Source organism: Lysobacter sp. Root916, assembly GCF_001429785.1.
Classification (GTDB): Bacteria; Pseudomonadota; Gammaproteobacteria; order Xanthomonadales; family Xanthomonadaceae; genus Lysobacter.
Genome location: NZ_LMJF01000013.1, coordinates 115,344 through 172,046, shown reverse-complemented (window position 1 = coordinate 172,046; position 56,703 = coordinate 115,344). Strand labels below are relative to the sequence as shown.

The 56,703-nt window shown below is 68.7% G+C and carries 45 protein-coding genes and 1 pseudogene (2 of these 46 running past the window's edge); 21 read left to right on the top strand and 25 right to left on the bottom strand.

All coding sequences use genetic code 11. The features are described from left to right. The 3 genes from ASE35_RS13220 to ASE35_RS13210 form a co-directional block, all read right to left on the bottom strand. Window positions 1-7, bottom strand: the beginning of a protein-coding gene (locus ASE35_RS13220) for a DUF2752 domain-containing protein (RefSeq protein ID WP_056180393.1). Its footprint begins 416 nt before the window's first position; 7 of the gene's 423 nt are visible here — the first part of the coding sequence; the start codon lies at window positions 5-7; the stop codon falls past the left edge of the window. A gap of 1 nt (window position 8) precedes the next feature. Next, the gene (locus ASE35_RS13215) at window positions 9-338 is read right to left on the bottom strand and encodes a CD225/dispanin family protein (RefSeq protein ID WP_056180390.1); all 330 of its coding nucleotides are present in this window, start codon (window positions 336-338) and stop codon (window positions 9-11) included. 136 nt (window positions 339-474) lie between these two features. Then, window positions 475-2,355 carry an MFS transporter gene (locus ASE35_RS13210; RefSeq protein WP_057160928.1) on the bottom strand — a complete coding sequence of 627 codons (1,881 nt, stop codon included), beginning with the start codon at window positions 2,353-2,355 and terminating at the stop codon, window positions 475-477. Window positions 2,356-2,668: 313 nt separating this feature from the next. Between ASE35_RS13210 and ASE35_RS13205 the strand changes: the two genes are divergently transcribed. After that, window positions 2,669-2,950 (top strand): hypothetical protein, encoded by a 282-nt coding sequence (locus tag ASE35_RS13205; protein ID WP_056180385.1) that lies wholly within the window; start codon window positions 2,669-2,671, stop codon window positions 2,948-2,950. A 130-nt stretch (window positions 2,951-3,080) separates the two neighbouring features. On the opposite strand, the gene purD is transcribed toward ASE35_RS13205, so the two are convergent. After that, window positions 3,081-4,376 carry a phosphoribosylamine--glycine ligase gene (purD, locus tag ASE35_RS13200; RefSeq protein ID WP_056180382.1) on the bottom strand — a complete coding sequence of 432 codons (1,296 nt, stop codon included), beginning with the start codon at window positions 4,374-4,376 and terminating at the stop codon, window positions 3,081-3,083. A gap of 263 nt (window positions 4,377-4,639) precedes the next feature. On the opposite strand from purD, the gene ASE35_RS13195 reads away from it, so the two are divergent. Beyond that, window positions 4,640-6,094, top strand: a complete 1,455-nt coding sequence (locus tag ASE35_RS13195) for a sodium:alanine symporter family protein (protein WP_200944016.1) — start codon at window positions 4,640-4,642, stop codon at window positions 6,092-6,094. A gap of 10 nt (window positions 6,095-6,104) precedes the next feature. Here ASE35_RS13195 and ASE35_RS13190 read toward each other — a convergent pair whose 3' ends face one another. Next, window positions 6,105-6,617, bottom strand: a complete 513-nt coding sequence (locus ASE35_RS13190; RefSeq protein ID WP_057164153.1) for an N-acetyltransferase — start codon at window positions 6,615-6,617, stop codon at window positions 6,105-6,107. Between the two features lie 2 nt (window positions 6,618-6,619). Next, the gene (gene purH / locus ASE35_RS13185; RefSeq protein ID WP_056180375.1) at window positions 6,620-8,194 is read right to left on the bottom strand and encodes a bifunctional phosphoribosylaminoimidazolecarboxamide formyltransferase/IMP cyclohydrolase; all 1,575 of its coding nucleotides are present in this window, start codon (window positions 8,192-8,194) and stop codon (window positions 6,620-6,622) included. A 252-nt stretch (window positions 8,195-8,446) separates the two neighbouring features. Here purH and ASE35_RS13180 point away from each other — a divergent pair, with 252 nt between their 5' ends. From ASE35_RS13180 to ASE35_RS13155, 6 genes are read left to right on the top strand one after another with little or no spacing between them, the layout of a single operon-like run. Next, window positions 8,447-9,091: a CDP-alcohol phosphatidyltransferase family protein gene (locus tag ASE35_RS13180; RefSeq protein WP_056180370.1), complete on the top strand. Its 645-nt coding sequence runs from the start codon at window positions 8,447-8,449 to the stop codon at window positions 9,089-9,091. Then, window positions 9,088-10,830 carry a bifunctional alpha/beta hydrolase/class I SAM-dependent methyltransferase gene (locus ASE35_RS13175; RefSeq protein WP_057164152.1) on the top strand — a complete coding sequence of 581 codons (1,743 nt, stop codon included), beginning with the start codon at window positions 9,088-9,090 and terminating at the stop codon, window positions 10,828-10,830. Before ASE35_RS13180 ends, ASE35_RS13175 begins: the two co-directional genes overlap by 4 nt. Further along, window positions 10,827-12,170 (top strand): phosphatase PAP2/dual specificity phosphatase family protein, encoded by a 1,344-nt coding sequence (locus tag ASE35_RS13170; RefSeq protein WP_057164151.1) that lies wholly within the window; start codon window positions 10,827-10,829, stop codon window positions 12,168-12,170. The genes ASE35_RS13175 and ASE35_RS13170 overlap by 4 nt, the downstream gene beginning before the upstream one ends. Next, window positions 12,167-12,715, top strand: coding sequence for a hypothetical protein (locus tag ASE35_RS13165; RefSeq protein WP_057164150.1), 549 nt, complete (start codon window positions 12,167-12,169; stop codon window positions 12,713-12,715). Before ASE35_RS13170 ends, ASE35_RS13165 begins: the two co-directional genes overlap by 4 nt. Further along, a complete protein-coding gene (locus ASE35_RS13160; RefSeq protein ID WP_056180358.1) occupies window positions 12,708-13,376 on the top strand; it encodes a lysophospholipid acyltransferase family protein in 669 nt (222 codons plus the stop codon). Before ASE35_RS13165 ends, ASE35_RS13160 begins: the two co-directional genes overlap by 8 nt. Next, window positions 13,373-14,344 carry a phosphatidate cytidylyltransferase gene (locus ASE35_RS13155; protein WP_056180355.1) on the top strand — a complete coding sequence of 324 codons (972 nt, stop codon included), beginning with the start codon at window positions 13,373-13,375 and terminating at the stop codon, window positions 14,342-14,344. Before ASE35_RS13160 ends, ASE35_RS13155 begins: the two co-directional genes overlap by 4 nt. Window positions 14,345-15,510: 1,166 nt before the next feature. Here ASE35_RS13155 and fis read toward each other — a convergent pair. From fis to prmA, 3 genes are all read right to left on the bottom strand, one after another. Next, window positions 15,511-15,783 carry a DNA-binding transcriptional regulator Fis gene (gene fis, locus ASE35_RS13150; protein WP_056180352.1) on the bottom strand — a complete coding sequence of 91 codons (273 nt, stop codon included), beginning with the start codon at window positions 15,781-15,783 and terminating at the stop codon, window positions 15,511-15,513. Between the two features lie 121 nt (window positions 15,784-15,904). Beyond that, on the bottom strand, window positions 15,905-16,852 hold the full coding sequence (locus tag ASE35_RS21750; RefSeq protein ID WP_235570072.1) for a DUF3426 domain-containing protein: 948 nt from the start codon (window positions 16,850-16,852) through the stop codon (window positions 15,905-15,907). 34 nt (window positions 16,853-16,886) lie between these two features. After that, window positions 16,887-17,807 carry a 50S ribosomal protein L11 methyltransferase gene (gene prmA, locus ASE35_RS13140; protein ID WP_057164148.1) on the bottom strand — a complete coding sequence of 307 codons (921 nt, stop codon included), beginning with the start codon at window positions 17,805-17,807 and terminating at the stop codon, window positions 16,887-16,889. A 258-nt stretch (window positions 17,808-18,065) separates the two neighbouring features. Between prmA and ASE35_RS13135 the strand changes: the two genes are divergently transcribed. Next, window positions 18,066-19,076, top strand: a complete 1,011-nt coding sequence (locus ASE35_RS13135) for a hypothetical protein (protein WP_235567243.1) — start codon at window positions 18,066-18,068, stop codon at window positions 19,074-19,076. Further along, window positions 19,073-19,420, top strand: a pseudogene (locus ASE35_RS13130) (hypothetical protein); the annotation flags it as partial. The gene ASE35_RS13135 and the pseudogene ASE35_RS13130, both read left to right, overlap by 4 nt. 259 nt (window positions 19,421-19,679) lie before the next feature. Here ASE35_RS13130 and ASE35_RS13125 read toward each other — a convergent pair. The 9 genes from ASE35_RS13125 to ASE35_RS13085 form a co-directional block, all read right to left on the bottom strand. Beyond that, on the bottom strand, window positions 19,680-19,931 hold the full coding sequence (locus ASE35_RS13125) for a hypothetical protein (RefSeq protein WP_157499231.1): 252 nt from the start codon (window positions 19,929-19,931) through the stop codon (window positions 19,680-19,682). A 56-nt stretch (window positions 19,932-19,987) separates the two neighbouring features. Then, the gene (gene accC / locus ASE35_RS13120) at window positions 19,988-21,355 is read right to left on the bottom strand and encodes an acetyl-CoA carboxylase biotin carboxylase subunit (RefSeq protein WP_056180338.1); all 1,368 of its coding nucleotides are present in this window, start codon (window positions 21,353-21,355) and stop codon (window positions 19,988-19,990) included. Then, complete coding sequence (locus tag ASE35_RS13115) at window positions 21,348-21,785, bottom strand: four helix bundle protein (protein ID WP_056180335.1); 438 nt, start codon at window positions 21,783-21,785, stop codon at window positions 21,348-21,350. Before ASE35_RS13115 ends, accC begins: the two co-directional genes overlap by 8 nt. A gap of 27 nt (window positions 21,786-21,812) precedes the next feature. After that, window positions 21,813-22,292 (bottom strand): acetyl-CoA carboxylase biotin carboxyl carrier protein, encoded by a 480-nt coding sequence (gene accB / locus ASE35_RS13110; RefSeq protein WP_056180332.1) that lies wholly within the window; start codon window positions 22,290-22,292, stop codon window positions 21,813-21,815. Between the two features lie 42 nt (window positions 22,293-22,334). Continuing rightward, window positions 22,335-22,781, bottom strand: coding sequence for a type II 3-dehydroquinate dehydratase (aroQ, locus tag ASE35_RS13105; protein ID WP_057164147.1), 447 nt, complete (start codon window positions 22,779-22,781; stop codon window positions 22,335-22,337). A gap of 244 nt (window positions 22,782-23,025) precedes the next feature. Next, window positions 23,026-23,628, bottom strand: a complete 603-nt coding sequence (locus ASE35_RS13100; RefSeq protein ID WP_082611268.1) for a TlpA disulfide reductase family protein — start codon at window positions 23,626-23,628, stop codon at window positions 23,026-23,028. Next, entirely contained in the window at window positions 23,628-26,084 is a 2,457-nt protein-coding gene (gene dsbD, locus ASE35_RS13095) for a protein-disulfide reductase DsbD (protein WP_162259060.1), read from the bottom strand. The genes ASE35_RS13100 and dsbD overlap by 1 nt, the downstream gene beginning before the upstream one ends. Continuing rightward, on the bottom strand, window positions 26,077-26,412 hold the full coding sequence (gene cutA / locus ASE35_RS13090; protein WP_057164145.1) for a divalent-cation tolerance protein CutA: 336 nt from the start codon (window positions 26,410-26,412) through the stop codon (window positions 26,077-26,079). The genes dsbD and cutA overlap by 8 nt, the downstream gene beginning before the upstream one ends. Window positions 26,413-26,480: 68 nt before the next feature. Beyond that, window positions 26,481-27,404 (bottom strand): LysR family transcriptional regulator, encoded by a 924-nt coding sequence (locus tag ASE35_RS13085; protein ID WP_057160918.1) that lies wholly within the window; start codon window positions 27,402-27,404, stop codon window positions 26,481-26,483. A 95-nt stretch (window positions 27,405-27,499) separates the two neighbouring features. Between ASE35_RS13085 and ASE35_RS13080 the strand changes: the two genes are divergently transcribed. The 3 genes from ASE35_RS13080 (at window position 27,500) to ASE35_RS13070 (ending at window position 32,418) form a co-directional block, all read left to right on the top strand. Further along, a complete protein-coding gene (locus tag ASE35_RS13080; protein WP_057164144.1) occupies window positions 27,500-28,510 on the top strand; it encodes an NAD(P)-dependent alcohol dehydrogenase in 1,011 nt (336 codons plus the stop codon). A 630-nt stretch (window positions 28,511-29,140) separates the two neighbouring features. Continuing rightward, window positions 29,141-30,319, top strand: a complete 1,179-nt coding sequence (locus ASE35_RS13075) for a hypothetical protein (protein ID WP_057164143.1) — start codon at window positions 29,141-29,143, stop codon at window positions 30,317-30,319. Continuing rightward, the gene (locus ASE35_RS13070) at window positions 30,319-32,418 is read left to right on the top strand and encodes a WG repeat-containing protein (protein WP_057164142.1); all 2,100 of its coding nucleotides are present in this window, start codon (window positions 30,319-30,321) and stop codon (window positions 32,416-32,418) included. Before ASE35_RS13075 ends, ASE35_RS13070 begins: the two co-directional genes overlap by 1 nt. 582 nt (window positions 32,419-33,000) lie before the next feature. Here ASE35_RS13070 and ASE35_RS13065 read toward each other — a convergent pair. Both ASE35_RS13065 and ASE35_RS21745 read right to left on the bottom strand, forming a co-directional pair. Then, window positions 33,001-34,779 (bottom strand): endonuclease, encoded by a 1,779-nt coding sequence (locus tag ASE35_RS13065; protein WP_056180306.1) that lies wholly within the window; start codon window positions 34,777-34,779, stop codon window positions 33,001-33,003. 85 nt (window positions 34,780-34,864) lie between these two features. Next, the gene (locus ASE35_RS21745; RefSeq protein WP_082576554.1) at window positions 34,865-35,281 is read right to left on the bottom strand and encodes a helix-turn-helix transcriptional regulator; all 417 of its coding nucleotides are present in this window, start codon (window positions 35,279-35,281) and stop codon (window positions 34,865-34,867) included. Window positions 35,282-36,258: 977 nt separating this feature from the next. Here ASE35_RS21745 and ASE35_RS13055 point away from each other — a divergent pair. The 3 genes from ASE35_RS13055 to ASE35_RS13045 all read left to right on the top strand — a co-directional run bounded on the left by ASE35_RS13055 (window position 36,259) and on the right by ASE35_RS13045 (window position 39,665). Further along, complete coding sequence (locus ASE35_RS13055; protein ID WP_056180300.1) at window positions 36,259-36,546, top strand: co-chaperone GroES; 288 nt, start codon at window positions 36,259-36,261, stop codon at window positions 36,544-36,546. 126 nt (window positions 36,547-36,672) lie between these two features. Beyond that, window positions 36,673-38,313 (top strand): chaperonin GroEL, encoded by a 1,641-nt coding sequence (gene groL, locus ASE35_RS13050; RefSeq protein ID WP_056180298.1) that lies wholly within the window; start codon window positions 36,673-36,675, stop codon window positions 38,311-38,313. Between the two features lie 140 nt (window positions 38,314-38,453). Further along, the gene (locus ASE35_RS13045; protein WP_162259059.1) at window positions 38,454-39,665 is read left to right on the top strand and encodes a right-handed parallel beta-helix repeat-containing protein; all 1,212 of its coding nucleotides are present in this window, start codon (window positions 38,454-38,456) and stop codon (window positions 39,663-39,665) included. 162 nt (window positions 39,666-39,827) lie between these two features. Here ASE35_RS13045 and ASE35_RS13040 read toward each other — a convergent pair whose 3' ends face one another. Then, on the bottom strand, window positions 39,828-40,181 hold the full coding sequence (locus ASE35_RS13040; RefSeq protein WP_057160913.1) for a hypothetical protein: 354 nt from the start codon (window positions 40,179-40,181) through the stop codon (window positions 39,828-39,830). A gap of 217 nt (window positions 40,182-40,398) precedes the next feature. Between ASE35_RS13040 and ASE35_RS13035 the strand changes: the two genes are divergently transcribed. Next, window positions 40,399-42,273 (top strand): alpha/beta hydrolase, encoded by a 1,875-nt coding sequence (locus ASE35_RS13035; protein ID WP_057164140.1) that lies wholly within the window; start codon window positions 40,399-40,401, stop codon window positions 42,271-42,273. 264 nt (window positions 42,274-42,537) lie between these two features. Next, window positions 42,538-44,130: a M4 family metallopeptidase gene (locus ASE35_RS13030; protein ID WP_082611265.1), complete on the top strand. Its 1,593-nt coding sequence runs from the start codon at window positions 42,538-42,540 to the stop codon at window positions 44,128-44,130. Between the two features lie 353 nt (window positions 44,131-44,483). Here ASE35_RS13030 and ASE35_RS13025 read toward each other — a convergent pair whose 3' ends face one another. The 3 genes from ASE35_RS13025 to ASE35_RS13015 all read right to left on the bottom strand — a co-directional run bounded on the left by ASE35_RS13025 (window position 44,484) and on the right by ASE35_RS13015 (window position 48,737). Then, the gene (locus ASE35_RS13025) at window positions 44,484-46,502 is read right to left on the bottom strand and encodes a multicopper oxidase domain-containing protein (protein WP_057160911.1); all 2,019 of its coding nucleotides are present in this window, start codon (window positions 46,500-46,502) and stop codon (window positions 44,484-44,486) included. Between the two features lie 288 nt (window positions 46,503-46,790). Then, window positions 46,791-48,224 carry an XVIPCD domain-containing protein gene (locus ASE35_RS13020; RefSeq protein WP_056180283.1) on the bottom strand — a complete coding sequence of 478 codons (1,434 nt, stop codon included), beginning with the start codon at window positions 48,222-48,224 and terminating at the stop codon, window positions 46,791-46,793. A 15-nt stretch (window positions 48,225-48,239) separates the two neighbouring features. Next, window positions 48,240-48,737: a hypothetical protein gene (locus ASE35_RS13015; RefSeq protein ID WP_157489459.1), complete on the bottom strand. Its 498-nt coding sequence runs from the start codon at window positions 48,735-48,737 to the stop codon at window positions 48,240-48,242. Window positions 48,738-49,036: 299 nt separating this feature from the next. Here ASE35_RS13015 and ASE35_RS13010 point away from each other — a divergent pair, with 299 nt between their 5' ends. The 3 genes from ASE35_RS13010 (at window position 49,037) to glnE (ending at window position 55,276) form a co-directional block, all read left to right on the top strand. Beyond that, the gene (locus ASE35_RS13010) at window positions 49,037-50,641 is read left to right on the top strand and encodes an NAD(P)/FAD-dependent oxidoreductase (protein WP_057164137.1); all 1,605 of its coding nucleotides are present in this window, start codon (window positions 49,037-49,039) and stop codon (window positions 50,639-50,641) included. A gap of 319 nt (window positions 50,642-50,960) precedes the next feature. Next, window positions 50,961-52,310, top strand: coding sequence for a S8 family serine peptidase (locus ASE35_RS13005; protein WP_162259057.1), 1,350 nt, complete (start codon window positions 50,961-50,963; stop codon window positions 52,308-52,310). Between the two features lie 134 nt (window positions 52,311-52,444). Continuing rightward, window positions 52,445-55,276, top strand: coding sequence for a bifunctional [glutamate--ammonia ligase]-adenylyl-L-tyrosine phosphorylase/[glutamate--ammonia-ligase] adenylyltransferase (glnE, locus tag ASE35_RS13000; protein ID WP_057164135.1), 2,832 nt, complete (start codon window positions 52,445-52,447; stop codon window positions 55,274-55,276). A 655-nt stretch (window positions 55,277-55,931) separates the two neighbouring features. On the opposite strand, the gene ASE35_RS12995 is transcribed toward glnE, so the two are convergent. Then, window positions 55,932-56,703, bottom strand: partial view of a mitochondrial fission ELM1 family protein gene (locus tag ASE35_RS12995; RefSeq protein WP_057164134.1) — the 3' portion only. The gene runs 182 nt beyond the window's last position; the window shows 772 of its 954 coding nt (coding positions 183-954); the start codon falls outside the window, past its right edge; its stop codon occupies window positions 55,932-55,934.

Here is a 56,703-nt window from a genome sequence, read left to right as displayed (position 1 = left end):
CGGTCATATCAACGCGCGTTCTGCATCTGCTGCATCATTTCCATGTACTGAGCGGTACCGCCCATCATGACGTAGCCGATGTTGAGCAACAGGCCGACGGCGACCAGCGCGGTCGCGACCCAGCACCAGATCTTGGCGTTCTCGGAGGCCTTGCGCGCGCCTTCCAGATCGCCCGCATTGGACTTGCTGTTGACCTGCGAGCCGTAAACGATGCCGACGATGCCCGGCGCGCAGCCGAAGATGCAGCACAGGCAGAAGCCGAGCACGGTCATGCTGATCGACCAGGCCAGGTAGTTTTGAATCGGCTGCGCAGGCGTGGCCTGAGGCGGCTCGTACATGGGTGTCCCCTATCCTTGTTGTGTTTGTGATCGCCGGCACGCGCCGACGCCCCCTTGCCCATCCTAGCAGCGGCTTGCGACGGCTGTCAGTCCTGAATGGGCTTTAGCGGGATTTGCCGGCGCCGGGCCGGCAACTTCACGCGGCGTCGCCACGCAGCGCGCGTACCTGCGCTTCCAGGCCCTCGGCGCTGGCGGCGGCGCCGTCCACCGGCGCGGCCGCGACCACCTCGACCTGGGCGCGGAAACGCCGCGGCACGCGCATGCGCGACATGCGCGAATCGCGATGGCTCCACATGCTGGTCCACATCCCGCGCAAGGCCATCGGGATCACCGGCACCGGCTGTTTTTCCAGGATGTGCTCGACGCCGGACTTGAACTTGGCGATCTCGCCGTCCTTGGTCAACGCGCCCTCGGGGAAGATGCCGACGATCTGGCCGTCGGCGAGCGCGGCCTCGATCTCCTCGAACGCGCGTCGCATGATCTCCGGATTCTCGCGCGCGCCGGCGATCGGGATCGCCTTGGCGGTGCGGAAGATCCAGCTCATCACCGGGATGTTGAAGATCTTGTAGTACATGACGAAACGCACCGGGCGCGGAATGCTCGCGCTCAGGATCAGGGCGTCCATGTAGCTGACGTGGTTGCACACCACCAGCGCCGCGCCCTCGTCGGGGATCTGCTCGACGCCCTTCACGCGCAGCCGGTACAGCGCGCGCACGAGCACCCAGCTCATGAAGCGCATCAGGAACTCGGGCACCAGGGTGAAGATCCAGATCGCGACCAGCACATTGGCAACCGCCAGGGCCAGGAAGACCTGGGGAATGGTCCAGTGCAGGAAGCGCTGCACCGCTACGCCGAGCACCGCGGCCAGGACGATGAAGGCGGCGTTTTGGATGTTCATGCCGGCGATCACGCGCGACAGTTCGTGCTTGGCGGTGCGGCTTTGGATCAGTGCGAACAATGGCACCACGAAGAAGCCGGTGAACAGGCCGATTCCGACTAGATCGATCGCGATCCGCCAGCTGCCCGGTTGCTGCATGAAGGCGGCAATGTCCAACCCGGCGGTTTGAGCGAGGCCCGTACGAGCGAAATAGAGGTCGAACAGGAACGCGCTCATGCCGAACGCGCCCAGCGGCACCAGGCCGATCTCGACGGTGCGCGCCGACAGCTTCTCGCACAGCATTGAGCCCACGCCGGTGCCGATCGAGAACAGCGCCAGCGGGAACACGTACCAGTCGCCCATGCCGAGGTTGAGCTCGGTGTAGCTGGGGATGTTGGCGGTCAGCACGGTGCCGACGAACCAGAACCAGGACACGCCTAGAATCGAGTTGCGCACCGCGACTTGTTTACGCGCCAGCCGGATGATCGCCAGCGACTCCGGCAGTGGGTTCCAGTTGATCTTGAGTTCCGGAGCGCCGGCTTCGGCGCGCGGGATCGCGCGGCTGACCAGGTTGCCGGTCACGGCCAGTACGATGATCGCGATCGCCGCGACCACCGGGCCGTGATCGCCGGCGATCTTGAAGATTACGCCGCCGAAGATCATGCCGATCAGGATCGAGATCGAGGTGCCCATCTCGACTAGGCCGTTACCGCCGGTGAGCTCCTCGGGTTTGAGCACCGAGGGCAGAATCGAGTACTTGACCGGGCCGAACAGGGTCGACTGCAGGCCCGTGCAGAAGAGCGCGGCCAGCAGTATCGGTAGGTTGTGGGTCAGAAAACCTATCGCGGCCAGCGACATGATCACGATTTCCATCGTGGTCGTGATCCGGATCAGGCGCGACTTCTCCAGCTTCTCCGCGATCTGGCCGGCGGTGGCCGAGAACAGGAAGTAGGGGAGGATGAAGATGGCCGGAGCCAGGTTGGTGTAGAGCGTCTTGTCGGCGGCGTCGACGGCCATGTAGCCGAGCAGGCCGATGATCGCCTGCCGGTACACGTTGTCGTTGAACGCACCCAGCGCCTGGGTCAGGAAGAACGGCAGGAACCGCCGTTGCTTGAGCAGCTCGAACTGGTTGTGCGCCATGCGGCCTGCGGGTCCGGTCAGGTCCGCACGTCGATGTGCGGCTCGTGCGAAGGGTTCGCCGGTGGAGCCTAGCAAACCCCCCTGACGGGGTGTAGCGGTACCGGCGAGGTAGCGGAAAACTAGCCCCGCGATGCCATCGGCCTAGCCTTGACCGCCCTGCATCGTCGCCTAGACGGCGCTGGGATGCCGGCGAGCTGCCCGGAGCTCGTCCTGGGTGACCGGTGAAGGCCGCGTGTGCAAGGCGCGATCCGTTTCGCGGGCAGCCAGCTTGGCCTGGCTACCCTGAGGCCCAGCTTGTGCAGAGGAGGTTGCCATGTCCGCCGATAACAAGACGCCGTTGGATCACGTGAACTCGGCCTTGAACCAGCTCAAGGAAATGCGTCACTACTCCAAGAACTATGTCGAGCAACTGACCGCGCAATGGCTGCTGTTCGACGGCGAGCTGTCGAAGTTGAAGCTGGCAGCGCACATCGAGGATCTGATGGTGCGTCAGGGCGAGTTGTACGAGGCCTTGGAGAAGGAGATCGCGGAGTTGGAAGAGGTGGCGGTGTCGCTGCAGCCGGCGCCTGAGGAGGCGGCTGGGGCGGCGCACTAGTTGCGGTGGTCGCGCCGGTGCTTGTGTTGGCGCGATCGCGGCTTACGCCGCTCCCACAGAGAGCACTAAAGAAAACGGCCGGGAGCGCGATGCTTCCGGCCGTTCGTTTTTGCGTGCGGCGATGTCGGACTTAAACCTGCGCGGCGCGCTCGCGCTCGATCGCGCGCCAGCCGATATCGTGGCGGTGGAACTCGCCGTGCCAGGAGATGCCGGCCACCGCTTCGTAGGCGCGGTGCTGGGCTTCGGCCACGCTGGCGCCCAGCGCGCACACGCACAGCACGCGGCCGCCCGCGGTCACGACCTGGCCGTCGACCAGTTGGGTGCCGGCGTGGAAGACCTTGCTGTCCTCGGGCAGGGGCACGTCCCAGGCGCTGATCGGATCGCCGGTGCGCGGCGTCTCCGGATAGTGCTCGGCGGCCATCACCACGCCCAGGGACGGGCGCGGGTCCCACTGGGCCTGCGTCTCGTGCAGGCGGCCGTCGATCGCGGCCTCGACCAGGTCCAGCAGGTCGGACTGCAGGCGCAGCATCACCGGTTGGGTTTCCGGGTCGCCGAAGCGCACGTTGAACTCGATCACCTTGGGCGCGCCGGCCTTGTCGATCATCAGGCCGGCGTAGAGGAAGCCGGTGAAGGGGATGCCGTCGGCGATCATGCCGCGCACGGTCGGCTCGACCACTTCGCGCATCACTCGCGCATGCACTTCAGGGGTGACCACCGGCGCCGGCGAGTAGGCGCCCATGCCGCCAGTGTTGGGACCGGTGTCGCCGTCGTGCACGCGCTTGTGGTCCTGCGAGGTCGCCATCGGCAGAGCGGTGCGGCCGTCGACCATGGAGATGAAGCTGGCCTCCTCGCCGTCGAGGAATTCCTCGATCACCACGCGCGCGCCGGCCGCGCCGAAGGCGTAGTCGGCGAGCATGTCGGTGATCGCGGCTTCCGCCTCGGCCAGGGTCATGGCGACGATCACGCCCTTGCCGGCGGCCAGGCCGTCGGCCTTGATGACGATGGGCGCGCCCTTCTCGCGGACGTACTCCAACGCTTCCTCGACATGAGTGTGCACGGCGTAGTGCGCGGTCGGGATCTGGTGGCGGGCCAGGAAATCCTTGGCGTAGGCCTTGCTGCCCTCGAGCTGGGCCGCCGCGGCGGTCGGCCCGAAGATGCGCAGGCCGGCGGCGCGGAAGCGGTCGACCACGCCCGCGACCAGCGGCGCCTCGGGGCCGACCACGGTGACCGCCACGCCCTCGGCCGCGACCAGGGCCAGCAGGCCGTCGATGTCGGTCGCGGACACCGCGACGTTGCGGCAGCGCTCCTCCGTCGCGGTACCGGCATTGCCGGGGGCGACCAGCACTTCGTCGATGCGGGAAGACTGGGCCAGCTTCCAGGCCAGCGCGTGTTCGCGCCCGCCGGACCCGATGACGAGAACCTTCATACGTGCTCCAGGGAAATAACGGATGGGGAGAGGCTCATGAGCCATGGGATTTTACGCCACCGGCCGGGACGGGGTTGGCGGCTGCTACCATCGCGACGGCTATCGGCACGCTTTCCGGCCTGAGCCCGGACGCAGTCCTCGTCCGGTTCGCGACAGGGCCGCGCAGGCATGCCGGCGATCCGTAACGACGGCGCCGGCAGGGCGGCATGGACGCGGCCGCACGAGCCCCTCTTCCTTCCCGCCCTCATTTCGGAACCGTCCGCATGGATTGGCTGCTGCACCAGATCGAACTCGCGATCTCCCCGGTCGTCGCCGCGATCAACAACCTGCTGTGGAACTACATCCTGATCTACGGCCTGCTGGCGGTGGGCGTGTTTTTCACCGTGCGGCTGGGCTTCGTGCAGGTGCGCCGCTTCCCGCACATGCTCAAGGTGATCGGGCGCGGCACCGACGGCGACGACGCCGGCATTTCGCCTTTCCAGGCGCTGTGCACCTCGCTGGCGGCGCGGGTGGGCACCGGCAACCTCGCCGGCGTGGCCATCGCCTTGAGCCTGGGCGGCGCGGGCGCGCTGTTCTGGATGTGGTGCACGGCCGCGGTCGGCATGGCCACCGCCTACGCGGAGAGCTCGCTGGCGCAGCTGTACAAGGTGCGCGACGAGAAGGGGCAGTATCGCGGCGGTCCGGCCTATTACATCGCGCGCGGCCTGCGCATGCCGAAGATGGGCTGGGCGTTCGCCGCCTGCTTGTTATTCTCCTACGGCGTGGTGTTCAACGGCGTGCACGCCAACGCGATCGCGCAGTCGGTGGGCGAAACCTTCAAGTTCAGCCAGACCCAGGTCGCGGTGGTGTTGGTGGTGCTGACGGGGGCGATCATATTCGGCGGCCTGCGTTCCATCGCCAAGGTCGCCGAATGGGTGGTGCCGTTCATGTCGATCGGCTACATCGGCCTGGCGGTGTGGGCGCTGGTCGCGCATTACGACCAGATTCCCGCCGCGGTGATGATGATCCTGCGCGGCGCGTTCGGCCTGGACCAGGCCGCGGGCGGCATCGCCGGCGGCATGGCGGCGGCGATGCTCAACGGCGTCAAGCGCGGCCTGTACGCCAATGAGGCCGGCATGGGCAGCGCGCCCAACATCGCCGCGGCGGCGACGCCGGTGCCGCACCATCCGTCCAGCCAGGGCTTCGTGCAAGCCCTGGGCGTGTTCTTCGACACCATGTTCATCTGCACCGCGACCGGGCTGATCGTGTTGCTGTCGGGCGTGCTCGACCAGGGCGGCGATGGCGTGGTGATCACCCAGCGCGCGATGACGGTGTTCTTCGGCGAGTGGGGGGCCTGGTTCGCCTCGATCGCGCTGTTCTTCTTCGCCTTCACCACCATCCTGGGCAACTACTCCTACGCCGAGAGCGGCCTGCTCTACATCGGCGGCGGGCGCAAATCGCTGTTCGCGCTGCGCATCGTGGCGCTGTGCGTGATCGTATGGGGCGTGTTCTCGAAAGTGCAGCTGGTCTGGGACGCCGCCGACGCCGCAATGGCGGTGATGGCGACCTTGAACCTGATCGCGATCGTCTTGCTGGCGAAAGTGGTGGTGAAACTGACCCGCGACTACGACCGCCAGTTGGATGAAGGCAAGTCGCCGGAATTCCACATCGCGCAGTATCCCGAGCTGGGAGAGGGCGTGGACCACGAGATCTGGAAGGAACGCACGCCCAAGGCCTGAGCGGGCGCGGTCAGGCGACCTCGAACGCGCGATGGTAGGTCACCGCGCCGGACGGCGTGGCGCCGGCGAATGCCAGCGCCATGAAGTACTCCGGCGGCAGGCCGGGGTAGTGCAGTCCGGTGTCCTGGCGGAAGCCGAAACGGCCGTAGTAGCCCGGATCGCCGACCACCACGCAGCCTTGCGCGGCCAGCGCGCGCAGGCGCGCCAGTCCTGCTTCGATCAAGGCGCGGCCGATGCCGCTACCCTGCGCCCGCGGCGCCACCGCGACCGGGCCCAGGCCGTACCAGTCCCGGCTGCCGTCGTCGATGCCGACCTGCGAGAACGCGACGTGGCCGAGCACGGCGCCGTCGCGTACCGCCACCAGCGACAGGCTCAGCGCATCGGCGGCGCGCAGGGCGTCGACGATGCGGTGTTCGGTCTGCTGGCTGTGCGGATGCCCGACGAACGCGGCCGCGACCACGGCGCGGATCGCGTCGCGATCCCCGTCGCGCTCCTCGCGGATGACCGGCGCGTCGCTGCCCACGTTCAGTGGCGGAAGTGGCGCACGCCGGTGAACACCATCGCCAGACCGTGCTCGTCGGCGGCGGCGATCACTTCGCCGTCGCGCATCGAACCGCCGGGCTGGATCACCGCGCGCACGCCGGCGGCGGCGGCGGCGTCGATGCCGTCGCGGAACGGGAAGAAGGCGTCGGAGGCCATCACCGAGCCCGGCACCACCAGGCCCGCTTCCTCGGCCTTGAGCGCGGCGATCTTGGCCGAGACCACGCGGCTCATCTGGCCGGCGCCGATGCCGATGCTGCGGTGGTCGCGCGCGTAGACGATGGCGTTGGACTTGACGTACTTGGCCACGCGCCAGGCGAACAGCAGGTCGGCGAGTTCGGCCGGGTCGGGCGCGCGCTGGGTCACGACCTTCAGCTCGTCGCGGCCGACCTCGCGGATGTCGCTGGTCTGCATCAGCAGGCCCGAACCGACGCGCTTGACGTCGAAGTTGTTCCTGCCGTCGCCGTGCGGAATGCGCAGCACGCGCACGTTGGCCTTCTTGGCGCAGTAGGCCAGCGCGGCCTCGTCGTAGTCCGGCGCGATCAGCACCTCGACGAACTGACGGTCGAGGATGGCCTTGGCGGTGGCCGCGTCCAGGCGGGTGTTGAAGGCGATGATGCCGCCGAAGGCCGAGGTCGGGTCGGTGGCGTAGGCCAGCTCGTAGGCATCGCCGCAGGCCACGCCCTCGGCCACGCCGCAGGGATTGGCGTGCTTGACGATCACGCAGGCCGGGCGCTCGAACTGGCGCACGCATTCCCAGGCCGCGTCGGCGTCGGCGAGGTTGTTGTAGCTCAGCTCCTTGCCCTGCAGCTGGCTGAAAGTGGCCAGCGTGCCCGGCACCGGGTACAGGTCGCGGTAGAACGCGCCCTGCTGGTGCGGGTTTTCGCCGTAGCGCAGGTCCATGACCTTGACGAAGTTGCTGTGCTGCTGGGCCGGGAACTGCTGGCTGCGCACGCCGTCGGCGTCCAGCGAGGACAGGTAGTTGGCGATGCAGGCGTCGTACTGGGCGACGCGATTGAACGCGGCCACCGACAGCGCGAAGCGGGTCTGCGCCGACAGGGTGCCGGCGTTGGTCTGCAGCTCCTCGATCAGGGCCGCGTACTGGGCCGGATCGGTCGCGACCGCGACGCGGGCGAAGTTCTTGGCCGCCGAGCGCAGCATGGCCGGGCCGCCGATGTCGATGTTCTCGACGATGTCCTCGAACGAGCTGTCGGCCTTGGCCGAGACCTGCTCGAACGGATACAGGTTCAACACCAGCAGATCGATCGCGCCGATGCCGTGTTCGGCCATCACCGCATCGTCGATGCCGGCGCGGCCGAGCAGGCCGCCGTGCACCAGCGGATGCAGGGTCTTGACCCGGCCGTCCATCATTTCCGGGAAACCGGTGACCTCGGAGACGTCGCGCACGGCCAGGCCGGCGTCGCGGATCGCCTTGGCGGTGCCGCCGGTGGACAGCAGTTCGACGCCATGGGCGGACAGGGCACGGGCGAGGTCGAGCAGGCCGCTCTTGTCGGAAACAGAGAGCAGCGCCCGGCGGACGGGCAGGCGATCGGAGGTCATGCGGGGAGTCGGGCAGCGGAAGGGCGCGGGAATTATAGCGGTGCGACTGCGCCATCCCGGCCCCGCGCGCCGAATCCAGCCGGTACGCCCGCCCGCGGGGCATCCGGCGCAGGCGAAGGTGACGCGGCGCTGGCCCCGGGGGTCAGCAATGCGCTACCCCTGCGATCGGGCCGCGGCAGGACCGTCATCGCGTCCGCCAGCGGCTAAGCTGATGCCCGATCGCCCGTGAGGGCATGCGGACCGGCTCAGGGAATGGCATCGATCTACGCGTTGAAGGGGCGCTTCCAGGCCTTGTTGCGGCCGCTGGTGCGCGCCCTGTTCGCGGCCGGCGTGACCGCCAATCAGGTCACCGTGCTGGCCGGCCTGGGCTCGCTGGCGGTCGCGGCCTGGGTGGCCTGGAACGGCAGCGAGCAGCCCTGGGCGTTCGCGGCCCTGCCGCTGTGGATGTTCCTGCGCATGGCCTTGAACGCGATCGACGGCATGCTGGCGCGCGAGCACGGCCAGCAGTCGCGCCTGGGCGCCTACCTCAACGAACTGTGCGACGTGGTTTCCGACAGCGCCCTATACCTGACCTTGCTGGTGGTCCCCGGCGTCGCGCCGTGGACCCTGCTGCTGTTCGCGGGGCTGGCGGCGCTGACCGAATTCGCCGGGATCCTGGCTCCGATGGTCGGCGCGCCGCGCCGCTACGACGGGCCCATGGGCAAGAGCGACCGCGCCTTCGTGGTCGGCGCGCTGGGACTGGCGCTGGCCCTGGGCTGGGCCGGCGCGCGCGCGACCGAACTGGTCGCGATCCTGGCCGCTTTGTTGTGTGTGTGGACGGTGCTGCGGCGGGTGACCGCCGGCGTGCGCCACGGCGCGGCATCCGCCGACGCCGCAACGCAAGGGAGTCGCGAATGAGGGAACACCAGGAACGCCACTACGCCAGCTTCGACGGCACCGAGCTGTACTACCGTCATTGGCCGGCGCGCGGCGAGGGGCCGCGGCGCGCGGTGGTGCTGCTGCATCGCGGTCACGAACACTCCGGCCGGGTCGCGCACCTGGTCGACGAACTGGGCCTGGACGATTGCGATTTCTTCGCCTGGGACGCGCGCGGCAACGGCCGCTCGCCGGGCGAGCGCGGCGACGCGCCGGGCTTCGAGGCGCTGGTGCGCGATCTGGACCGCTTCGTCGCCCACATCGGCGACGTCCACGGGATCGCGGTGGAGGACACCGCGCTGATCGCGCAGAGCGTGGGCGCGGTGGTCGCCGCGACCTGGGCCCACGATTACGCGCCGCGCCTGCGCGCGTTGGTGCTGGCCTCGCCTGCGTTCAAGGTCAAGCTATACGTGCCGTTCGCGCGTGCGGGCCTGGGCCTGATGCAGAAGCTGCGCGGCAATTTCTTCGTCAACAGCTACGTGCAGCCGCAATGGCTGACCCACGACCGCGAGCGCGTCGCCAGCTATCGCAGCGACCCGCTGATCGCGCGGCCGATCTCGGTGCGCGTGCTGCTGGGCCTGTACGAGGCCGCCGATCGCATCGTCGCCGATGCGCAGGCGATCCGGGTGCCGGTGCAGCTGCTGGTCTCGGGCTCGGATTTCGTGGTCCACCGCGCGCCGCAGGACCGCTTCTACGAGCGTCTGGGGTCGAGCATCAAACAGCGCCACTTCCTGCCCGGCTTCTATCACGACACCTTGGGCGAGAAGGAGCGCGCGCCGGCGCTGGCCAAGATCCGCGACTTCCTGCGCGCGCGCTTCGAGGAGCCGCTGCAACACGCTTCGCTGCTGGATGCGCACCAGCGCGGCGACAGCTTCGAGGAGGCCGAGCGCCTGGCCTGGCCGCCGCAACGCAATTCGTTGCAGGATCTGCGTTGGCGCTTCGTGCGTGCCGGCCTGCGCTTCGGCGGCTACCTGTCGGAAGGCATCCGCACCGGCCTGGACACCGGCTTCGACTCCGGCAGCAGCCTGGACTACGTCTACCGCGATCAGGCGCGCGGCGCCGGTCCGCTGGGCCGCATGGTCGATCGCAACTATCTGGACGCGATCGGCTGGCGCGGGATCCGCGTGCGCCGCACGCATCTGCACGAACTGCTGGGCGAGGCCATGCGCCGCTTGCGCGAAGCGGGCGAGCGCGTGGACGTGGTGGATATCGCCGCCGGCCACGGCCGCTACGCGCTGGAGGCCCTGGCCGGCGGCGCCGATTCGATCCGCCTGCGCGACTACAGCGATCTCAATGTGCGCCAGGGGCGCGCGCTGATCGCCGAACTCGGCGCCGGCGGCGTGGCCGAGTTCGAGCAGGGCGACGCCTTCGACCGCGCCGCGCTGGCCGCGCTGACACCGCGCCCGACCCTGGCGATCGTGTCCGGCCTGTACGAACTGTTCCCCGACAACGCCCTGGTGCGGCGCTCGCTGGCCGGCCTGGCCGACGCGGTCGCGCCGGGCGGCTATCTGGTCTACACCGGCCAGCCCTGGCACCCGCAGTTGGAGTTCATCGCGCGCGCCCTGACCAGCCACCGCGGCGGCGAGGCCTGGGTGATGCGGCGGCGCTCGCAGGCCGAGATGGACGAATTGGTGCGCGCGGCGGGCTTCCGCAAGCTCGATCAGCGTATCGACCGTTGGGGCATCTTCACCGTGTCGCTGGCGCAGCGGGTCGAGGAATGAGCGAGACCGCCGTGCGCCGGCCCTGGGGCCGCGCGCTGCTGTGGCTGGCCCTGCTGGGGCCCTTGTTCTTTCTCAGCTACGGCTATGCCAACTCGGTCGCCGCCCAGCGCGTCGGCGTGCCCAGCATCGTGTTCGGCTGGGAACACGCGATTCCGTTCTGGGCCTGGACCATCCTGCCGTACTGGTCGATCGATCTGTTCTACGGCATTTCGCTGTTCGTGTGCCGCGACCGCCGCGAACTCGACAACCAGGCCTTGCGCCTGCTGACCGCGCAGGCGATCGCGATCGCCTGCTTCCTCGCATTCCCGCTGACCTTCAGCTTCGTGCGGCCCGAAACCGACGGCGTGTTCGGCTGGATGTTCGACGTGCTGCTGGGCTTCGACAAGCCGTTCAATCAGGCGCCGTCGCTGCACATCGTGCTGTTGATCGTGCTGTGGGTGCGTTTCGCCCAACACCTGAGCGGCGCCTGGCGCTGGCTGCTGCACCTGTGGTTCGGCCTGATCGGGGTGTCGGTGCTGACCACCTATCAACACCACTTCGTCGACGTGCCGACCGGGCTGCTCGCGGGCTGGCTGTGCGTATGGCTGTGGCCGGAAGGCGCGCGCTCGCCGTGGCGCGCGGCGGTTTGGGCGCGCGATCCGAAGCGTTGGCGACTGGCATCGCTGTATTTGTTGGGCGCGGCCTTGTGCGCGGCGCTGGCCTGGATGCTGCGCGGCGCGGCGTGGTGGCTGTTGTGGCCGGCGCTGTCGCTGCTGCTGGTGGCGCTGAACTATGCGCTGCTGGGCGCGGACGGATTCCAAAAGCGCGCCGACGGCCGCCTCAGCCCTGCCGCGCGCTGGCTGTACGCGCCCTACCTGTGGGGCGCGTGGATCAATTCGCGGCTGTGGACGCGGCGCGCGCCGCAGCCGGTGGAAGTCGGCGACGGCGTCTGGCTGGGGCGCATGCCCGGGCGGGACGAGGCTGCACGCTACGCGGCCGCGGTCGATGTCTGCGCCGAGTTGTCGGCGCCGTCGACGCTGCGGGTGGCGGCGGTGCGGCCGATGCTGGACCTGGTGGCAGCCGAACCGCAGGCGCTGCGTGCGGCCGCGCAGGACATCGAAGCCGCGCGCGCGGCCGGTGCGGTGCTGGTGTGCTGCGCGCTGGGCTATTCGCGCAGCGCGGCGGCGGTCGCGGCCTGGTTGCTGGAGAGCGGCCGCGCCGATACCGTCGAGGCCGCGGTCGCGCAGGTGCGCGCCGCCCGGCCGGCGGTGGTCCTGGGCGAGGCGCATCTGCGTGCGTTGGAACAGGTCCGTGCCGGTGCGATGCCGATCTCCGTGCAGGCAGGGGTGCCCGCGACATGACCACCGCTTTCGAGCTGCACACCATGGGCCTGCTGCTGCGCCAGGGGCGACGCTTGAATGCGTTGTCGCTGGGCTTGCTGGCCCTGACCGGCCTGTGGCTGCTGCTGGCCGGTTTCGGTTTCGGCGCGCTCGTAGGCTGGACCGCCTACGGGCTGGGCCTGAGCGCGATCGCCGGCCTGCTGCAGGTCTATTACGCCGCGCGCGTAGATTTCGACGCCGGCCTGCTGCTGGCCGCCGCGCGCGAGCGCGATCCGGCGCATGCGGCGACGGCCGTGGACGCGAGTCTGCAAGCCCTGGGCCTGCAGCCGCCCGAACGCGCCGGCCGTGACTGGTCCGCGCGCTGGCGTGGCGCGCGCGGCCTGCTGCGGCGTCAGGCCGCGTGCCTGATCGCGCAGGCGCTGTTGCTGGCGAGCGCCTGGTGGTTGGCGCCGTTGCCGCTGGATAACGATCCGGCCCCGGAGGCGTTCGACGACGGTCCGGTCGCGAGCCTATGGCGGCCCGAGCGCGCGCCCTCGTCCATTTTCGGAGTACGTATCGATGCTTAGCGGTTGGATCGCCGACGGTTTCAGTTTCGCGATCCGCGCCCTGACCGGCGCGCGCGCGCTGTGGCGTTGCCCGCCGCTGGGCGATCGCCGGGTCTATTACGGCAACCACGTCAGCCACGGCGATTTCGTGATGATCTGGTCGGCCTTGCCGCGCGCGATGCGCGACGAGACCCGGCCGGTCGCGGGCGCCGACTATTGGCAGCGCGACGCCTTGCGCCGTTACCTGATCCGCGAGGTCTTCAACGGCGTGCTGGTGGACCGCGAGCCCAAGCCACAGGACTGCGGCGATCCCGACCAGCGCCGCCACGAGGCCATGCAGACCTTGTGCGACGCGGTCGACGGCGGTGCCTCGCTGATCCTGTTTCCCGAGGGCACGCGCAACCAGGGCGAGGGCCTGCTGCCGTTCAAGAGCGGCCTGTTCCACCTCGCCCGGCTGCGTCCGGAGCTGGAGTTCGTGCCGGTGTGGATCGACAACCTGGCGCGGGTCATGCCCAAGGGCAAATTGCTGCCGCTGCCGCTGCTGTGCACGGCCACTTTCGGCGAGCCGCTGCGCCTGCACAGCGACGAGGACAAACCGGCGTTCCTGGCGCGCGCGCGCGAGGCGTTGCTGGCCTTGTCCGATGACGGTACGGGCACGCGCGGCTCGGAGGGCGGCGCATGAGCGCGAACCTCGCGATCCTGATCGAGCGGGTGAAGGTGCTGCCGCATTCGGTGTTGTTGTTCCTGGGCGTGGCCGGGGTGCTGTTGCTGGCCACGGCGATCGCGGAATTCCTGCGCTGGCGCACGCGCGGGCGGCCCAGCCCGGTGATCGCCAACCTGACCGCGCGCATCCGCGCCTGGTGGGTGATGGCGGCGGTGGTGGGCGCGTCCTTCCTGATCGGCCGGGTTGGGGTGATCGTGCTGTTCGCGCTGGTATCGCTGTTCGCGCTGCGCGAGTTCATCACCCTCACGCCGACCCGGCGCAGCGACTACTACGCACTGGCGGTGGCCTTCTACGCGGCGCTGCCCTTGCAGTACTGGCTGGTCTACACCGACTGGTACGGGCTGTACACGCTGCTGATTCCGGTCTACGCCTTCCTGCTGCTGCCGATCCTGTCCACGGTGGGCGGCGATACCACGCGTTATCTGGAGCGCGCGGCCAAGGTGCAGTGGGGGCTGATGATCTGCGTGTTCTGCATTTCGCACGTGCCGGCGTTGTTGAACCTGGACATTCCGGGCTACGAGGGTCGCAATCTGCTGCTGATCGCGTTCCTGGTGATCGTGGTTCAGTCCTCGGACGTGCTGCAGTACGTGTGGGGCAAGTTGTGCGGGCGCCGTTTGATCGCGCCCAAGCTGTCGCCGTCGAAAACGGTGGAGGGTTTCGTCGGCGGCGTGGCTTCGGCGACGGCGCTGGGCGCGGCTTTGTGGTGGATCACGCCGTTCACGCCGCTGCAGGCGGCGGCGCTGGCGTTGGTGATCAATCTGATGGGGTTCTACGGCGGTCTGGTGATGTCGGCGATCAAGCGCGATCGCGGGATCAAGGATTGGGGGCACATGATCGAGGGGCACGGGGGCATGCTGGATCGCCTGGATTCGGTGTGTTTCGCGGCCCCGGTGTTCTTCCATTTGATCCGGTATTGGTGGGCGTAGCCGACGCGCTTGCGAGCCATTGGCTCGCGCGTCGGCTACGCGCCCGGCCATGGATGGCCGGGCCGGGCGATCCGGAGCCAGCGTCTTCTCGCCATGGATGGCAGGGGGCACCCCCAAGAAGCGTCTCGCGCATTGCGCGCAGTCCGGCTACGCGCCCGGCCATGGATGGCCGGGTCGGGCGATCCGGAGCCAGCGTCTTCTCGCCATGGATGGCAGGGGGTACCCCAAGAAGCGTCTCGCGCATTGCGCGCAGTCCGGCTACGCGCCCGGACATGGATGGCCGGGCCGGGCGATCCGAAGTCCGCGGAAGTGGCGCCATGGATGGCAGCGAGTCGCTACCTATGCGTCGTGCAGAACGCGCTCATCCCAAGTAGACGGCTTTGCTGGTGCTTGTCATCCCGGCGCGGGCGGCTTACGAGCGCAGGTTCGTTCACGGTTGAACGCCAGAGGGCTCTCGCTCCTAGCTCCTAAGCTCTTTAGCTCTTTAGCTCCCTCCTTTGGAAAAGGAGGGTTGGGGAGGATTTGCTTTTGCTGTTGCTTCGTCGGCTCGGTTCGAAGGTCAACGGCTTCCGCCTGCTGCGCATGCGGGTCACTTTCTCTTGCTAGCCCAAGAGTCCGTCTGGATTCCCTTCGGTCAAAAGTAACCAAAGAGAAGGGCTAGCNGGCTTCCGCCTGCTGCGCATGCGGGTCACTTTCTCTTGCTAGCCCAAGAGTCCGTCTGGATTCCCTTCGGTCAAAAGTAACCAAAGAGAAGGGCTAGCTTGACCAAACCTCCCCTGCGGGTTCGGGGCTGGCGCCGGGATTTTTCGAATGGACGTCCCTGTCCATTCGAAAAACGGCGCGCGTCCTGCGCGCCGCCCTTCGGGTCTACGGTTGTCTGTGTGAGTGCGGTGCTTTTGGACTTCAATGCAACGGCAACGGCAACGGCAACGGCAACGGCAACGGCAACGGCAACGGCAACGGCAACGGCAATCGCAGCCGCAGCCGCAGCCGCAGCCGCAGCTCCGTGAAAGGCGGTAGTCGTAGGATGTGGTGAGCCGAAGGCGAACCGCATCGTCGCGGCGGTTCGATGTGCGGCGGACCTTGTCGTGTTGGCCTGGAACGGTCGGAACGGCGGGAAAGCCTGGGAAAACGGGGCTTTCGGCTGCTGGCGCAGCGACGGCGGATTACTCCAGCCCGTACTCGCGCAGCTTCTTGCGCAGGGTGGCGCGGTGGATGCCCAGCATGGAGGCGGCGCGGCTTTGGTTGCCGTCGCAGTGCTGCAGGACTTCGGCGAACAGCGGGATTTCGAGTTCGCGCAGGGCGATCTCGTAGAGGTTCTCGGTGCCGCTGCCGTTGAGGTCGCCCAGGTAGCGCCGGATCGAGGTGGCCACGTGGTCGCGCAGCGGGACGCGCGGTCCGCCGCGGGTGGCTTCGTTGCGATCGATTGCGGCGTTCAAGCGGTTCCCCTGATGCAGTGTCGTCCCGCCGGGCGGGTGCCTGGCGCAGGGCGCGGCGGACGGGCGGGAGGGGGAGTCTAGCGCGCGACGGTCGCGGCGGACAACGCGACCGTCGCAGTTTTTATCGGAAGTCGAAGGTGAATGCGACGATCCGGGGCGCCGGCTCGACCACGTCCAATTGCACCGTCGCGCTCTGCCCGGGGGCGAGTTCGTCGGTGGGGGCGTGGCCGCGGCGGTAGTCGGAGGGAGCGAACGCGCGCTGGCCGACCTCCCGGCCATCGACATCGGACAAGGTCAGCAGCAAGGTCGGCCAACGCTGCGGCCAACGCGCATCGTTGCGGAAGCTGGCGTTGACGCGCAACACGCCCGGCGCGCCGGGGCTGGGGCGCACGTTGCGGTTGAGCATGCTGTAGGCGGTGGGCTCGTGCCAGGGCGGAAGGCTGCAGCGCAGTACGCCGCACAGCGCGCCGACCAGCGGGCGCCAGCGCGCGTCGGCGGCCAGTTCCTGGCGTTGGGCCAGGACCAACTGCAAGCCCAGCGCCAGCACCAGCACGGCGATCGCGGCGACCGCGCGCCAGTCTCGGCGCGTCGGCGCTGCCGCTGTGCTGCCGCGCACGAAACTGGGTGCGTCGCGCTTGGCGCGCGGCGTGCGCGCGGTGCGGGACGGGCGGGTGCGCGTGCCGGGCAGGGCGGACGCGGCCACCGCTTCTTCCAGCGAGGGCACGGCGGCGGCGGTGGCCGCCGCTTCGGTTGCGGCGCCGTCGGCGTCCGCGGTGGCGGACGCGAGCGCGTCGGCGGGCTCCGGTTCCGGCGATACGGGCGAGCTTGCCGGCGACTGATCGGCGGGCGCGGGCGGCGCCTCCGGCGAGACTGCGTCGGCCTCGGGCTCCGCGTCGCGGGGCGCGATGTCTGCGTCCGCGCCGGCGGCGTCGGCCGCATCGGCCTGCAAGGGGCGCTCGCAACGCGGGCAGCGTTGCGGCGTTTCGCGCGCGCCGCTGCCGGCGGCAGGCAGGATCAGCGCGACCAGGAATCCGCAATGTGGGCAGGCGACGAACATCGGCGTATTCAAGCACGCCGGCTTCGCCGCTGTCCGCCCCCCTGACTCAGCGGCGACGCGTGCCCGTGACGCGCATCCAGTCTTCGAGGCGGTCGGCGCGCAGGTCTTCGAAGGCGTCGGCGTAGCGCGCCAGCACGTCTTCCTCCTGCCCGGCGAGGATGCCCGACAGTGCGATGCGGCCGCCCGGCGCGACGCGCGCGGCCAGGGTATCGGCCAGCGCGATCAGCGCCGAGGCGAGGATGTTGGCGACCACGATCGGGTAGGTCGCTAGCGGCTCGTCCTGCGGCAGGTAGACCTGCATGCGTGCGGCCACGCCGTTGCGTTGCGCGTTGTCGGCGGTGGCGAGCAGGGCCTGCGGGTCGTTGTCGACGCCGATGGCGTGGGCGGCGCCGAGCTTGAGCGCGGCCAGCGCGAGGATGCCCGAGCCGCAGCCGAAATCGAGCACGCGGGCCTCGCCGAGCTGGCCGTCGGCGGCCAAGCCGTCCAGCCACTGCAGGCACAGCGCGGTGGTCGGATGGGTGCCGGAGCCGAAGGCCAGGCCCGGGTCGAGCCGGATCACCGCCGCGTCGGCGGCGTCGGCGCCCTCGGGCAGGTCGTGGTTCCAGGGCACGATCCAGGTCCGCGCGCCGAAATGCAGGGGCACGTACTGGTCCATCCAGGCGCGTTCCCAGTCCTGGTCCTCGACCGCGCGGAAGCGCGCCTGGGTCCAGTCCAGGCCGGCGTCGAAGGATTCCAACGCGGCCAGCAGCACCAGTGCGTCGGTCTCGTGCGGGAACAGCGCGCTGAGCACGATCTCGTCCCAAAGCGGGGTTTCGCCGACGCCGGGTTCGAGGATGGCGTGCTCGTCGTCGGTGTCGGCATCGGCGTCCAGCATGGTTACGGCCAGCGCACCGACGTCGTCCAGCGCGGTCTCGTAGCGGGGCTGCTCGGATTCGCGGCAACGCAGGGTCAGTTCGAGGAAGGGCATCGCGGTCGCAGCGGGTAACGGGACCGCATTATCCCACCCTTGGCCACGGTTCCGGTTCAGGTCGGGCCGCCGCCGCCGTTCGTGCCGCCGACGGCGCCGGTGGGCCGGCCGTTTCGGCGCCGGCTGACGGCTTGCTTTACTATTCGAGGTATCAGGGTGCCACCCGCTACCGCGCGCAGGCTGCGCGGCGAGGAAGGGCGGGCCCGCTGGCACCAGGCCGCAGGACCCAGCCCCGCACGCGGCGGAGATCAGGACCGAATGTCCGACTTGCTGACATCCCAGCTCGAGAAGCAGGCGCCGCCCGCGGCTCGGGCCGGCGTGTTCGCTTCCGTGCGGCCGATGTGGGCGGTGGCCGCCGTGGCCTTGCTGGCCGGTGGCGTCTTGTACGCGCGGCGCGGCCAGGTCGCGCCGGATGCGGCGCCCGAGAGCGCCGCGACCTCCGCCAGCGCGGTCGCCGGCGCGAGCGCGGGCACTGGCCATGGCGTGGGCGATGCGGAGGCCGACGCGCCCCAGCGCACGCGCGCGCTGACGCCGGCGCAGCGCTTGCGCGAGCGCTTCGAGCACAGCGACGATCTTTACGGTTACGCCCAGGAGCTCGGTGCGGCGGCGCGCGCGGGCGAGCCCGAATCGACCTGGATGCTCAGCCGCGTGCTCGACTACTGCGCCGGCTACGCCGCTTCGCCCGCCGACTACGGCCGCGATACCCAGGCCATCGCCGGCATGAACCTGCGCACCTCGGCGGCGATGGCGGCGGCGCGCAATCGCGTCGGCGAACGCTGCGCGCGGTTCACGCCCGCCGACGATCTGTCCTACGCGACCATCCAGCGCACCCGCATCCGCGCGGCCAAGGCCGGCAGCCTGCCGGCGGAAGCGGCGCTGATGGGCATGGACCAACCGCTGCAGAACGACGAAGCCTATGCGCGCGACCTGGTCGACCGGGTGCGCAATTCGCTGGACCCGGAGGCCTTCTTCGCGATCTCGCCGAAGATGGGCATCGCCTCCAGCGGTCGCAAGAATTTTTACGGACCGGTGGCCGGTACCCAGTTCTCGGAACTGGCCTGGCAGCTGGCCGCTTGCAAACTGGGGTTGGATTGCAGCCCCAACAGCGTGCTGATGACGACTTATTGCGCCAACGGAGGTATCTGCTCGCAGGACCCGAACCAGGACTTCAGCAGCTTCGTATTCGACGCGGCGGTGCCGCGCCAGGGAACCGAAGTGATGAACGACATGGTCAACGGTCTTGTCGGCGGAACGAGGATAACCAAATGAAAGACAAGCGCTTCGTACACAAGGCCAAGCTGGGCTTCTGGGTGCTGCTGTTCGCCGCCTATTCGGTGGGTGCGGCCGGGGTCGTGATCGACGTGCTCGCCGACGACTACAGCGAGCTGTCGCAGGTCGCGGTGACCACGGTGCACTCGCCCGAACAGACCCGCCGCGCGAGTTCGGCGCAGATCGCGGCGATGTATCGCGCCCAGAGCGGCACGCCGTTCTCGTCGCTGCCGCCCGGAAGCACCTTCAAGGTGGTCTGGCCCGACGGCTCCAGCGAGTACGTGATGATCGTCAGCCCGGCGTCGAGTTCCGGCGCGCAGCCGATCCAGGGCACGCAGTCGCGTGCGCAGGGCGGCCCGATCACGGTGCCCGCGCCCGGCGGCCTGGACGGCGTCAGTGTCGGCGACCTGGGCGAAGTCGGCGAGGTCACGGTGCCGCGCCAGTTGGATTGAGCGCGCGCATCGTCGCGCCGCCAGGGCCGCGCCGCGGATCGAATGCGAATCCGCGACGGTCGCTCATCCCAGGCGCTAGCGCGCGCCGGGACGCTTGAACCGCAGGGCCGCCTACTGGGCGGCCCTGATCGTTTCCGCCATCGGCCGCCGATCAGGTTGGATCGCGAATAGCCCGATAGACGCCGATGCCGAGGAAGAGGCCGATCTGGCATAGCAGCAGCGCCAGCCAAGCTGCCTTGATGACGATCAGGACCAGCGCGGACAGCGCGATCGACATCAAGGCCCACCAGTAGCTGTAGTCGTACTGCGCGCCCACCGACTCGATGCGGCCCGCGCGAAAGAACGTGACCGCGCACACCAGGGCCAGCACCACTTCGATACTGATGCCCACAGGCTTCCCCATGCGAAGACGGCGCCGGTGTTCCAGCGCCGTCGGAAGGTCCGCTACCGGCGATCGGATCAGACGATCGAGATCGACTTTTCCTTCTGTTCCTTGAGGCGCTTTTCCAGGTAATGGATGTTCATGCCGCCCTGCTGGAAACCGGCGTCGGACAGGATCCGCTGCTGCAGCGGAATGTTGGTCTTGATGCCGTCCACGACCATCTCGCTCAGGGCCACGCGCATGCGCGCGATCGCGGTTTCGCGGTCGGGGCCGTGCACGATCAGCTTGCCGATCATCGAGTCGTAGTTGGCCGGAACGCGGTAGCCCTCGTAGATGTGGCTGTCCACGCGCACGCCCGGGCCGCCTGGGGCGTGAAAGTGCTGGATCAGGCCGGGGCTGGGCAGGAAGCTGTCCGGGTCCTCGGCGTTGATGCGGCATTCGATCGCGTGGCCGGACAGCACCACGTCGCTTTGCTTGATCGATAGCTTGTGGCCGGCGGCGATCATCAACTGCTCGCGCACCAGGTCGATGCCGGTGACCAGCTCGGTGACCGGGTGCTCGACCTGAATGCGGGTGTTCATTTCGATGAAGTAGAAGCGGCCGTTCTCGTACAGGAACTCGAACGTGCCCGCGCCGCGGTAGCCGATGCGGATGCAGGCCTCGACGCAGACCTTGCCGATCTCGGCGCGCTGCTCGAGGCTGATGCCCGGCGCCGGCGCTTCCTCGACCACCTTCTGGTGGCGGCGCTGCATCGAGCAGTCGCGTTCGCCCAGGTGGATCGCGTTGCCCTGGCCGTCGGCGAGGACTTGGATCTCGACATGGCGCGGGTTCTCGAGGAACTTCTCCATGTAGACCATGTCGTTGCCGAACGCGGCCTTGGCCTCGGACTTGGTGGTCTGGATCGCGGCGTTGAGGTGGGCCTCGGTGTGGACCACGCGCATGCCGCGACCGCCGCCGCCGCCGGCGGCCTTGACGATGATCGGGTAGCCGATCTCGCGCGCGATCTTGATGTTGGTGGCGTTGTCGTCGCCGAGCGGGCCGCCGCTGCCGGGCACGCAGGGCACGCCGGCGTCCTTCATCGCGCGGATCGCCTCGACCTTGTCGCCCATCAGGCGGATGGTGTCGGCCTTGGGCCCGATGAAGATGAAGCCCGACTGCTCGACGCGCTCGGCGAAGTCGGCGTTCTCGCTGAGGAAGCCGTAGCCGGGGTGGATCGCCTGGGCGTCGGTGACTTCGGCCGCGGCGATGATCGAGGCCATGTTGAGATAGCTCTCGGTCGACGGCGCGGGGCCGATGCAGACCGACTCGTCGGCCATGGCGACGTGCTTGAGATTGCGGTCGACGGTGGAATGCACCGCGACCGTGCGAATGCCCAGCGCGTGGCAGGCGCGCAGGATCCGCAACGCGATTTCGCCGCGATTGGCGATGACGACTTTATCAAGCATGGGATTTGGGATTCGAGATTAGGGATTCGTAAGGCGCGTGCGTCTCACTGACGGCGCGCGGCGATGAGTCGAGTGAGCGGATCAAGGCATTTAGACGGGCGAACGTTCGGTCCATCAGGTCGGCGTCCGTGGCGTCCTCGGTGAGGTAACCGACGCGGCGCGCGATCTCGTACTGAGTGCTGACCTCGGCGAGCGAGCCGCGCGCTATCGCTAGGAATCGCAGGTACTCCTGCCGCGAGCGACGCGCTGCGCCTTCGGCAATGTTCGACGGAACGCTCACGGCGGCTCTGCGCAATTGCAAGGCCAGGCCCAATCGCTCCGTGTCGGGAAATGAAGCCGTGATCCGGTAGATCGATTCGACCAGCAACATAGCATCGCGCCAGACCTCAAGGCGCTCATGCGGCCGCTGGTTTTCCGAATCCCTAATCACGAATCCCGAATCCCGTCGTGATCGGCCTTAGCCGATCACGAAGAGCGGCTGATCGAACTCGATCGGCTGGCCGCTCTCGGCCATCACCTTGAGCACGGTGCCGGACACGTCGGCCTCGATCGGGTTGAACATCTTCATCGCCTCGATGATGCCCAGGGTGTCGCCGGCCTTGACCGCCTGGCCGACGCTGACGAAGGCGGGCTTGTCCGGCGACGGCGAGGTGTAGAAGGTGCCGACCATGGGCGCGCGCACGACGTGGCCATCGGGCAGGTCGTTGGCGGGCTTGGCGCTGCCGCCGGTGGCCGCTTCGGTGGGCGAGTGCATCGGCATCGCCTGCGGCGGGCGCTCGGCCATCGGCGCGGCCTGCATCATCGGCTGGGCCACGGCGTAGCCGCCCTTAGGCGTGCGCGCCAGGCGCACCGACTCTTCGCCCTCCTTGATCTCGATCTCGGCGAGGTTGGATTCCTCGAGCAGGTCGATGAGTTTCTTGATTTTGCGCAGGTCCATGGGCGGGCCTCAGGTAATGCCCCGGGCGACGGGGCGGTGGTTTCAGGATTGGGGATCGAGCCGCTGCAGCGCGGCATCCAGCGCGTAGCGGTAGCTGTCCGCGCCGAAGCCGCAGATCACGCCCAGCGCCAGATCGCTGAAGTAGCTGGTGCGGCGGAAGTCTTCGCGGCGGTGCGGGTTGGACAGGTGGATCTCGATGAAGGGGATCGCCACCGCGGCCAGGGTGTCGCGCAGGGCCACGCTGGTGTGGGTGAACGCGGCCGGGTTGATCAGGATCAGGGCGGTGCCGTCCTCGCGCGCGGCCTGCACGCGGTCCACCAGCACGTGCTCGGCATTGGACTGCAGGCTGTCGTAGCGGTGCCCGGCGGCCTCGGTGCGGCCGCGCAGGTCGGCATCGATCTGCGCCAGCGTGGTGCGGCCGTAGACCTCCGGCTCGCGCGTGCCGAGCAGGTTGAGGTTGGGGCCGTGCAGGACCAGAAGCGTCGCCATCGGAACCGGAGCGGTGGCCTTCAAAGGGCGGCAGTGTGCGTGAAGGCCGGTGCCATGTCCAGAAGTTCGCCGCCAAATCGGCGAAGTTGTTACGATTTAAGCGGTTGTTTGAGTGGCGACTCTAAATTTCCCGGCGCCCGAGCACGTTGCCGGCGCAATCGCCGACGATGGCGCGGGGAGGCGGCGCGATGGGCGTAAGGGCAAGGTGGCGCCGGCGAGGCCGGCTGTCAATCCGGGGCTTGGCTCACTGCGCCGAGCCGACCCAGGCCTCGAGTTCGCCGGGTTCGAACGGCCCGATCTTCTGCTTCAGCAGCCGCCCCTCGGCCGAGACCAGGGCGGTGTAGGGCAGCACGCCCTTGGGGTTGCCCAACTGCACGCCGGCGTCGCGCGGGCCGGCCCGGTCCAGCACGATCGGGTAGCGCACCGGCACCCGGCGCAGGAATTCGCGCACCGCATCGGCGTCGTCCAGGGCGATCCCGACCACCTGGGTGCCGGTCGCGCCCTGCTGGGCGGCATAACGGTCCAGTTCGGGCATTTCCTGGATGCAGGGGCCGCACCAGCTGGCCCAGAGATTGATCAGCACCGGCCGGCCCGGGTACGCCGAGGGCAGACGCAGCGGCTTGCCGTCTAGCGTAGGCAGCTCGATCACCGGCACCGGTGCGCCGCGCGAGGCCACGGCCAGGCCCTGCGGCGGCGCGGGCGCGGTCGAGGCGATCACGCCCTGCAGCACGCGCTGCCCAGCCTCGGTGCGCAGCAGCGGACCGGGGCCGTTGAGCCAGATCCCGAGACCGGCGCCGAGCACGCCGGCGATGCCGGCGACCAGCAGGACTTTCGCGGTCGACCCCATCAGCGCGCGCGCCGCGCGCGTTCGACGAACTTGGGCGCTTCCTCGAAACCGAACAGGCGCAGCTCGCGACGCTCGGCGCCGCCGGTGTAGTACAGCGTGGCCGGCGGGCCGTGGATGCCCAGGCGCTTCATCAGCGCGGCGTCGAGTTCGTCGTTGGCGGTCACGTCGGCCTTGAGCAGGACGAAGCCGGACAGCGCCTCGTGCACCGCAGGCTCGGTGAAGGTGTATTTCTCCATCTCTTTGCAGGACACGCACCAGTCGGCGTAGAAATCCAGCATCAGCGGCTGGCCGGCGGCCTGGGCCGCGGCGACCTCGCGATCGAGGTCGGCCACCGATTTGATGGTGCGGAACGGCAGCTCGCGATGCGCGGCGGCGCCGCCGCCGCGCAGGCCGGCCAGCGGCTGCAGCGGATCGCTGCCTCCGGCCAGGGCGCCGACGATCTGGGCGGCGCCGGTCAGGCCCAGCAGCAGCGCCGCGGTCCAGCCCAGCACGCGCAGACCTCCGCTACCGCCGACGCGGCTGGCGACCAGGCCGATCGCGGCGGCCGCGCCGCACAGCAGCGCGCCCCACAAGGCCAGCACGAACGGGCCGGGCAGGATGCGCGACAGCATCCACACCGCCAGGCCCAGGAACACGAAGCCGAATGCGCGCTGCACGCCCACCATCCACGGCCCGCTGGTCGGCACGCCCTTGCCCGCGGCCACGCCGAACGCGAGCAGCGGCACGCCCATGCCCAGGGCCAGCAGGAACAGGGCCGCGCCGCCGAACCACTGGTCGCCGCTCTGGCCGATGTAGAGCATCGCCGCCGCCAGCGGCGGCGCCACGCAGGGGCCGACGATCAGCGAGGACAGCGCGCCCATCGCCGCCACGCCCAGCCAGGAGCCGCCGCGCTGGCGGTCGCTGAGGCTGCCCAGGCGATTGCGCAGCGCGGCCGGCATCTGCAGCTCGTAGAGGCCGAAGCTGGACAGCGCCAGCAGCACGAACAGCAGCGAGAAGGCGACGATCACCCACGGGGTCTGGAACAGGATCTGCAAGTTGGCGCCGACGCTGGCCGCGATCACGCCGGCGATCGCGAACACCACCGCGTTGGCCAGCACGTACACCAGCGACAGCGAGAACGCGCGGCGCACGCCGATGCCCGGGCCGTGGCCGGCGATCAGGCCCGACAGGATCGGGATCATCGGCAGCACGCAGGGCGTGAACGACAGGCCCACGCCCATCGCCAGGAACACCAGCAGGGTGAACCAGCGGTTGGGGCCGGACAGGGCGGCGGCGAGCAGGCTGTCTTCGGCTTGCTCGGGGGCCTGGGTGGACGCGGATTGGATCGCGGCCCCATCGGCTTGCGCTGCACGCACATCGGCGCCGGTTTGCGTGGCAGCGGACGATGCAGGGTCCGCGAGCGCCGTCGCCGCTTCGGCGTCGGCTGCCAGAGCGGCGCCAGCGGTTTCCGGATTGGCGGCGTCCGTCGCCGCGACCGCCGGCTCCACCGCGATCTTGCCGCGTGGCAGATCGATCGAGACGGTGCGCGTCATCGGCGGATAGCAGATGCCGTCGGTCTGGCAGCCCATGAAGTGCGCGGTCAGCACGAACTTGGCGGCGTCCTCGCGCGTGCGCCGCAGCGGCAGCGGCACGTCGATCTGCTCGAAGAACACGATGACCTGGCCGAAGTGCTCGTCGCGGTGCGCGCTGCCGCGCGGCCATTGCGGCGCGCCCAGGGCGATGCCGGCCTTGCTCGCGGCCGCGTCCAGCTTGAACGAGGTCTTGTCGCGGTACAGGTAATAGCCGCGCGCCGGGGTGAAGCGCAGCAGCAGGGTGTTGCCGTCGCCGGGGATGGCCTCGAAACCGAAGGCCTGTTCCGGCGGCAGCGGCAGCGCATCGGCGCCGGCGGCGGCGCTGGGCGCGTTGCCGAGCAGGCCGCCGCCCAGCGGTGGCGCGCCGCCTGCGCCGGCGTTGCCGAACGCGACCAGAGGTTCGTCGTTGCCGGTCGCCGCGTTCGCGGCCGCGGGCAGGTTCACGCTGACATTGCGCGTCACCGGCGGGTAACAGATGCCGGCATCGGCGCAGCCCTGGTACTTGATCTGCAGATCGACGCGGGTGGCGCCGGCGCGGCCGGGCAGGGTCGCGCTCAGGGCCTTGCGGTAGGTCTCGACTTCGCCGAAGAACTCGTCCTTGTGCTTGTCGCCCTTGGGCAGCTGCAGCGCCTGCGCCGCGAACGCGGGATCGGCCTTGACCGAGATGCGGTGCTTGTAGAGGTAGTAGCCGTCGGCGATCTTCCAGCGCAGCACGATGCGGTCAGCGGCAGGCGCCTCCGCGCTCAGCACGAAGGCCTGTTCGACCGGCAGCAGATCGGACTCGTCGATCGCCAGGGCCGGGCCGGCCAGGGACAGGCCGAACGCGAGCGCAGCGGCGGCGTAACCGGCGCGCGCGCGCCGGAGCAAGGCTTTCAATTCAGTCATCGTCACGAGTCTGTTCGGCCACCCAGTGCAGGTACTGGGGCAGGCCGCCGCAGGCTTCGACCGCGACAGCCTCCGGCAGTTCATAGGGATGCAGCGCCCGCAGGCGCTCGATCAGGGCGTCCAGGCGGTCGGCGCTGGTCTTGATCAGCAACTGCACCTCGTCCGCGCTTTCCACCTGGCCCTGCCAGCGATAGGTCGAGCGCAGGCCGGGCAGGCGGCTCACGCAGGCGGCCAGCCGTTCGCCGACCAGCGCCTGCGCGATCGCGTCGGCGCTGGCGGCATCGGGGCAGCTGCTGAAGACCAGGCGGACGGGCGAGGGTGCGGGCATGAGGGGCGCAGTGTAATGCCCGCCCCTGGGCGCGGCGACCGTGGATGCGGCCACGGACCGCTCCACGCTCAGCCGCCGGCGAGCAGGCGTTCCCAGTGCGCGGGCCGGCCGATCGCTTCCTCCAGGAAGTCGATGAAGACCTCGACCTTGCGCGGCCGGTACTCGCGCCCCGGATAGACCGCGTAGAGGCCGATCGGGACCAGGCTCCAGTCCGGCAGCACCTCGCACAGGCGGCCGTCGGCGAGTTCCTGGGCGACGGCGAAGGTCGCGGTCTGCAGGATGCCGCCGCCGTGCAGGGCGGCGTCGACCAGGGGCGCGCCGTAGTTCGAACGCAGGCGCCCGCGCACCGGCACCCGCAAGGTCTCGCGGCCGCGGTGGAATTCCCAGGTCGCCACATCGCGGAACAGGGTGTAGTGCAGGCAGTCGTGGCCGACCAGCTCGCCGGGCGCGCGCGGTGCGCCGCGGCGCTGCAGGTAGTCGGGCGAGGCGACCAGGATGCGGCGGGTGTCGGCCAGCCGGCGCGCGACCAGGCGCGAATCGTCGAGCGCGCCGATCCGGATCGCCAGGTCGTAGCCCTCGCCGATCAGGTCGACGTAGCGGTCGTCGAACTGGGCGTCCAGGGCGATGCCGGGCCAGCGCTGCAGGAACGCGGGCAGGCGCGGCATCACGTACAGGCGGCCGAAGTTCATCGGCAGCGACACCCGCAGCTCGCCGCGCGGTTCGCCGCCCAGGTCGTGCACACGCTCGGCCGCCGAGGCGATCTGGGCCAGCGCGGGCGCGATCTGGGCGTAGTAGTCGCGGCCGGATTCGGTGAGGCTGAGGCGGCGGGTCGAACGGTTCAGCAGCTTGGCGCCCAGCCGGGTCTCCAGTGCATGCAGCCGGCGCGTGATCGCGCCGGTGGTCACGCCCAGCTGGCGCGCGGCGGCGGTGAAGCTGCCCTGGGTGAGGATGGCCTCGAAGGCCTCGAGCTCGGAGTACAGGCCGCCCAACATTATTGATATTCACTCAATGATGAGTTGATGGGCTGATCCTATATCTACTTTTACTTCAACAATAGCCTGTGTCTCCCCGATCCGGAGACACCCCCATGGACGCTTACCAATTGCAGGGCCACCGCCTGGACAGCCTGCGCCAAGTGCGCCTGCCCGAGCCCGCGCCCGGCCCCGGCGAGGTGCGGATCCGCACCGAGGCGGCCTCGATCAACTACCGCGACTACGCCCTGGCCACCGGTCTCTACCAGCCCGGGCTGGCGCGCCCCTTCGTGCCGCTGTCCGACGGCGTCGGCCGGATCGAGGCGCTGGGCGAGGGCGTGAGCGGCCTGCAGGTCGGCGACCGCGTGCTCGGCCACTACACGAGCACCTGGCTGGACGGTCCCTTCCGCTCCGAGAACCATGCCCACAAGCTCGGCGGCCCGCGCGATGGCTGGCTCGCGCGTTCGATCGTGCTGCCCGCCGCCGCGGTGCTGCCGGCGCCGGCTTACCTCAGCGCCGCCCAGGCCGCGACCTTGCCGGTGTCGGGCCTGACCGCCTGGGCGGCCCTGCGCAAACTCGAACTCGCGCCCGGTGCGAGCCTGCTGGTGCAGGGCAGCGGCAGCGTGTCGCTGATGGCCATGCAGCTGGCGGTGGTGCGCGGCGTGCGGGTGATCGCGACCAGCGCCGACCCGGCCAAGGCCGAACGCCTGCGCGCGCTGGGCGCCAGTGCGGTGATCGATTACCGCCAGCGCCCCGACCTGGCCGCGGCGGTGCGCGAACTCACCGACGGTCGCGGCGTCGACGGCATCGTCGACGTGGTCGGCGGCCCGGGCCTGGTCGAATTGCTGGGCGCCGCTGCCGACAACGCCCACATCGCCATCGTCGGTTTTCTCAACGGCTTCGAAGTCGCCGGCAATCTGATCGCGCCGATCATGGCCCACCAGCTCAACATCCACGGCGTCAGCGTCGGCAGCGCGCGCGACTTCGCGGAGTTCCTGGCCGAGCTCGAACGCCACCGCATCGTACCGGTGGTGGGCGAGGTATTCGGCTTCGACGACGCCCCCGCCGCGATCGCCTCGGTCGCGCAGCAGCGCGTGTTGGGCAAGCCGGTGATCGTGTTCGATTGATCGAGCTTCGCGGCGAAGGCGAAGCGTAATTTCAGCGTACCCGCAATGCGCGAACTCCACCCCCTGTAGGAGCGGCGCAAGCCGTGACCGCGCAGTAGCCGAAGTCGCGCGGTCGCGACTCGCGTCGCTCCTACCCCAAAGCCCACGCGGCGATACGTGGATGAGACGTTGCTGCGAACAGGCGCCGACGGTTCTCCTGTGGGAGCGGTGTGAGCCGCGATCGCGTCGTAGCCGCAGTAGCGCAGTCGCGACTCACGTCGCTCCTACCCCAAAGCCCGCGCGGCGATACGTGGAGGCGGCGCTGCTGCGAACAGGCGACGACGGTTCCCCTGTGGGAGCGGCGTGAGCCGCGATCGCGTCGTAGCCGCGGTACCGCAGTCGCGACTCACGTCGCTCCTACCCCAAAGCCCGCGCGGCGATACGTGGAGGAGGCGTTGCTGCGAACAGGCGACGACGGTTCCCCTGTGGGAGCGGCGTGAGCCGCGATCGCGTCGTAGCCGCAGTAGCGCAGTCGCGACTCACGTCGCTCCTACCCCAAAACCCGCGCACATCATCGACAGCTGCGATCCGCCGCCGGGCCGCGCATCGCGCCGGGTTATCCTGAGCGCCCGACTCGCAACAGGATCGTGCATGGCGTCGCATCAAGGACGGTGGTGGTGGTCGCTATGCCTGTTCGCCGCCGCCGCGCCCGCGGCAGAGCGCCCGCAATGGCTGCCCTTCATGGGCGGCGAAACCAGCCAGGCGCATGCGATCCATCTGTCGACGCAGAAGCTGCGCCCGGACGGTCTGCTGGAATCGGCCAGCCGCTATCCGCGCACGTCCGCCGCCGGTTGGACCGCCGAGCAGCACCAGCGCGGCTGGTACGAATATCTGGAACGCCTGATCGATTGCGAAAGTGGCCTCTATGTCGACACCGCGCTGTCCTTGCTCGATCGCGACAACCACCTGGTCGCGCGCCGCGAAACCCGCCGCGACGACCAGTTGCAGCAGATCGCGCTGACCCGCTCCGACGTGGCCGCGCATCGCTGGCCCAGCCACAGCGAAATCTGGCTCGCCTGCGCGGCTAGCCGCGATCCCGCGGTCGGCGCCGATGCGCGTTCGACGATGAGCGACAACGGTGGGCACTACGCCTACGACTTCGAGGCGATCGGCGCCTCGCTTCCATCGGACGGCAACGGCCTGTACGAACGTCTGCGCGCGCAGTACGACGCCGAGCGAGCGCGCGACTCGATGCCGTCGCCGCAGCCCGCGGGCCCGGTGGCGGGACCCTACAAAGGCGCGCCGTGGCTGACCGTCGGCGACCACGAGGCCGGCGCCTGGCACCTGGCCGGCCTGCGCCATCGCGGCGGCGGCACGATCGAGGTCGCGCAGCGCGCGGGGCGCGACCGACAGCCGCCGCCTGCGGTACCCGACGATGCGGATCTGCGCATCGAGCACAAGATCGACTGCCGCACCGGCCTGACCGTGCCGATAGCCAGGGCCTACTACGCCGCCGACAGCGAACGCCTGTTGCTGCGTACGTCCACGCCGGTGTTCGACACCGTGCAGACCCTCGCGCACGACGCCCAAGGGGTGAGTGCCTGGACGCCCTGGTTGGGCCCGACGCTACCGGGCGACGCGGCCGCGTTGTGCGTCGCCGCCGCCGCGCGCTGCAACGGCGGAAAGGCGCAGGCGCCGGGAACGCTGTTCGAGATCGATCCTGAAGACTTGCCCGCCGCCAGCGGCGCGCCCTTGCTGCTCGCGGCGCGCGCGCGCTGGCTCGCGCATCGCGACGGCTTCGTTCCTACCTGCCTCATCGGAGTTCCTTGATGCGTATCCGCCCCTTGCTGCTGGTCGCCGCGCTGTCGTTGGCCGCCTTCGCCGCCGCGGCGCAGGAGCCGCCGCTGCAGATCTTCTCGGTCAAGAACGAGTTGACGCGCTGGCGCGGCGATGGCCTGCGCGACGCCCAGGGCCGCGTGGTGCTGGCGCCGGCCGGTTTGCTCACCGCGCTGGGCAACGGCGGCTTCATGGCTCAGCGCGACGGCGCCTACTGGTTATACGACGCGCGCGGCGCGCGCATCGGTGGCCCCTACGACAGCCTGGAGGTGGTCGATCCGGCCGTGGATGCCTTGATCGTCGGCGTCGGCGGCAGCCCGGTGCTGGGCGGCGACGGCGGCTTGATCGATGGCCGCGGCCAAACACTGATGGCGCCGGTCCAGAAGGATTTGCGCTACCTGCCGGGCACCCGCTTGTTCTCGTTCGAACAGGCGCGACGCTGGGGCCTGGCCGACGCGCGCGGCCAGATCGTGGTCAAGCCGACCCTCGACAGCGTCAACGATGCGCCGGGCGCGGTGCTGGTCGGCGACGCCGGTCGGCAGGGCCTGATGGACCGCACGGGCCGCTACGTGGTGCCGTTGAGCGAACACCTGGTGTCCTCGCTCAACGACAGCGCCGGCGCCGCCACGGGTTACTTCGCCGTGTGCGATGGCCAACGATCGAGCTGTCGTGGCGTCGACGGCGGCGGCCGGCCGATTCTGGGCGGGCGTACCTTCTCCGAAGCGACGTTTCATCGCGACCTCGCGCGCTGGGTCATCACGCCGGCGCGCGAGCCGGCGGCGACGGTCGCGGCCGACGATCCGGTGGTCGCCGCCGTGGCGGTACAGCCGGGCTGGACCCTGGCCGACGAGCAAGGCCGCACCCTGGCCACGTTCGACTGCGGTTACCCGTATCGCGCCGGCGGCCTGTTCCGCGGCGCGCGCGCCAAAAGCGATGCCGGCGACTGCCTCTGGGGCCTGGTCGACCGCGATGGCAAATGGCGCGTGCCGGCGCGTTACGACTCGATCGAGCCGGCCCACAACGCCTGGGGTGTGAATGCGGAAACGCCGGAGGCGAAGGCCGACGAATACGAGGTCGGCATCGAAGGTGAGGACCGCGTGCGCCGTTACGGCATGCTCGCCGCGGATGGCAGCGAAGTGCTGCCGCCGCGCTACGCGCAGATGTACGACCGCTATCCCGAACTCGGCCTGTACGTGGTGCGCCAGGGCGACAAGATCGGTTTGGTCGATCGCCAGGGCCGCTGGCGCGTGGAGCCCCTCTATAGCGAGACCGCGCCCAACTCCAGCCTGCCGCTGCCGTATCTGATGTTGAGCGAGCGCGACGACGACGGCGACGGCCCGCAGCGCGAGCGCGACTCGCTCATCGACCTGCGCACCGGCAAACCCGTATTCGCTGGCGACTACGAGTATCTGAGCGTCGGGTACGACTTCCGCTGGGAGAAGCTCGGCCTGCCCTGGGAAGAGTTCGCCGTCGTCGAGGCCAGGCGCAACGGCAAGTACGGCGCGCTCGATCTGCAGGGCCACGTGATCGTTCCGTTCGAGTACGACAGGTTGGAGGGTCTGGACGCCTGGGGGCGGCTGCAGCCGATGCGCGGAGAACGCGAATTGCCCTGGGTGTCCGGATTGGGGCCGCAACGCAGCGCGCGCCTGCACGAGGCGCTGTCGCGCAAGCTGCGCACGGAGCCGGCGCCGTACGCCAGCGAGGGGGCGCCGTACGCCGGACGCTACGTGCCCGCCGACTATCGCAGCGCCGAGCAGGTGCGCGTGGCGGTCGCCGCGGGTCGTTTGTCGCGCGCGGTCGCGCCGCTGCTGTTGCTGGACGCGGACACGGTGATCTTCGACCTGGACATGATCGCCAGCAAGCAGCGGCCGGATTTCGAGTTCCTGGAGTACTACTGCGCGCGCGACGACGGTTTCGACATTCCCTTGCCGGCGGCGGCGACGTTCGAGAACGCCTGCGAGGACCCGGCCGCACCGAAACTCGAATTCCGCGCGCGCGCCGACCAGGCCTGGGACTGCGCGAACTGCGCGCGCCAGGGCCTGCCCACGCAATGGGTGCGCACCGATCCCGCGCCGGATGCGGCGATGCCATAAGACGCGCGAACGACCGCGGGATCTTCGCGGGTCCTTGGCGAAGTCGTGCGCCGCGACCGTGCAAGGCGACCACGATCCTGTGCTGTAGCAGCGGCGCAAGCCGCGACCGCGCCGTAGCCGAAGTGGCGCAGTCGCGACTCACGTCGCTCCTACCCCAAAGCACGCGTGGCGATACGTGGAGGAGGCGTTGCTGCGAACAGACGACGACGGTTCCCCTGTGGGAGCGGCGTGAGCCGCGATCGCGTCGTAGCCGAAGTGGCGCGGTCGCGACTCACGTCGCGCCTACCCCAAAGCCCGCGCGGCGATGCGTGGAGGTAGGCGTTGCTGCGAACAGACGACGACGGTTCCCCTGTAGGAGCGGCGTGAGCCGCGACCGCGTGGTGGCCGAAGTGGCGTCATCGCGGCTCACGCCGCTCCCACAGAAAGCGGCAGGCCATCCCAAGCGGCAGGCTATCGCTGCGAGTAGGCCATCGCTGCGAGTAGGCACCTGCAGCTAGAGAAGGCCCCTCCCGCTGGTTTCGCCTTCCCAAAAAACGAACGCCCGCATCGCGCGGGCGCTCGTCATAGCGGCAGGGGCCGCGATTACGGAATCAACACGCAGCTAGCAGGCTTGCTCGAAGTGAACAACGCATTGCTCGCCCACTCCGGATGATCGATGAAGGGATTGCGGTTGCCCTGGAAGCTGAAGATCACTTCGTTGCGTTCCAGTTCGGCGGCGTCCGGCGGATCCTGGGTGTGCCAGGCCAGCAGCGTGCTCAGCAGGCCCATATAAGCCGGCGACGACGAGGTGATCACGATCTTGCTGCGGTCGTCGGTGAGCTCCAGATCCGGCTCGCCCTGGCCGGTGACCGGATGGCTGTCGCCTTCGTAGCGGATCGCCATGTACAGCACCGCGCGCGCCATGTTGCCCTTCATGTGGTTCCAGACCTGGAACGAGCCGGCGTTGCCGTCGGGCGTCTTGACCCAGTTGGAATTGCCCGGATACACGCCGCTGCCGCCGCCGTAGCCGGCGTTGGCCTCGGTGATGCGCTCGCCGCAACCGCTGGCCAGGGTGCAGTCCGCGTACGGCTTGTTGCCGCGGTCGGCGTTCCAGGTCGCGTCGGTCAGGTACAGCATGTGGGTGTCGGTGTACGGCGCGTAGGGCAGGCCGAGGTTGCCGGTGGTGCTGCCGAAGCCCAGCGAGTTCGGCCAGGTGTGCTCGCGGTTGTACTTCAGGCCGCTGCCGCTGCCCGCGCGGTCGGTGACCTTGAGGTAGCTGCGGTTGCGATAAGCGTCGAGGATGCGGCCGGAATTGTTCGGATCCTCGTCGGCGATCTCCAGGATGGTCCAGGTGTTGGTGGTGCCGCCGCTGTAGGGATAGACCGTGTGGCCCTTGATGGTCTCGTGCAGCGAGCAACGCAGCTGGCTGGCGCTGCTGGTGTTGACGTGGGCGTAGTAACCGCCGCCACCGCCGCCGCTGGCCACGCTGAAGTTGACCACGGTGTTGGCGGACGGATGCGCGCCGCCGCTGTCGGTGACCTGCGCGGCGACCACGGTGTAGGTACAGCTCTCGCCCGCGACCAGCGCGGTGCCGGTGGAGGCGGTGAAGCTGGTGCCGCTGGACGGGTAGGTCAGCGCGATCGTGCCCGAGCTCGCGCACTGCAGCGTGAGCGCGCCGCTGCCCAGGGTCACCGCTTCGCTGAAGCTGACCGCCAGATCGCCGGCGGCCGGGAAGCTGTTGCTGCCGTTGGCCGGTGTGGTCGAGGTCACGGTCGGCGCCGGGTTCGGCGTCGAGAAGGTCTGGCCGGCGTTGCAGGCGCCGAAGCTCTGCGCGGCCGAGGCCTGCCAGGTGAAGTTGGCGTAGGTGCTGCCGCTGCCGGACAGGCGCAGCGAGGTGCCGGCCGCCGTCGAGCCGCTTTCGGAGACCGGCAGGTTGGTGCTGGTCATGCCCGCGGCCGGGCCGCTGGAAGCGGTGATCGCGCCCTCGTAGCTGAGGAACTGGACCACGTTGCCGCTGCCGTCGACCAGCGCGAAGCCGTCGTTGCTGCCGTTTTGGATGCCGTTGGTGGGATAGCTCAGCACGCCGATGCGCACGCTGCCGCCGCAGGACACCAGGCTGCCGGCGGGCAGCAGGTCGTTGTCGTAACTGGTGGCGGCCGACGGCGTCGAGCCGTTGTACAGATAGATGCGGTAGTTGCTGAGGGTTTCGCCGGCGGTGGCGACGACCTCGATCTTCTCGCCGACGTCGCCCGCGGAGGTGGCGTCGTCGTAGTGGAATTCGTTGATGAAGACGGCGGCCGGCGCGGCGGTGGGCAGCGCGGCGGCCATCAGCAGGCTCAGGCAGGACAGGCTCAGACAGGAACGACGTAATGACAACGACATTGGGCGACTCCCTTTCCCCAGGTAGTCGCCGGAGTCTAGTCGGCCTTTGTGACATCGTCTGCCGCAGCGCAGCAGGCGGCGCCGTCTACAAGACCACGCGTGTGCCCTTGGTGAGCGTGGCCCGTGGACGGCCGGTGCGCAGCTCGGCCAGCTGCTCGGCGATTTCCACCAGCGGCGCCTTGGACTTGGTCGGGGTGTCGCGGAAGGCCACGATCAGGCGCAGTTCCAGCGGGTCCTCGACCAGCAGGGCGTCGGCGGCGGCCACCGAATCCATTTCGGTGTCGGCCGACAGGTTCATCTTGCCGCGCCCCGTCGCCAGCCATTCGAACTGCACGCCGGTAATCAGCGCGACCTCGCGCAGATGCGCGACGCTGGGGAATTTGCCCTGCGCGCTTTCCCAGTGGCCGACCGCGCTACGCTGCACGCCGACGGCCGAACCCAGGGCTGCTTGCGACATGCCGGCGTGGCGCCGGGCCAGTCGAATCCGTTGTTGAGGCGTCATCCTTGCGCTCCTTGCTAGGTGGGTTAGGGGTTTTTGCCTAAGAAATAGCCATTTGCTACCAAAAGTCACTAGGCGACCAATAGAGAGGAGACCTTGTGTGCTTTCGGTAGCAATATGAGCTTACTGGGTGGTCGTAAGTCAATGGTGACGGCGTTCATGCTTTCGCGGTGCCACCAGGAGTCGGCAGATTTCGCGACCAGGCACCTAGAAAATGTGACGTGGAGTGAACACCATCCACTCACGCCAACAAGGATGTGGGCAAACGACACGAGGTCGGTTCGGGGGAAGGGGCGCAGGATCGCGCCATGCTGAGGACGGCCGTCTCCGCACCAAAGAGCGCGTTCCACGGGACGCGCTCTTTTCTTTTGGGCGATCGGAACGCGCGCGAACGATGCGCAGCGCGATGCGAATCGCAAGCCAGCTTCCACTCGATGCTTCGATTGCGCCTGCTTTGGGGTAGGAGCGGCGTGAGTCGCGAGCGGGCCATCACTGCGACGACGCGATCGCGGCTTACGCCGCTCCCACACGGACAGATGCGTTTGCGGGCGATGCATTCGATGCGTCCGGGTCCAGGGGCGGGCGCGGGCCGGCCTGTCGTGGTGCCTGCCGTGGGCGTGGGGCCTGCTTTGGGGTAGGAGCGGCGCAAGCCGCGACCGCGCGACTTCGGCGGCGACGCGGTCGCGGCTTGCGCCGCCGCTACAGGGAGGGACTGCCGCCACCGCCGCCGCTCCAGCATGAGAGGCCACCGCCACCGCCGCGGCTCCAGCACGAGGGCTCCCGCCGCCGCCCGAAGGCTGCGCGGCCCTACCGCCCGGCGGCCAATCACATCCCGGCGCTTGAAAAGCCCCGCCGCCGCCCCATCTCGTGGCTATCCCGGTTCGCCGGGCGTTTTTTGTCCCCGGCATTGGCACTCCGCCGGGGCGACTGCTAAAATTACCGTTCTTTCTCCACCCATTCAGTCACTTACAGAGGTCGCCATGAATCTCAAGCCGCTTTACGACCGCGTTGTGGTCAAGCCGATCGAAGCCGACGAAGTCTCCGCCGGCGGCATCATCATCCCCGACGCCGCCAAGGAAAAGTCGACCAAGGGCGAAGTCGTCGCCGTCGGCGAAGGCAAGGCCCTGGACAACGGCAGCCTGCGCGCGCCGAAGCTCAAGGTCGGCGACAAGGTCATCTACGGCCAGTACTCGGGCAGCTCCTATAAGCAGGACGGCATCGAATACAAGATCCTCAAGGAAGACGACGTCCTCGCGATCGTCGGCTAAGAGCCGAGATTCGGGATTGGAGATTCGGGATTCGTAAAGCGCTTGCGCTGTGATCCCGCCCAACCCGACGTCTGCTCCCGCTCTTGCCAATCCCGAATCCCAAATCTCAAATCCCGGAGTTTCAAAATGGCTGCCAAAGAAATTCGTTTCGGTGAGGACGCTCGCGCCAAGATGGTGCGCGGCGTCAACGTGCTCGCCAATGCCGTCAAGGCCACCCTCGGTCCGAAGGGCCGCAACGTCGTGCTCGAGAAGAGCTTCGGCGCGCCGACGATCACCAAGGACGGCGTGTCCGTCGCCAAGGAGATCGAACTGGCCGACAAGTTCGAGAACATGGGCGCGCAGATGGTGAAGGAAGTCGCTTCCAAGACCTCCGACAACGCCGGCGACGGCACCACCACCGCGACCGTGCTGGCTCAGGCGCTGATCCGCGAGGGCATGAAGGCGGTCGCCGCCGGCATGAACCCGATGGACCTCAAGCGCGGCATCGACAAGGCCGTGATCGGCGCCGTCGAAGAGCTGAAGAAGATCTCCAAGCCGTCGTCGACGAGCAAGGAAATCGCCCAGGTCGGCGCGATCTCGGCCAACTCCGACGCCGACATCGGCGACCTGATCGCCCAGGCGATGGACAAGGTCGGCAAGGAAGGCGTGATCACCGTCGAGGACGGTTCGGGTCTGGAGAACGAGCTCGACGTCGTCGAGGGCATGCAGTTCGACCGCGGCTACCTGTCGCCGTACTTCATCAACAACCAGCAGTCGATGTCGGCCGAGCTGGACGACCCGTTCGTGCTGCTGTACGACAAGAAGATCTCCAATGTGCGCGACCTGCTGCCGGTGCTGGAAGGCGTCGCCAAGGCCGGTAAGCCGCTGCTGATCGTCGCCGAGGAAGTCGAAGGCGAAGCGCTGGCGACCCTGGTGGTCAACACCATCCGCGGCATCGTCAAGGTCTGCGCCGTCAAGGCCCCGGGCTTCGGCGACCGTCGCAAGGCGATGCTGGAAGACATGGCCGTGCTGACCGGCGGCACCGTGATCTCCGAGGAAGTCGGCCTGCAGCTCGAGAAGGCCACGATCAAGGATCTGGGCCGCGCCAAGAAGGTGCAGGTCTCCAAGGAGAACACCACCATCATCGACGGCGCCGGCGACGGCGACTCGATCCAGGCCCGCATCAAGCAGATCAAGGCCCAGATCGAAGAGACCTCGTCGGACTACGATCGCGAGAAGCTGCAGGAGCGCGTGGCCAAGCTGGCCGGCGGCGTTGCGGTGATCAAGGTCGGCGCTTCGACCGAGATCGAGATGAAGGAAAAGAAGGCACGCGTTGAAGACGCGCTGCACGCCACCCGCGCTGCCGTGGAAGAAGGCATCGTCCCGGGCGGCGGCGTCGCGCTGCTGCGCGCCAAGGCCGCGATCGCGGGCCTGAAGGGCGCCAACGAAGACCAGAACCACGGCATCCAGATCGCCCTGCGCGCGATGGAAGCCCCGCTGCGCGAGATCGTCACCAACGCCGGCGAAGAGCCCTCCGTCATCCTCAACAAGGTGCAGGAAGGTTCGGGCGCGTTCGGTTACAACGCCGCCAACGGCGAATACGGCGACATGCTCGAGTTCGGCATCCTGGACCCGACCAAGGTCACCCGCACCGCGCTGCAGAACGCGGCTTCGATCGCCGGTCTGATGATCACGACCGAGGCGATGGTCGCCGAGCTGCCGAAGAAGGACGAGCCGGCGATGCCGGGCGGCGGTGGCATGGGCGGCATGGGCGGCATGGATTTCTAAGTCCGTAACACCGCAAAACGCAAACGAAAAGCCCCGCAGCGATGCGGGGCTTTTTTGTTGCGCGCGATCGCGGCCATTTGCGGCGTGCCGTCGATCTGACTAGGCTCGAACGACGGACGACCGACCACATGGAGCGCGATATGAAGATGCGGATTGAGTTTGTGCGCAAACTTTGCGTAAAAAATGCACTCAAAAAATTCAGTGTTTCCTCGGCTCTGATTCTGCTCATGTTCGCGGCTTGCGCCGTGGCTCCGGCGAGTGCCGCTGGCGGGATCTTCACCGTGTACATGGCGCCAGCCGATGCCGGCGGTTCGGACTTCAACGATGGGCTGAGCACCGCTACCCCGGTCGCCACGTTGGCGGAGGTGCAGAAAGTGCTGACCGATGCGCGGCCGGATTCGGATGTCGAGGTACGTATTCGCCAGGGCGTGTACGAGGCGCCGCCGCTGGGCTCGTGGACCTTCTATGTACCGGGCCACACGGTCTCGTTCCTGCCCATCGACTACGTTTATGGCGCGGGCGGAGGCAGCATTGCCGGGCTTCCCGTGTTCAGGAACAAACAGAACAGCGACGGCACCTATCCGAATGGGCCCTGGTTGATCGCACGCGTGGGCGGCGCATTGCCCAACGGCGGCGACAGTCGGTTGCGCTTCTACTATCTGCAGGTCGAAAAATACTCCGATGGCCTCAGCGTCGCCGGCCTGCCCTACGGTGAGGACACCGATGGCGGCAATCCCGCCTACTACGCCAAGAACACCGCGGGACTCAACCGCAACGTCGTGTTCGGCATGTACTTCTTGAATATCGGCACCTACTGGACCGGCAACGATACCGGTAGCGGATACGGCGCCATCGTGCTGTCAAACTCATCCAACAACTTGATCGAGAACAGCCACTTCATACGCGTCGAGAACCAAGCCGGTCAGCGGGCGCAACTGCTGCATGGCGTCTATCTCGGTCATTTCAGCGACAACAATTCAATCAAGCGCAATCGCTTCTATTTCAACTCGGGTGCGCCGGTGAAGGTTCGCGACCGCAGCAATTTCAACACCTTCGATAGCAATACCTTCGAGCGCGCGGGCGCCACCGAGTTCTATGCCGACGATGTGTGCGACCCCGAATGCCAGGCGCGTTTTCCGGAAATCGCGCGTGCGCTGGAATGCGCGGGATACCACAATAGCTTCATCAACAATCGGTTGATCTCCGCTTATCAGGGCGGCATGCCCGAACGCGTCTGGCGCATGTTTCCCTGGAGGCGGACCGACGATGAGTCTCAGCATTACGCGGGCGATCCCGCGCGTTGCACGCTTCCGGCCAACGAAGTGCGTCTGTATGTGAGCGGAAATCTGTAGCGGTTGCAGTGCGTTCGCCGTTCGCGCGAAACCAAAAACCCCGCCGCGAGGCGGGGTTTTTTTTGCGCGTTGCGAAGGCGACGCGACCGAGTCGGGCGATACGCCTTGCGCGGGTATCCTCACGCCTTCGTGCAGAGGCTCGCCACGGAAGCGCAGCGTGGTCTAGTGTTGGCGGATCGTAAACGCCAAGGTCGTGCCGCGCACCTCGAAACGGGCGGCCTCGCCGTTGGGCGCGTATGCCACCGAAGGCCCGCTGCGCCGCACGCCGCCGACCGCGCCGATGCGCAGGCGCACGTGATCGCCCACGTTCAAGCGCTGGCCATGAAAATGCAGCGTGCCCAAATCGATTCGTTGGCCCCGATGGTGCGTCATGCGGCCGAGCAAACGGGTCTGGCTGATCACTTGGCCGTCGACCAGGCGTTGCACGACGAAGCGCGCCACGAAGGCGCCTACGTGGATGTAGTCGATGTACTGGTAATGCGGTTCCGGTTCCGCGGACGCTTCTGGCGTGTGCATGGCAGGCCCCCCTCCGTGTGCGCAGCAAGATCGTTCGCGGAGTCTAAGTGAAGACCGGGCGGTCCAGCCGGTGCTTCCGGGCCGGCTTGGACCGCTTGGCGGGTCGGCGGCCGATGGGCGCCGCGCGCGTTTACCGCCGACCTCGCATGGGCGGACAATGGCGGCCTGATCCAGCAACGGAGGCGGGATGCGATCCAGCCGGAGGTACTTGCAAACGATGGTGCTGGCCCTGGCCTGGCTGCTGCTCAGCGGCTGCGCGGTGGTCTCGGTCAAGCAGCACACCGCCGACGATGCCGCGATCGCGCGTCGCGCCGACGTGCTCAGCAGCGGCAAGCTCAGCACCGACGCCACCACCTCCCTGGCCGCGGCCGGCCTGGACAGTAGCGCCTGCACGCGCGATCCCGCGCCTTGCGTGCAGCAATTGCGCGCCGCCGTGCCAGTGGAAGCCTGGCTGGCTACCGCGGCGGAGTTGCAGCTCGCGCGCCTGCAATCGGACAAAGAGGCGCAGGCCACGGCTGCGCCGCTGCGCACCCAGCTGGCGGCCGATGCCGCGCGCTGGTCCTACGCCTATCTGTTCCTGACCCCGCGCACGCCGGAGCAACGGGTGTTCGAATCGCGCCAGCAGCGCGTGCTGGCGATCTACAACCGGGCGGTCGAGCTGCTGGCTCAGGCCACCTTCGAGGCCAGCCGCGCCGAAGGCGGCGTCGGCAGTTCGCCGGTGCGGGTCGGCGAGCTGGAGACCACCGTGGTCCTGCACGGCTTCGAAGCCAGCCAGCTGGGCACCCAGCCCGACGAACTGCTGGCCTCCGACACCCTGGGCTTCGACAACCTGCGCGCGGTGTATCGCCGCGACGGTTTCGGCTCCAGCCTGGTCGCGGTGTATCCGCGTCCGCAGCGCGACCCCGATCAGGCCCAGGTCGCTTACCGCGACACCCGCTACCTGCCGGTGACGGTGACCGTGCGTTTTCCGGGCGACAGCCTGGACGCGGTGCTGGCCAGCCGCCAGCTGCGCGTGGACGCCTACAACCCGTACCGGATCGACAGCGAGACCATCGCCGGGCGCACCGTGCCCCTGGCGGCGAATTTCTCGGCCGCCTACGGTGTGTGGCTGGCGCGTTCGGACCTGGCCAAGCTGAGCCTGGCCAGCCTGCTCAAGCCGCGCCAGAGCACGGTGTTCAAGCCGCGCGTGTATCTCAACCAACCTTACGATCCCGACAAGCGCGTGATCATCCTGGTGCACGGCCTGGCCAGCAGCCCCGAAGCCTGGGTCAATCTGGCCAACGAATTGCTGGGCGACGACGAGCTGCGCGGCCAGTACCAGGTCTGGCAGGTGTTCTATCCGACCAACCTGGGCCTGCTCGCGAGCCGGCAATCGATCGACGCCGCGCTGCAGGCCACCTTCCGCCACTACGATCCGGACGGCGACGATGCCGCCAGCCGGGATGCGGTGCTGGTCGGGCACAGCATGGGCGGGGTGATCGCGCGCCTGCTGGTCAGCGACAGCGGCGAGCGCGTGCTCGACGCCAGCCTGGCCTCGTTCTCGCCCGAGCAGACCGCGCGCCTGCGCAAGGAGCCGCTGGTGCGCGGCCTGACCGTGTTCGCGCCGATGCCGCAGGTCGGGCGTGTGGTGTTCATGGCGGCGCCGCATCGCGGTGCGGGCGTGGCCGACGGCTGGGCCCTGCGAGTGGTGCGCAAGCTGATCGGGCTGCCGTTCGAGGTGCTGCGCGAAACCGCCGAATTGGCGCAGCGCGCCGACGTCGATGAGCAGGCGTTGCAGAAGGTCGGCTTCCGTAAGGGACGGCCGCCGACCGGTCCCGACGATCTGAGCCCGACCTCGTGGTTCATGCGCATCACTGCCGGAGTGCCGATGGAGCCCGGCCTGCCGTTCCACACCATCGTCGGGCGCAAGGACCCGGCGCTGCCGCTGGCGCAGTCCAGCGACGGTTATGTGCCTTACGCCAGCGCGCACCTGGACGGCGCGGTCTCGGAACTCGCGATCACCTCCGGCCACAGCGTGCAGGAGACCCCGCAGGCCATCATCGAACTGCGCCGGATCCTGCGCGAGGACGAGCGCGCGCACGCGAAGCCTTGAGTCTGCGGCGAGCATCGCAGCGGCGTGCGGGCCGCCGGCAGCCCTGCGTCACCTCTCGCTTTGCTGTCGACTGGCGTCGCCTGTTGGGATTAATCTTAAAAATCAATTAGATAGCAAGAAGCGGGCGTGGAAGCTATGTTTCCGATAAAGAAAATATATTTCAAATAAGGACAAATACCTATAGATCGGAGAACCCGAGATGGTTAGGGTGGGGGTGTCCCGATAGGGGCTCACGATGCTCCTCCACCCAAGACAGGGGGTTCCATGCATAAGACATTGCGCTTGCTGGCCGCTGGCATTTCAGCCGCGCTCGCGGTCTCGGCCTCGGTCGGCGCTCATGCCGCCGACGCCGCCCATGCCGCGCAGACGGCGCGCGTCAATCAGCTGCTCTCCAGTCCGCTGGGCAAAACCCTGCTCAGCCGGAACGCGGGGGACGATTTCACCGTTCGCAGCGTGATCACCGATCCCGACGGTACCGAACACCTGCGCATGGACCGCAGTTATCGCGGCCTGCCGGTCATCGGCGGCGATGTGGTGGTGAAGAACCGGCGCGGCGCGCTCAAAGGCGTGATGCAGATGCTGCGCGGGCTGGAGCGTCCCTTGCTGGTCCCCACCCTGAGCGCCGAGGAGGCGGCGATCGAAGCCGGCGTGCATTTCCCGGGCACGGTGAAGGCCATCGCCGACCATCGCCTGGTGGTGTACGCGGGGCGCGGTAAACCGGCGCTGGCCTATCAGGTGCAGTTGCTGGACGAACGACACGACGTGATCTATTACATCGATGCCAAGAACGGCAAGTTGCTCGCCGCTCACAGTCAGATCATGACCGGGCACGCTTACGGCGTCGGCAAGACCTTACGACACGGACAGGTGGTCTTCCCGGTGGACCTGACCGGAACCACGTGGCAGCTGTACGACCACACCCGTGGCGGCAACCACGTGCTCGATGGCCGTCGCAATTTCGTCGACGCGAACTTCTACAAGAAGGCAACGATCTTCCCCGGTCTGCACGGCATCTGGGGCGATCACACCACGAACAACGCAAACTCCATCGGCGCCGATGCCCACTACGCGCTGGCGATGACCTGGGACTACTACCGCGATGTGCACGGCCGCTGGGGCCATGCCAACAACAGCGTGGGCATGAAGGTGTACGCCAACGTGGACTTCGGGCCTCCGTCTGGCGGCGTCCAGGGCCAGTGGTACAACGACATCATGTATCTCGGCTACGGCAATGCGGCCGCCGGAATCGGCCCGATCGCCTCGCTGGATTTCATCGGCCATGAGTTCACCCATGGCGTGACGATGAGCACCGCCAAACTGGTTTATGCCGGCGATCCGGGCGGCTTGAACGAGGCCTCCTCGGACATCATGGGCACGATGGTCGAGTTCCACACCAACAACGCCTTGGATCCGCCCGACTATCTGGTCAGCGAACAAGTCCGCGACAACAGGTACCCCTTCCGCTGGATGTACTACCCGGCCTATGACGGCCATTCGTTCAATTGCTGGCCGGCAGGCGGGTTCCAGCCCGGGGTGGCGGCGCACGACCCGCATGCGGCCTCCGGCGTGGGCAACCGCTTTTTCTATCTGCTGGCCGAGGGCGCGGTCGCTCCTCCCACCAGCCCGGAGCTGACGCCGGCGCAACTGGTCTGCAATGGCGATACCACCCTGGTGGGCATCGGCCGCGAAAAGGCCGCCAAGATCTGGTACCGCACCCTGACCGCCAAGCTGTTGTCGCACAGCAATTACCCGCACGCCAAGTTGGCCAGCATCGAGGCCGCCGGTGAGTTGTACGGCGTGAATTCGATCGAGCAGCAGACGGTCGCGCGGGCGTGGTCCGCGGTCAGCGTTCCCTGATCGATCGCCACCGCTGAGCATCGTCGTAACGAATGCACGGCCCGCACCGCGGGTCGTGCATTCGCGGCCATCTCGATGCATCGAAGTGCGCGCCGGTGCGGTGGCCACCGCACCCTAGGGCATGCGTCGAAACAAGCGCACCGCGTTCGTAGGATGCGGTGAGCCATAGGCGAACCGCATCATCGCCATGCATCGAACCCCCGCGCCGGTGCGGTTGCCACCGCACCCTACGACTTGCGCCGAAACAAGCGCACCGCGTTCGTAGGATGTGGTGAGCGTAGGCGAACCGCATCATCGCCATGCACCGGAACCGCGCCCGTGCGGTTGCCACCGCACCCTACGGGCGCCTAGCCTCAATGATGCCGGCTGCTGTCGATCCCGCCGCCCTTGCCGTCGGGCACCAGCACGCGCACGTTCTGCATCATGCCCTGGTCCTCGTGTTCGAGGATGTGGCAATGCAGAACATACTCGCCGATGTAGCGCTGGTAGCGAGTGCGCACGAACACGCGATAGCCCTTCTTCACGAACAGGGTGTCCTTCCAGGTGCCCTTGGTGTTGGCATATTGCGGGTCGTTCTTCTCGCCGCTGACGCTGACGTCCTGGCCCTGCGGGTCGAGGATGCGCGAGACCTGGAACGGATTGACGTGGATGTGGAAGGGATGGCCGCCGAGCTCCGAGCGCAGTTCCCATTCCTCGACGTTGCCCAGGATCAGGTCGCGCGATTTGCTCGGGTCGTAGGGGTAGCCGTCGACCATGTATACGTTCGGGATCCGGCTGCCGTCGATGTTGAACACCAGGTCCTGCTTGCCGGTGAGTTCGCCGTCGCCGATATCCGGGTGCGGCACGAACGCGTCCAGGCGCAGGCCGTCGCGCAGCGCCGCGACGATGCCGGCGCGCAGGTCGGTCGGCATCTGGGTTTCGGCGGCCGCGACCAGGCGATCGGTTACGTAGGGCCGCAACTGCGCGATCGGCGCGCCGCTGCCCGCGGCCACGGTGGCCACGCCCAGCAGCTGGCGGTCCTCGGCGGCGTTGAGGATGCTGGCGCTGGCCGGCGCGGCGGCGTCGATCACGCAGTACTGGCCGGCCTTGGGGAACACGACCAGGGCGTCGCTGCGATAGCCCGGCTGCAACACGTTCTCCGCTTTCTCGATCGCGCGCGCATGGCTGAGGCCATCGGCTGCGACCTCGAACTGCGGCACCACCGGGCCGGTGCAATTGCGCGCGACCCAGTTGTCCAGCGCGGTGCCGGACAGGCCTTCCAGGCTGCCGGGGTTGGCGCGCAGTTCGCGCAGCTGCAGGTTGATGGTGTCGCGCACGCCCGCGTGCAGCAAGCGCCAGCGCTCGATGCGGCCGGCGACCAGGCCGGTGAAGGTCGGCAGCACGTCGCCGTTGATGCTGGTGTGGCGCCCGGACTGCACCCAGGTGTCGATCTTGGCGCCGGGCTCGAAGCCGAACTGGTCGTAGCCTTCGATCTCGCCGACATCGCCGGGGTCGCAGACCCAGGCCACGGTCTCGCCGGCGGCGTTCTTGCGCACCTTGATCTTGCCGGTGGCCTTGTCGCGACAGGCGTAGGCGACCTGCTGGAACAGCAGCACGCGCTCGGGCAGGGCGCTGCCGTCGGGCTCGCGCAGCAGGGTGTCGAGATCGCCGGTGCGGCCCGGCGCGGGCAGGCGGTTGCCGCGCACCAGCAGCGCGCCGGCCATGCCGCTGGACACCTGCAGCGCGGTCGAGCCGTGCAGATGCGGGTGATACCAGTAGGTGCCGGCCGGATGGTCGGCGGGCAGGTTGTATTCGTACTCGAACTTCACGCCCGGTCGCAGCGTCAGCAGCACGTTGTCGCTGTTGCCGGTCGGGCTGACCCACAGGCCGTGCGAATGCAGGTTGGTGGAGTTGAAGCAGTGCGGGATGTTGATGTCGGAGTGCGCGCAGTCCTTCTGCTCGGGCAGGCTGTTGTCCAGGCGGATGCGCACGGTCTCGCCGGGCGAAGTCACGATGGTCGGCGCCACGAAAGGCACGTCAGGATGGGTGCCCGGGCTTTGGTAGGAGCGCAGGTTGACCTCGTCGTAGCGCTGGCTCTCGGGGTTCCAGATTCGCGAACGGGTATAGACGATACGCAGGTCCAGCTGGGCTTCGTGGGTGTCCAGCGGCTGCGCGCCCTTGGGCGTCAGGCTCAGCAGCGGTTTGGCGGCGTCGCCGGAGCGCAGCATGCGCGCCATCACCGGCTGATCGAGATCGCGTTCGTCCGGCGCGGTGTCCTGCGCCGTTGCGAGCGGCGCGAATGCGAGCAGGCAGAGTAAGGGCAGGGCGGTGGCCTTGCGCTCGCGCCGCGCGCGGCCGAGGCCCGGAATCGAGTCCAGGGAAATGCGTTCCATGCGTCGGTGCTCCTGATGGCGGAGTGGATGTGCCATCCGAGCATATAGCCGGCCGTGAACCCGCGCACTGGCGTGTATTGGCGACGCGCTTGCGTGCGCGCGGGTGCTGCGCCGCCGCAATCGGTGACGCGCCGCGCGAGCGGAATCGCGGGATTCGCCGCGCACTCACGCGCAGGCGCGTCGCGCGCGGGCGATGCGCAGCGAGCGGAGAACGTCGGGAACGCGCAGGCGCGCGTCCCCGCCGCGCCGACCGCCGATGCCGTGGCACCGACGGACGGTCGGTCCGCCTTACATCGACTGCGCCTGGCGCTGTTCCTTCAGCGGCGCCGGCTGGGCCGGGGTCTGGCCCTGGTTGAGCGCGTCGAGCTGGCGGAAGGATTCCTCGGCCGACGGCGCCTTGTCGGTGGGCACGCCGACGCGCACATGGGCCGGGTCGCTGAGCCCGCCCTGGACCAGGAACGCGGTCTTGCCGACTTCCTTGGTCACCGGGTCGACGCTGAGGGCGACATGGTCGGGGCTGGTGATGCCGTTGCGCTTGCCTTCCACGGTCATGCCGGCGGCGATGCGGTCCAGATCGCCCTCGGACATGCTGCGGCCGTGGCGCGCGAACTCGCCTTCGACCTTGTCGCGGATGCCGGTGAACAGCTTGTGGTCGGCATGCTCGGCGCTGCGCGGATCGACGCGGATGTGCGAATGCGTGTCCTCCAGCAGCTTCTCCAGCGGCGAGTTGATCGGCACTGCCGTGTGGGTGGTCTTGGTGTGGTCGAAGTGACCCGGCTTGGGCGTGCTGGTGCTGGTATCGACATAGGCCTGGCGCCCAGCCGAATTCGCGCCCAGGTCGATGCCGTTCTGCTCCATCAGGCTCTCGTTGAGCTTGAGCTGGGTCATGTTCAGATGCACCGCCGGCTTGCTGCCGTCGGCGGTCTTGCCGTGCGCGTGCTCGAGCTGGCTGATGTAGCTGACGTAGCTGGCGCCGTAGTAGTTGGCGTAGTCGGAATTGCCGTTGTGACCCAGACGCGCCTGCGAGCCGGGCATGTCGAAGTAGTACTTGCCCATCGCCTTGATGTTGTCGGCGCTTTGCGCCATCGACAGGTCGGCGCCGACGGTGAGGTCGGGCTTCATGGCATAGGTGAAGTTGGGTGCGGTGCCGCTGCGGTTGATGAAGTCTCCGGCGCGGCCGGGCGATTTCAGGTAGACGTCCTCGAGCGTGGCGGTGGGCTTGGCCTGACGCACGTTGCCGACCAGCGCGTTCCAGCCGGCGATGTGGGCCTTGGCCTCGTCGTCGCGGTTGGTCTGGATCATCTTGCCGACGATCGTGGTGTAGTCGTGCACCGAGGCAGGGCTCTTGGCCATCGCCGTGGCTTCGGTGGCGAAGGTCGACAGGGCGGTGGCGCGATCGGTGCGGAAGTAACCGTGCTGCACTTCGTGGCCGAGCACGAAGGTCATGTTGCCGGCGTTGTAGCTGCCGCCGGGCGCGTTCTCCAGGCCCTTGATCGGCAGCAGCATGGTCTGGTCGCCGCTGCGGTAGGCGCCGCCGGCGTGCGGGTCGGTCAGCGCGGCGAAGCCCTTCAGGTGGCCCTTGGTGACGACGTCGTTGAGCTGCGCCATCAGGGCCGGCGAGCCGTTGATCGTGGCGGTGAGGTTCGTGACGGCTTCGGCGCTGACGCCGGACTGCTTGCCGAAATCGTCGATGAGTTTCTGCAGATCTGCACTGATAGGCATGACGGGATCCTTCCCTTACTCGACCGTGATCATCTTCACGCAGTGGTGGGTGGTCTTCTCCGGCGTTTCGCTGGATTCGCCCTCGATATAGACCTCCAGCGACAGCGTCGGACGCTGGAACCGGTAGTGGTCGACCCGGCCGTGTTCGCCGTAGCTGATGCTGTCCTGGAAGCCCATGCCCTTGAGCGCCTCGGCGTACTGCTTGAAGTCGACGCCGCAGATCGCGCTCATCGGCGCGTTGCCCTCGCCGGTGCGCGAGAAGTCGAAGATCAGCTTGTTCCTGTCGGCGCCGTCGGGCTTGGTCACGTACAGGTTGTAGGCCCAGTCCGGGGTCAGCTGGGCGCCGGTGCCGAACGAATCGGCGCGGCCGGCCGCGCGCTGGATCGCCAGGCCGGTCTGCTGTTCCACGTATTCGGGGGTGAGCTGATCGCTGGACTTGAGCCCCTCGATCAGCTTCAACACGCGCCGGCTGATGTCGTCGGCGGTGAGCTGGGGGGTGGCGGTGGTGGTCATGGATTCCTCCTTGATGGACGTCTTGTCTGTAGGCTCGTTCTGCGACACATGCGCGCAGGCGGCCAAGGCGAGGCTGCTCAGCGGCAGCGCGCACCAGGTGATGAGGGAAGCGAAGGGGGAAGTGCGGCGGGGCGGCGGCATGGCGTCTCCTCCTTGGACGCTGGGGACTTCCCAGTTATAGAACATGCGTTGACCCCTAACAACGACAGAACCGTGTCGCGCAGGACAGGCGAAACCGTCTCTGGCCTGGACGCGATCCGGCCTGCGTTGCCAGTGCAGAACCCGACGAGGAAGCGCGTATGGCCCGCACGCCCCTGTACTCCTTATTGCGCCGCGCGGCCCGCATCGCGCGCGCGTCCCTGCATGCGCGCCAGCCCCTGGACGAGCTGCAGGCCTACGCCGACGAACGCCGCACCGACCTGCGCCGGCGCCGCCTGCTGCAGGGCGCGGGCGCCGGCCTGGTGCTGGCCGGTTGCGCGCAGGCGCCGCCGCGCGCACTGCTGCCGCCGGACGAGGAGGTGGTGGTGGTCGGGGCCGGCATCGCCGGCCTCACCGCGGCCTGGCGGCTGCGCCAGGCCGGCGTGCGGGTGCGCGTGTTCGAGGCCCAGGGCCGGGTCGGCGGACGCATGCTGAGCCTGCGCGATCATTTCCCGGACGGCCAGGTGATCGAACTGGGCGGCGAATTGATCGACAGCAACCATCTGCGCATCCGCGCGCTGGCCGGCGAGCTCGGCCTGGCCCTGGACGACTTGCTGGAAGGCGATGCCGGCACCGACCGCTGGTACTTCGACGGCCGCCGCATCGACGAGCGCGAACTGGTCGAGGCCTTCGTGCCGGTCGCCGCCTTGATCGAGCGCGACCTCGCGCGCCTGGGCGACGGCGACATCACCTACCGCGACGCCCAAGGCGCGCAGGTGCTGGACGCGCTGTCGATCGCGCAATGGCTGGATGCGAACCAGGTCGGCGGTTGGCTGCGCAAGCTGATCGACGTGGCCTACACCACCGAGATGGGACTGGCGATCGAAGCGCAGTCGGCCTTGAACCTGCTGACCTTCATCGGCACCGACGACAACGCCTTCGCGGTGTTCGGCGAAAGCGACGAGCGCTTCCACGTGCGCGGCGGCAACGACCTGATCGTGCAGCGCCTAGGCGGCAAGCTCGAGGACGCGGTCGAGACCGGGCAGGTGCTGGAATCGGTGCGCGCGCAGGCGCGCGGCGGCTACACGCTGTCGTTCCGCGCCGGCGCCGGCTCGCGCCAGGTGCAGGCGAAGCAGGTGGTGCTGGCCCTGCCGTTCACCCTGCTGCGTCAGGTCGCGATCGAGGCCGACCTGCCGCCGGTCAAACGCCGCGCGATCGATACCCTGGCCTACGGCAGCAACGCCAAGCTGATGATCGGTTACGACCGCCGGGTCTGGCGCGAGCACGGCGCCAACGGCGCCTCGATGAGCGACCTGAGCTATCAGACCAGTTGGGAGACTTCGCGCAAGCAGCCCGGCCGTGGCGGCGTGCTGACCAACTTCACCGGCGGCCAGCACGGCATCGACCTGGGCCAGGGCACGCCGCGCGAGCAGGCGCAGGCCGCGACCGAGGCCTTGGAGCGCGTGTTCCCCGGCCTGCTGCAGGCGCGCGTCGGCCAGCGCGAGGCGCGTTTCCACTGGCCCAGCCACCCCTGGACCCTGGGCAGCTACGCCTGCCTGCGTCCCGGCGATTGGACCGGTCTGCGTGGGGCCATGGGCGAGTCGGTGGGCGGCCTGCATTTCGCCGGCGAGCATTGCGCGCTCGACACCCAGGGCTTCATGGAAGGCGGCTGCGAATCGGGCGAGACCGCCGCGCGCGCGGTGCTGGCCCAGCTGCGTCTGAGCCAGTTCCGGCGCGGGCCGAGCCCTATTCAGGTAACTGCCTGAATCCCGGGGCTTTTTGAACTGACGGGTATCGTTTTGCAGTGCAGCGTGCAAAGGGGATAACGTTTCCTTCACGATCGCCCCGCATCCCGACGTGGGGGAGGGAGCAGGCCCGCAACCGGTTCGACCGGGGCGGGCTTTTTTATTGCCCGCTAGTTCGCGTTCCACCTCCATCCGCAAGCGTCGTGCCAGCACCGCGCGACAGTCGGTGGCCGTTTTCGGCCGCAAATCCGTGCCTTGAGACCCCTTCCGCATGGGCCTACCCTGCTTCGGCACGGGGGAAGACCGTGACGCAAGTCACTCTTATCCAGGAGAAGGGGTTATGAAGCGTTGGACATTGGCTGTATGCGCGGCCGCGTTGGCTGCGGGCAATGCGCATGCGGCGACTTACGTCGTACAGGCGAAAGCGCAGAACTTCAGTCCAGCCCTCGCCGCCAAGATCGCCGCCGCCGGCGGTCAGGTGAAGGCGCGCTATGCGCAGATCGGCGTGGCGATCGTCGAGGCCGACGACAGCTTCGCCGCGCGCGCGCTGCAACTGGGCGAAATCGAATCGGCGTCGCGCGACCAGGTCTTGCAGTTCGAACAGCCGACCGTGGTGAGCGGGCTCAGCCTGGGCGAGAACGCCGCCAGTCCGCCCAACACCGGCGACAACGACACCCGCTTCGACTTGCAGTGGGGGCACACCGCGATCCGTGCCACCGACGCGTGGGCGCGCGGATATCGCGGCGCCGGCGCGGTGGTGGCGGTGCTGGATTCGGGCGTGGACTGCACGCATCCGGACCTGGTGCCCAACCTTCTGATCAATCTCAACACCTCCTTCGTGGCCGGCGAGGGCGCGTGCGCGACGCGTCCGTTCCCGGCCTTCAACCACGGCACCCACGTCGCCGGCACCATCGCCGCCGCCGACAACGGCATCGGCATCATCGGCGTGGCGCCCTCGGCCAAGTTCTTCGCGGTCAAGGTGCTGTCCGAGTTCACCGGCAGCGGCAGCTTCGCCGGCATCCTGCAAGGCATCCTCTACGCCACCGACAACGGCGCCGACGTGATCAACATGAGCCTGGGCGTGTCCGGCGGCCTGCCGATCGCCGCTGACACCAAGGACCTGATCAAGGCGATGCAGAAAGCGGTGTTGTACGCGCGTCAGAACAACACCATCGTGATCGCGTCCACCGGCAACGACGCGATCGACTTCGATCGCGCGGTCGATGCCGACGGCAACCGCCTGATGTCGTTCCCGGGCGGCGTCGACGGCGTGGTCGGTATCTCCGCGACCGCGCCGATCGGCTGGGCCTTGAACTTCAATACCAACCTCGACATCCCGACCAGCTACACCAACTACGGCAAGCACACGGTCCACTTCGCCGCGCCGGGCGGCGACTCGGTGTATCCGGGCAACGAGAACTGCACCGTCGCCGGCCTGTTGCGGCCGTGCTGGGTGTTCGATCTGGTGTTCAGCGACAGCACCGGCGGCTTCTCCTGGGCCGGCGGCACCAGCATGGCCTCGCCGCACGCGGCCGGCATCGCAGCGCTCATCATCGGCGCCAACGGCGGCGATCTGCAGGTTTCGCGGGTGGAGAACGCGCTCAGGCAAGGCGCGGCCGACCTGGGCACGCACGGCGTCGACGAGTTCTTCGGCCAGGGACGCGTGAACGCCAACGATTCGCTGCGCTAAGCAGCCACCGCGCAGGGGCGCCGCGACCGATGGTGACCGGTCGTGGCGATGCGAACGCCCGTCGCGCCTGCCGCGGCGGGCGTTCGCTGTTTGCGCGCTACTGAACGCCGCGGCCGCCATGCCATCATCGCAGGATGTCCGCATCCGTCTCCATGCCCTCCGACGCGACCGAGCGCGCGCTTGCGCGCCTGCGCGCGTCCGCGCCCGAGACCGCCGCCGCGCTGTCCGATCCCGACCTGGCCCAGCGCGTGGCCCGGGTCGCGGCGATCAGCGATTTCGCCATCGATACCCTGGCACGCCAGCCGGCGTTGCTGCGCGCGCTAGCCGCCGACGACGGCGCCCAGCCCTGGCCTGCGCCCGAACTGCCGCCGGAACAGCGCGCCGACTGGGGCTGCCTGCTGCGCCGTTATCGCGCGGCCGGCTCGACCCGGCTGATCTGGCGCGACGCGCTGGGCCTGGACGAGGTCGACGCCACCCTGGCCGGCAGCACCGCCCTGGCCGAGATCTGTCTGCAGCGTGCGCTGGACGCGCTGGAAGCCGAGTTCGCCCAACGCTACGGTGCGATCCGCGACCGCGACGGCCGGCTGCAGCGGCTGGTGGTGTTCGGGCTGGGCAAGCTCGGCGGCGGCGAACTCAACTTCAGCTCCGACGTCGACCTGGTCTACGCCTACGAGCACGACGGCAGCACCGAATACGACGGCCGCGACCCGGCGCGCGCGTTGGACGCCGAGAATTACTTCGCCAAGCTCGGCCAGCAGCTCGCGCGCCTGCTCGACGAGGTCACCGCCGACGGTTTCTGCCACCGCGTCGACCTGCGCCTGCGCCCCTACGGCAATGCCGGCCGCCTAGCCTGGTCGTTCGCGGCGATGGAGCAGTATTTCCAGCGCGAAGGCCGCGACTGGGAACGCTACGCCTGGCAGAAGGCGCGTCCGGTCGCCGGCGATCTGGACGCCGGCGAACGTTTTCTGGAAGCGTTGCGCCCGTTCGTGTACCGGCGCTACCTGGATTTCGGCGCGCTCGACGGCTTGCGCGCGATGAAGGCGGCGATCAGCGCCGAAGTCGCGCGCAAGGAACTGGCCGACGACATCAAGCGCGGGCCGGGCGGCATCCGCGAGATCGAGTTCCTGGCCCAGGCCCTGCAACTGATCCGCGGCGGCCGCGAGCCCGAATTGCGCGGCAGGCGCTTGCTGCCAGCGCTGCGCGAGCTGATCGCCCAACGCCAGATCGGCGAAGCCGCCGGCGCGGCCCTGATCGACGACTACCGTTATCTGCGGCGGCTGGAAAACCGCCTGCAGATGCTGCGCGACGCCCAGACCCACGCCTTGCCCGAGGGTGAGGACGACAGGCTGCGAATCGCGCGGGGGCTGGGCTACGCGGATTGGGATGGGCTGCGCGCCGAACTCGATCCGCGCCGCGCGCGCGTGACCGCCGAATTCGACGCCCTGCTCGCACCGCGCCGGCGCACGGTCGCGCCGAACGCGCTGACCGTATATTGGGGCGCGCTGCCTGAAGCGGGATCGGCCGAGGTGCTGGCCGACGCCGGCTTCGAGGATGCGACCGCGGCCGACGCCATGCTGCGCGATCTCGCCCGCAGCCCCGGCGTGCGCGGCTTGTCGGACGGCGCGCGCGCGCGCCTGGATCGCGTTCTGCCGGCATTGCTGCAAGGCGCGGCGGTGTCCTCGCAACCGATGCTGGCCTCGAAGCGTCTGCTCGCGCTGCTGCACAACATCCTGCGTCGCAGCGCCTACCTGGCCCTGCTCGACGAACAACCGGCCGCGCTGTCGCGTCTGCTGGAGGCCGTGACCCGCAGCGCCCTGCTGGCCGAACGTCTGGCCGCGTATCCGCTGCTGTTGGACGAACTGCTGGACGCGCGCGTGGCCGGGCCCTTGCCGGGACGCGCCGAATTGATCGCGGCCTGCGAGGAGGTCGACGAGGGCGACGACACCGAGGCCACCCTGCAGGCCTTGAACGAGGTGCGTCAGGCGTTGAGCTTCCGCATCGCCCTGGCCCTGCGCGATGGCCGTCAATCGGCCGAGGAGAGCGCGCGCCAGCTGGCCTGGCTGGCCGACGGCGTGGTCCTGCGCGTACTCGCGCTGGCCGAGCGCGATATTGCCGCCGCGCATGGGCGCGTGCCGGGGTCGCGCTTCGTCGTGCTCGGCTATGGCAGCCTCGGCGGCGAGGAACTGGGCTTCGGGTCCGATCTGGATCTGGTGTTCCTGTACGACGCGCCGCGCGCGGACGGCACCTCCGTGGAGGGCATGCAGTCCGATGGCGCGCGGCCGCTGGACGCGGTGCGCTGGTTCGCGCGCCTGGCCCAGAAGGTGGTCGCGCTGTTGGGCGCGGTGACCGCGGCCGGGCGCTTGTTCGATGTCGACGTGCGCCTGCGCCCGGACGGCGCCAAGGGCCTGCTGGTGTCGTCGCTGACCAGCTTCGCCGACTACCAGCGCGAGCGCGCCTGGACCTGGGAGCACCAGGCGCTGGTGCGCGCCCGCAGCGTGGCCGGCGATCCGGGGCTGCGCGAGGATTTCGAGCGCGTGCGCGCGCAAACGCTGGCCAGCGCGCGCGATCCGGCCAAGGTGCGCGAGGACGTGGGCGCGATGCGCTTGCGCATGCGCGCCGAGCTGGACCGCAGCGATGCGGCGGCGTTCGATCTCAAGCAGGGCGAGGGCGGCCTGGTCGATCTGGAATTCCTGCTGCAGGCCTTAGTGTTGCGCGAGGCGCAAGCGCATGCGGCCTTGTTGACGCCGCGCGATACGCCGGGGCTGATCGGGATCGCGCAGTTGGTCGGGGTGTTGGACGAGGTCACCGCGACGTCGCTGCGTTCGGCGCACACGACCTTGTTGGCGCGAGGCTTGGATTGCACTTTGGATCGGCGTGCGCGACGGGTGGCGCCGGACGAGGCGGTGGAGGCGGCGCGTGCGGCGATACGCGCGGCGGCGAAGGCGCAGGGTTTGGCGTTCGACTGAATAACTTGCTTAGGTAGCCGATCCCATCCTCCGCGGTTCCGCTCGCTCTACGTTGTCATCCCTGCACAAGCGGGCTCCGCTTTACTTCGGCGTAGCCGAGCATGCGGCGCCTTCGGCGCTCTCCTGCAGGCGCTTGGACATGATGCCTTTGCTGTTGCTCGTCATCCCCGCGAAAGCGGGGATCCAGTGTCTTTAGCGCCTTCCTACAAGCAAGTCCCATCCTTTGCTTTTGACTCACTCCTTTGTAAAAGGGTGAAGCTGCGCGGCTTACGAACCGCAGGTTCGTGCGCGGCTGAACGCCGGCAGGCGCTTCCGCCTGCTGCGCATGCGGGTCACTTTCTCTTGCTAGCCCAAGAGAAAGTAACCAAAGAGAAGGGCTAGCGTGACCAACCCTCCCCTGCGAGTTTGGTGCGTGCGCCGGGATTTTTCGAATGGACATCCCTGTCCATTCGAAAAACGGCGCGCGTCCTGCGCGCCGCCCTACGGGTCTGCGGCTGTCTGTGTGAGTGCGTTGCTTTTGGACTTCAATGCCGCGGCAACGGCAACGGCAACGGCAACGGCAACGGCAATCGCAGCCGCGGCTGCGTGAAAGACGGCACTCGTAGGATGTGGTGAGCCGCAGGCGAACCGCATCGTCGCGTAGCGCGTCGTTGCGCTAAGCGCCCAACCCCAGACGCCGTCGCACCTCGTCGGCGATGCGTGCCGTCTCGCGCAGCGGCGTGACCGCATACGGCGCGAGCGCATCGGTGGCGTCGAAGAGGCGGGCTCGGCCGCTAGCGAGCAAAGCGTCGACGAAGCGGCGCGGGCGGCCGCTGAGCGCGTCGATGCCGGCGATGTACAACGGCACGGTGGTCGCGGCCGCTTCCGACAACAGATTGACCGAATCGGCCGTGCAGACCACGCGGTCCGCCCAGCCGAGCAGGCCGGCGTAGGGATTGGCGCCGTCTTCCGGGCCGGCCCAGACCACGCCGGGTACGTGCGCGAAGCGCGCGCGCAACTGCTCGCGCACCATCGCCGGCGTGCGGCGCGACGCGGTCGCGAGCACGCTGCCGCCCTCGCGTTCCACCAACGCGGCGACGCGCGCGATCAAGTTTTCGAACATGCCCGCATCGAACGCGGCATGCGCGCTGGGGCCGCCCAACAGCAAGGCCGTGCGCGGCGCGGGCAGGGCGGCGAAGGCCGGGAAGGCGCTGCGCGCGGCGGCCAGCCAGAGGTCGTCGACCGGATGCAGGCTGCCGAGCGGGGACAGGCTGTTGGCCGCGCGCAAACCGTCGTGTTCGGGCGCGATCACCAGGTCCCAGTGGCGGCTGTCGATGCGCGGATCCAGGATCTGCACCGCGCGCGCGCCACGCAGGCGCAACAAGCGGGTCGCGAGCGCGGCCTGGCGCCCGCAGCCGATCGCCAGCGCCGGCGGCGCCGCCAGCACG

Excerpts from the sequence above, each read along its gene's own strand:
- ASE35_RS13210 (WP_057160928.1), bottom strand. The coding sequence starts at position 2,355 with ATGGCGCACAACCAGTTCGAGCTGCTCAAGCAACGGCGGTTCCTGCCG.
- ASE35_RS13160 (WP_056180358.1), top strand. The coding sequence starts at position 12,708 with ATGCTTAGCGGTTGGATCGCCGACGGTTTCAGTTTCGCGATCCGCGCC.
- ASE35_RS13165 (WP_057164150.1), top strand. The coding sequence starts at position 12,167 with ATGACCACCGCTTTCGAGCTGCACACCATGGGCCTGCTGCTGCGCCAG.
- ASE35_RS13020 (WP_056180283.1), bottom strand. The coding sequence starts at position 48,224 with ATGCCTATCAGTGCAGATCTGCAGAAACTCATCGACGATTTCGGCAAG.
- ASE35_RS13030 (WP_082611265.1), top strand. The coding sequence starts at position 42,538 with ATGCATAAGACATTGCGCTTGCTGGCCGCTGGCATTTCAGCCGCGCTC.
- ASE35_RS13085 (WP_057160918.1), bottom strand. The coding sequence starts at position 27,404 with ATGTTGGGCGGCCTGTACTCCGAGCTCGAGGCCTTCGAGGCCATCCTC.
- aroQ (WP_057164147.1), bottom strand. The coding sequence starts at position 22,781 with ATGGCGACGCTTCTGGTCCTGCACGGCCCCAACCTCAACCTGCTCGGC.
- dsbD (WP_162259060.1), bottom strand. The coding sequence starts at position 26,084 with ATGACTGAATTGAAAGCCTTGCTCCGGCGCGCGCGCGCCGGTTACGCC.
- ASE35_RS13045 (WP_162259059.1), top strand. The coding sequence starts at position 38,454 with ATGAAGATGCGGATTGAGTTTGTGCGCAAACTTTGCGTAAAAAATGCA.
- purH (WP_056180375.1), bottom strand. The coding sequence starts at position 8,194 with ATGACCTCCGATCGCCTGCCCGTCCGCCGGGCGCTGCTCTCTGTTTCC.
- ASE35_RS13125 (WP_157499231.1), bottom strand. The coding sequence starts at position 19,931 with ATGGGGAAGCCTGTGGGCATCAGTATCGAAGTGGTGCTGGCCCTGGTG.
- ASE35_RS13065 (WP_056180306.1), bottom strand. The coding sequence starts at position 34,779 with ATGTCGTTGTCATTACGTCGTTCCTGTCTGAGCCTGTCCTGCCTGAGC.
- glnE (WP_057164135.1), top strand. The coding sequence starts at position 52,445 with ATGTCCGCATCCGTCTCCATGCCCTCCGACGCGACCGAGCGCGCGCTT.
- ASE35_RS13080 (WP_057164144.1), top strand. The coding sequence starts at position 27,500 with ATGGACGCTTACCAATTGCAGGGCCACCGCCTGGACAGCCTGCGCCAA.
- ASE35_RS13215 (WP_056180390.1), bottom strand. The coding sequence starts at position 338 with ATGTACGAGCCGCCTCAGGCCACGCCTGCGCAGCCGATTCAAAACTAC.
- ASE35_RS13005 (WP_162259057.1), top strand. The coding sequence starts at position 50,961 with ATGAAGCGTTGGACATTGGCTGTATGCGCGGCCGCGTTGGCTGCGGGC.
- ASE35_RS13135 (WP_235567243.1), top strand. The coding sequence starts at position 18,066 with ATGTCCGACTTGCTGACATCCCAGCTCGAGAAGCAGGCGCCGCCCGCG.
- purD (WP_056180382.1), bottom strand. The coding sequence starts at position 4,376 with ATGAAGGTTCTCGTCATCGGGTCCGGCGGGCGCGAACACGCGCTGGCC.
- groL (WP_056180298.1), top strand. The coding sequence starts at position 36,673 with ATGGCTGCCAAAGAAATTCGTTTCGGTGAGGACGCTCGCGCCAAGATG.
- prmA (WP_057164148.1), bottom strand. The coding sequence starts at position 17,807 with ATGCCCTTCCTCGAACTGACCCTGCGTTGCCGCGAATCCGAGCAGCCC.
- accC (WP_056180338.1), bottom strand. The coding sequence starts at position 21,355 with ATGCTTGATAAAGTCGTCATCGCCAATCGCGGCGAAATCGCGTTGCGG.
- ASE35_RS13155 (WP_056180355.1), top strand. The coding sequence starts at position 13,373 with ATGAGCGCGAACCTCGCGATCCTGATCGAGCGGGTGAAGGTGCTGCCG.
- ASE35_RS13040 (WP_057160913.1), bottom strand. The coding sequence starts at position 40,181 with ATGCACACGCCAGAAGCGTCCGCGGAACCGGAACCGCATTACCAGTAC.
- ASE35_RS13205 (WP_056180385.1), top strand. The coding sequence starts at position 2,669 with ATGTCCGCCGATAACAAGACGCCGTTGGATCACGTGAACTCGGCCTTG.
- ASE35_RS13075 (WP_057164143.1), top strand. The coding sequence starts at position 29,141 with ATGGCGTCGCATCAAGGACGGTGGTGGTGGTCGCTATGCCTGTTCGCC.
- ASE35_RS13195 (WP_200944016.1), top strand. The coding sequence starts at position 4,640 with ATGGATTGGCTGCTGCACCAGATCGAACTCGCGATCTCCCCGGTCGTC.
- ASE35_RS13035 (WP_057164140.1), top strand. The coding sequence starts at position 40,399 with ATGGTGCTGGCCCTGGCCTGGCTGCTGCTCAGCGGCTGCGCGGTGGTC.
- ASE35_RS13015 (WP_157489459.1), bottom strand. The coding sequence starts at position 48,737 with ATGACCACCACCGCCACCCCCCAGCTCACCGCCGACGACATCAGCCGG.
- ASE35_RS13070 (WP_057164142.1), top strand. The coding sequence starts at position 30,319 with ATGCGTATCCGCCCCTTGCTGCTGGTCGCCGCGCTGTCGTTGGCCGCC.
- ASE35_RS13100 (WP_082611268.1), bottom strand. The coding sequence starts at position 23,628 with ATGGGGTCGACCGCGAAAGTCCTGCTGGTCGCCGGCATCGCCGGCGTG.
- ASE35_RS13180 (WP_056180370.1), top strand. The coding sequence starts at position 8,447 with ATGGCATCGATCTACGCGTTGAAGGGGCGCTTCCAGGCCTTGTTGCGG.
- ASE35_RS13055 (WP_056180300.1), top strand. The coding sequence starts at position 36,259 with ATGAATCTCAAGCCGCTTTACGACCGCGTTGTGGTCAAGCCGATCGAA.
- ASE35_RS13175 (WP_057164152.1), top strand. The coding sequence starts at position 9,088 with ATGAGGGAACACCAGGAACGCCACTACGCCAGCTTCGACGGCACCGAG.
- cutA (WP_057164145.1), bottom strand. The coding sequence starts at position 26,412 with ATGCCCGCACCCTCGCCCGTCCGCCTGGTCTTCAGCAGCTGCCCCGAT.
- ASE35_RS13010 (WP_057164137.1), top strand. The coding sequence starts at position 49,037 with ATGGCCCGCACGCCCCTGTACTCCTTATTGCGCCGCGCGGCCCGCATC.
- ASE35_RS13025 (WP_057160911.1), bottom strand. The coding sequence starts at position 46,502 with ATGGAACGCATTTCCCTGGACTCGATTCCGGGCCTCGGCCGCGCGCGG.
- ASE35_RS13170 (WP_057164151.1), top strand. The coding sequence starts at position 10,827 with ATGAGCGAGACCGCCGTGCGCCGGCCCTGGGGCCGCGCGCTGCTGTGG.
- accB (WP_056180332.1), bottom strand. The coding sequence starts at position 22,292 with ATGGACCTGCGCAAAATCAAGAAACTCATCGACCTGCTCGAGGAATCC.
- ASE35_RS21745 (WP_082576554.1), bottom strand. The coding sequence starts at position 35,281 with ATGACGCCTCAACAACGGATTCGACTGGCCCGGCGCCACGCCGGCATG.